At 44.7% G+C, this 57,671-nt stretch carries 58 protein-coding genes (2 of these 58 only partly in view); 34 read left to right on the top strand and 24 right to left on the bottom strand.

What is annotated here, in order from left to right:
• From gyrA to OH461_RS04725, 4 genes are all read left to right on the top strand, one after another.
• Positions 1-1,356: the 3' portion of a DNA topoisomerase (ATP-hydrolyzing) subunit A gene (gene gyrA, locus OH461_RS04740; protein WP_270019461.1), read on the top strand. The gene continues 1,278 nt to the left of window position 1, outside the view; the window shows 1,356 of its 2,634 coding nt (coding positions 1,279-2,634); the start codon falls outside the window, past its left edge; its stop codon occupies positions 1,354-1,356.
• A 133-nt stretch (positions 1,357-1,489) separates the two neighbouring features.
• Complete coding sequence (locus OH461_RS04735) at positions 1,490-2,119, top strand: LysE family translocator (protein ID WP_270019460.1); 630 nt, start codon at positions 1,490-1,492, stop codon at positions 2,117-2,119.
• A 65-nt stretch (positions 2,120-2,184) separates the two neighbouring features.
• Complete coding sequence (locus OH461_RS04730) at positions 2,185-2,436, top strand: hypothetical protein (RefSeq protein ID WP_270019459.1); 252 nt, start codon at positions 2,185-2,187, stop codon at positions 2,434-2,436.
• A 165-nt stretch (positions 2,437-2,601) separates the two neighbouring features.
• A complete protein-coding gene (locus OH461_RS04725; RefSeq protein WP_270019458.1) occupies positions 2,602-4,485 on the top strand; it encodes a methyl-accepting chemotaxis protein in 1,884 nt (627 codons plus the stop codon).
• Between the two features lie 102 nt (positions 4,486-4,587).
• Here OH461_RS04725 and OH461_RS04720 read toward each other — a convergent pair whose 3' ends face one another.
• The 6 genes from OH461_RS04720 to hutC form a co-directional block, all read right to left on the bottom strand.
• Positions 4,588-5,313 (bottom strand): DUF3581 domain-containing protein, encoded by a 726-nt coding sequence (locus OH461_RS04720; RefSeq protein WP_270019457.1) that lies wholly within the window; start codon positions 5,311-5,313, stop codon positions 4,588-4,590.
• A gap of 150 nt (positions 5,314-5,463) precedes the next feature.
• Positions 5,464-7,005, bottom strand: a complete 1,542-nt coding sequence (gene hutH, locus OH461_RS04715; protein ID WP_270019456.1) for a histidine ammonia-lyase — start codon at positions 7,003-7,005, stop codon at positions 5,464-5,466.
• A gap of 4 nt (positions 7,006-7,009) precedes the next feature.
• A complete protein-coding gene (gene hutU / locus OH461_RS04710) occupies positions 7,010-8,707 on the bottom strand; it encodes a urocanate hydratase (protein ID WP_270019455.1) in 1,698 nt (565 codons plus the stop codon).
• A gap of 21 nt (positions 8,708-8,728) precedes the next feature.
• Positions 8,729-9,724 (bottom strand): formimidoylglutamase, encoded by a 996-nt coding sequence (gene hutG, locus OH461_RS04705; protein WP_270019454.1) that lies wholly within the window; start codon positions 9,722-9,724, stop codon positions 8,729-8,731.
• Positions 9,717-10,886, bottom strand: a complete 1,170-nt coding sequence (gene hutI, locus OH461_RS04700) for an imidazolonepropionase (protein WP_270019864.1) — start codon at positions 10,884-10,886, stop codon at positions 9,717-9,719. The genes hutG and hutI overlap by 8 nt, the downstream gene beginning before the upstream one ends.
• 170 nt (positions 10,887-11,056) lie before the next feature.
• Entirely contained in the window at positions 11,057-11,764 is a 708-nt protein-coding gene (gene hutC, locus OH461_RS04695) for a histidine utilization repressor (RefSeq protein ID WP_270019453.1), read from the bottom strand.
• A gap of 192 nt (positions 11,765-11,956) precedes the next feature.
• On the opposite strand from hutC, the gene OH461_RS04690 reads away from it, so the two are divergent.
• Positions 11,957-12,700, top strand: a complete 744-nt coding sequence (locus OH461_RS04690; protein ID WP_270019452.1) for a sporulation protein — start codon at positions 11,957-11,959, stop codon at positions 12,698-12,700.
• A gap of 52 nt (positions 12,701-12,752) precedes the next feature.
• Here OH461_RS04690 and OH461_RS04685 read toward each other — a convergent pair whose 3' ends face one another.
• Both OH461_RS04685 and OH461_RS04680 read right to left on the bottom strand, forming a co-directional pair.
• Positions 12,753-13,727, bottom strand: a complete 975-nt coding sequence (locus OH461_RS04685; RefSeq protein ID WP_270019451.1) for a DUF3187 family protein — start codon at positions 13,725-13,727, stop codon at positions 12,753-12,755.
• Between the two features lie 121 nt (positions 13,728-13,848).
• Positions 13,849-14,625 carry a RelA/SpoT domain-containing protein gene (locus tag OH461_RS04680; protein WP_270019450.1) on the bottom strand — a complete coding sequence of 259 codons (777 nt, stop codon included), beginning with the start codon at positions 14,623-14,625 and terminating at the stop codon, positions 13,849-13,851.
• Between the two features lie 319 nt (positions 14,626-14,944).
• Between OH461_RS04680 and OH461_RS04675 the strand changes: the two genes are divergently transcribed.
• Positions 14,945-15,592, top strand: coding sequence for a thiopurine S-methyltransferase (locus OH461_RS04675; RefSeq protein ID WP_270019449.1), 648 nt, complete (start codon positions 14,945-14,947; stop codon positions 15,590-15,592).
• 64 nt (positions 15,593-15,656) lie between these two features.
• On the opposite strand, the gene purT is transcribed toward OH461_RS04675, so the two are convergent.
• Entirely contained in the window at positions 15,657-16,832 is a 1,176-nt protein-coding gene (gene purT / locus OH461_RS04670; RefSeq protein WP_270019448.1) for a formate-dependent phosphoribosylglycinamide formyltransferase, read from the bottom strand.
• A 243-nt stretch (positions 16,833-17,075) separates the two neighbouring features.
• Here purT and OH461_RS04665 point away from each other — a divergent pair, with 243 nt between their 5' ends.
• The 4 genes from OH461_RS04665 (at position 17,076) to OH461_RS04650 (ending at position 21,747) form a co-directional block, all read left to right on the top strand.
• The gene (locus OH461_RS04665) at positions 17,076-18,494 is read left to right on the top strand and encodes an SLC13 family permease (RefSeq protein WP_270019447.1); all 1,419 of its coding nucleotides are present in this window, start codon (positions 17,076-17,078) and stop codon (positions 18,492-18,494) included.
• A gap of 2 nt (positions 18,495-18,496) precedes the next feature.
• On the top strand, positions 18,497-19,828 hold the full coding sequence (locus OH461_RS04660; RefSeq protein WP_270019863.1) for an ATP-binding protein: 1,332 nt from the start codon (positions 18,497-18,499) through the stop codon (positions 19,826-19,828).
• On the top strand, positions 19,821-20,294 hold the full coding sequence (locus tag OH461_RS04655) for a response regulator (RefSeq protein WP_270019446.1): 474 nt from the start codon (positions 19,821-19,823) through the stop codon (positions 20,292-20,294). The genes OH461_RS04660 and OH461_RS04655 overlap by 8 nt, the downstream gene beginning before the upstream one ends.
• Positions 20,295-20,538: 244 nt before the next feature.
• Complete coding sequence (locus OH461_RS04650) at positions 20,539-21,747, top strand: HD-GYP domain-containing protein (protein ID WP_270019445.1); 1,209 nt, start codon at positions 20,539-20,541, stop codon at positions 21,745-21,747.
• 54 nt (positions 21,748-21,801) lie between these two features.
• Here OH461_RS04650 and cdd read toward each other — a convergent pair whose 3' ends face one another.
• From cdd to sbcB, 5 genes are all read right to left on the bottom strand, one after another.
• The gene (gene cdd, locus OH461_RS04645) at positions 21,802-22,689 is read right to left on the bottom strand and encodes a cytidine deaminase (RefSeq protein WP_270019444.1); all 888 of its coding nucleotides are present in this window, start codon (positions 22,687-22,689) and stop codon (positions 21,802-21,804) included.
• 280 nt (positions 22,690-22,969) lie between these two features.
• Positions 22,970-24,163, bottom strand: coding sequence for an acyltransferase family protein (locus OH461_RS04640; RefSeq protein ID WP_270019443.1), 1,194 nt, complete (start codon positions 24,161-24,163; stop codon positions 22,970-22,972).
• 155 nt (positions 24,164-24,318) lie between these two features.
• Positions 24,319-24,993, bottom strand: coding sequence for an LrgB family protein (locus tag OH461_RS04635; RefSeq protein WP_270019862.1), 675 nt, complete (start codon positions 24,991-24,993; stop codon positions 24,319-24,321).
• Positions 24,993-25,358, bottom strand: a complete 366-nt coding sequence (locus tag OH461_RS04630) for a CidA/LrgA family protein (RefSeq protein ID WP_270019442.1) — start codon at positions 25,356-25,358, stop codon at positions 24,993-24,995. Before OH461_RS04630 ends, OH461_RS04635 begins: the two co-directional genes overlap by 1 nt.
• Positions 25,359-25,436: 78 nt before the next feature.
• Positions 25,437-26,861, bottom strand: coding sequence for an exodeoxyribonuclease I (gene sbcB / locus OH461_RS04625; RefSeq protein WP_270019861.1), 1,425 nt, complete (start codon positions 26,859-26,861; stop codon positions 25,437-25,439).
• A 315-nt stretch (positions 26,862-27,176) separates the two neighbouring features.
• Here sbcB and OH461_RS04620 point away from each other — a divergent pair, with 315 nt between their 5' ends.
• From OH461_RS04620 to OH461_RS04570, 11 genes are all read left to right on the top strand, one after another.
• Complete coding sequence (locus OH461_RS04620) at positions 27,177-27,578, top strand: hypothetical protein (protein WP_270019441.1); 402 nt, start codon at positions 27,177-27,179, stop codon at positions 27,576-27,578.
• An 89-nt stretch (positions 27,579-27,667) separates the two neighbouring features.
• Positions 27,668-28,372 carry a response regulator gene (locus OH461_RS04615; RefSeq protein WP_270019440.1) on the top strand — a complete coding sequence of 235 codons (705 nt, stop codon included), beginning with the start codon at positions 27,668-27,670 and terminating at the stop codon, positions 28,370-28,372.
• Positions 28,372-29,814 carry a two-component system sensor histidine kinase CreC gene (gene creC, locus OH461_RS04610; RefSeq protein WP_270019439.1) on the top strand — a complete coding sequence of 481 codons (1,443 nt, stop codon included), beginning with the start codon at positions 28,372-28,374 and terminating at the stop codon, positions 29,812-29,814. Before OH461_RS04615 ends, creC begins: the two co-directional genes overlap by 1 nt.
• A gap of 99 nt (positions 29,815-29,913) precedes the next feature.
• Positions 29,914-31,335, top strand: a complete 1,422-nt coding sequence (creD, locus tag OH461_RS04605; RefSeq protein WP_270019438.1) for a cell envelope integrity protein CreD — start codon at positions 29,914-29,916, stop codon at positions 31,333-31,335.
• Entirely contained in the window at positions 31,310-31,765 is a 456-nt protein-coding gene (locus OH461_RS04600; RefSeq protein ID WP_270019437.1) for a ribosomal maturation YjgA family protein, read from the top strand. The genes creD and OH461_RS04600 overlap by 26 nt, the downstream gene beginning before the upstream one ends.
• 412 nt (positions 31,766-32,177) lie before the next feature.
• Complete coding sequence (gene ectA / locus OH461_RS04595) at positions 32,178-32,708, top strand: diaminobutyrate acetyltransferase (protein WP_270019436.1); 531 nt, start codon at positions 32,178-32,180, stop codon at positions 32,706-32,708.
• 32 nt (positions 32,709-32,740) lie between these two features.
• The gene (gene ectB, locus OH461_RS04590) at positions 32,741-34,006 is read left to right on the top strand and encodes a diaminobutyrate--2-oxoglutarate transaminase (protein WP_270019435.1); all 1,266 of its coding nucleotides are present in this window, start codon (positions 32,741-32,743) and stop codon (positions 34,004-34,006) included.
• Positions 34,007-34,018: 12 nt separating this feature from the next.
• Positions 34,019-34,405, top strand: coding sequence for an ectoine synthase (locus OH461_RS04585; RefSeq protein WP_270019434.1), 387 nt, complete (start codon positions 34,019-34,021; stop codon positions 34,403-34,405).
• A gap of 216 nt (positions 34,406-34,621) precedes the next feature.
• The gene (locus tag OH461_RS04580) at positions 34,622-35,044 is read left to right on the top strand and encodes a GFA family protein (protein WP_270019433.1); all 423 of its coding nucleotides are present in this window, start codon (positions 34,622-34,624) and stop codon (positions 35,042-35,044) included.
• 258 nt (positions 35,045-35,302) lie between these two features.
• Positions 35,303-35,761: a GNAT family N-acetyltransferase gene (locus OH461_RS04575; protein ID WP_270019432.1), complete on the top strand. Its 459-nt coding sequence runs from the start codon at positions 35,303-35,305 to the stop codon at positions 35,759-35,761.
• Positions 35,762-35,803: 42 nt separating this feature from the next.
• Positions 35,804-36,184, top strand: a complete 381-nt coding sequence (locus OH461_RS04570; RefSeq protein WP_270019431.1) for a hypothetical protein — start codon at positions 35,804-35,806, stop codon at positions 36,182-36,184.
• 28 nt (positions 36,185-36,212) lie between these two features.
• Here the strand turns inward: OH461_RS04570 and OH461_RS04565 are convergent, their stop codons facing one another.
• The gene (locus OH461_RS04565; RefSeq protein ID WP_270019430.1) at positions 36,213-36,983 is read right to left on the bottom strand and encodes an AraC family transcriptional regulator; all 771 of its coding nucleotides are present in this window, start codon (positions 36,981-36,983) and stop codon (positions 36,213-36,215) included.
• 99 nt (positions 36,984-37,082) lie between these two features.
• Here OH461_RS04565 and OH461_RS04560 point away from each other — a divergent pair, with 99 nt between their 5' ends.
• From OH461_RS04560 to catB, 3 genes are all read left to right on the top strand, one after another.
• Positions 37,083-38,213 (top strand): MFS transporter, encoded by a 1,131-nt coding sequence (locus OH461_RS04560; protein WP_270019429.1) that lies wholly within the window; start codon positions 37,083-37,085, stop codon positions 38,211-38,213.
• Positions 38,214-38,279: 66 nt separating this feature from the next.
• Positions 38,280-38,498 carry a VF530 family protein gene (locus OH461_RS04555; RefSeq protein WP_270019428.1) on the top strand — a complete coding sequence of 73 codons (219 nt, stop codon included), beginning with the start codon at positions 38,280-38,282 and terminating at the stop codon, positions 38,496-38,498.
• Positions 38,499-38,567: 69 nt separating this feature from the next.
• Positions 38,568-39,197, top strand: coding sequence for a type B chloramphenicol O-acetyltransferase (catB, locus tag OH461_RS04550; protein WP_270019427.1), 630 nt, complete (start codon positions 38,568-38,570; stop codon positions 39,195-39,197).
• An 80-nt stretch (positions 39,198-39,277) separates the two neighbouring features.
• Here catB and proX read toward each other — a convergent pair whose 3' ends face one another.
• From proX to proV, 3 genes are read right to left on the bottom strand one after another with little or no spacing between them, the layout of a single operon-like run.
• Positions 39,278-40,285 (bottom strand): glycine betaine/L-proline ABC transporter substrate-binding protein ProX, encoded by a 1,008-nt coding sequence (gene proX / locus OH461_RS04545; protein WP_270019426.1) that lies wholly within the window; start codon positions 40,283-40,285, stop codon positions 39,278-39,280.
• Positions 40,278-41,363, bottom strand: coding sequence for a glycine betaine/L-proline ABC transporter permease ProW (gene proW, locus OH461_RS04540; protein ID WP_270019425.1), 1,086 nt, complete (start codon positions 41,361-41,363; stop codon positions 40,278-40,280). Before proW ends, proX begins: the two co-directional genes overlap by 8 nt.
• A gap of 5 nt (positions 41,364-41,368) precedes the next feature.
• On the bottom strand, positions 41,369-42,556 hold the full coding sequence (gene proV, locus OH461_RS04535) for a glycine betaine/L-proline ABC transporter ATP-binding protein ProV (RefSeq protein WP_270019424.1): 1,188 nt from the start codon (positions 42,554-42,556) through the stop codon (positions 41,369-41,371).
• 520 nt (positions 42,557-43,076) lie between these two features.
• Here proV and OH461_RS04530 point away from each other — a divergent pair.
• On the top strand, positions 43,077-44,420 hold the full coding sequence (locus OH461_RS04530; protein WP_270019423.1) for a GGDEF domain-containing protein: 1,344 nt from the start codon (positions 43,077-43,079) through the stop codon (positions 44,418-44,420).
• A gap of 33 nt (positions 44,421-44,453) precedes the next feature.
• Here OH461_RS04530 and OH461_RS04525 read toward each other — a convergent pair whose 3' ends face one another.
• Both OH461_RS04525 and OH461_RS04520 read right to left on the bottom strand, forming a co-directional pair.
• Positions 44,454-45,821, bottom strand: a complete 1,368-nt coding sequence (locus tag OH461_RS04525) for an L-cystine transporter (RefSeq protein ID WP_270019422.1) — start codon at positions 45,819-45,821, stop codon at positions 44,454-44,456.
• A 204-nt stretch (positions 45,822-46,025) separates the two neighbouring features.
• Positions 46,026-46,703, bottom strand: a complete 678-nt coding sequence (locus OH461_RS04520) for an NAD(P)H-binding protein (RefSeq protein ID WP_270019421.1) — start codon at positions 46,701-46,703, stop codon at positions 46,026-46,028.
• 502 nt (positions 46,704-47,205) lie between these two features.
• Between OH461_RS04520 and OH461_RS04515 the strand changes: the two genes are divergently transcribed.
• The 9 genes from OH461_RS04515 to btuD all read left to right on the top strand — a co-directional run bounded on the left by OH461_RS04515 (position 47,206) and on the right by btuD (position 55,674).
• The gene (locus tag OH461_RS04515) at positions 47,206-47,817 is read left to right on the top strand and encodes a flavin reductase family protein (protein ID WP_270019420.1); all 612 of its coding nucleotides are present in this window, start codon (positions 47,206-47,208) and stop codon (positions 47,815-47,817) included.
• 4 nt (positions 47,818-47,821) lie between these two features.
• Positions 47,822-48,850, top strand: a complete 1,029-nt coding sequence (cobT, locus tag OH461_RS04510; RefSeq protein ID WP_270019419.1) for a nicotinate-nucleotide--dimethylbenzimidazole phosphoribosyltransferase — start codon at positions 47,822-47,824, stop codon at positions 48,848-48,850.
• Positions 48,850-49,620 carry an adenosylcobinamide-GDP ribazoletransferase gene (locus OH461_RS04505; RefSeq protein WP_270019418.1) on the top strand — a complete coding sequence of 257 codons (771 nt, stop codon included), beginning with the start codon at positions 48,850-48,852 and terminating at the stop codon, positions 49,618-49,620. Before cobT ends, OH461_RS04505 begins: the two co-directional genes overlap by 1 nt.
• Positions 49,617-50,144, top strand: a complete 528-nt coding sequence (gene cobU, locus OH461_RS04500) for a bifunctional adenosylcobinamide kinase/adenosylcobinamide-phosphate guanylyltransferase (RefSeq protein WP_270019417.1) — start codon at positions 49,617-49,619, stop codon at positions 50,142-50,144. Before OH461_RS04505 ends, cobU begins: the two co-directional genes overlap by 4 nt.
• Before the next feature lies 1 nt (position 50,145).
• Positions 50,146-50,763 (top strand): histidine phosphatase family protein, encoded by a 618-nt coding sequence (locus OH461_RS04495; protein WP_270019416.1) that lies wholly within the window; start codon positions 50,146-50,148, stop codon positions 50,761-50,763.
• A gap of 11 nt (positions 50,764-50,774) precedes the next feature.
• Positions 50,775-52,562, top strand: a complete 1,788-nt coding sequence (locus OH461_RS04490) for a M3 family oligoendopeptidase (RefSeq protein WP_270019415.1) — start codon at positions 50,775-50,777, stop codon at positions 52,560-52,562.
• Between the two features lie 249 nt (positions 52,563-52,811).
• The gene (locus tag OH461_RS04485) at positions 52,812-53,840 is read left to right on the top strand and encodes a succinylglutamate desuccinylase (protein ID WP_270019414.1); all 1,029 of its coding nucleotides are present in this window, start codon (positions 52,812-52,814) and stop codon (positions 53,838-53,840) included.
• 102 nt (positions 53,841-53,942) lie between these two features.
• Complete coding sequence (gene btuC / locus OH461_RS04480; protein ID WP_270019413.1) at positions 53,943-54,938, top strand: vitamin B12 ABC transporter permease BtuC; 996 nt, start codon at positions 53,943-53,945, stop codon at positions 54,936-54,938.
• Positions 54,925-55,674, top strand: a complete 750-nt coding sequence (btuD, locus tag OH461_RS04475; protein WP_270019412.1) for a vitamin B12 ABC transporter ATP-binding protein BtuD — start codon at positions 54,925-54,927, stop codon at positions 55,672-55,674. Before btuC ends, btuD begins: the two co-directional genes overlap by 14 nt.
• Positions 55,675-55,695: 21 nt before the next feature.
• Here the strand turns inward: btuD and OH461_RS04470 are convergent, their stop codons facing one another.
• The 4 genes from OH461_RS04470 to OH461_RS04455 all read right to left on the bottom strand — a co-directional run.
• Positions 55,696-56,214 carry a GNAT family N-acetyltransferase gene (locus OH461_RS04470; RefSeq protein WP_270019411.1) on the bottom strand — a complete coding sequence of 173 codons (519 nt, stop codon included), beginning with the start codon at positions 56,212-56,214 and terminating at the stop codon, positions 55,696-55,698.
• A gap of 79 nt (positions 56,215-56,293) precedes the next feature.
• Entirely contained in the window at positions 56,294-56,869 is a 576-nt protein-coding gene (locus OH461_RS04465) for a nucleoside triphosphate pyrophosphohydrolase family protein (RefSeq protein ID WP_270019410.1), read from the bottom strand.
• A gap of 148 nt (positions 56,870-57,017) precedes the next feature.
• Positions 57,018-57,587, bottom strand: coding sequence for a DUF1415 domain-containing protein (locus OH461_RS04460; RefSeq protein WP_270019409.1), 570 nt, complete (start codon positions 57,585-57,587; stop codon positions 57,018-57,020).
• Positions 57,584-57,671 carry the 3' portion of an MFS transporter gene (locus tag OH461_RS04455; protein WP_270019408.1) on the bottom strand. 1,148 nt of this gene lie beyond the right edge of the window, so the window shows 88 of its 1,236 coding nt (coding positions 1,149-1,236); its start codon lies off the right edge, out of view; the stop codon is at positions 57,584-57,586. The genes OH461_RS04460 and OH461_RS04455 overlap by 4 nt, the downstream gene beginning before the upstream one ends.

Genomic DNA, 57,671 nt, shown 5'->3' with positions numbered 1-57,671 from the left:
GGTAATGATGCGGCTCGTCCTGATTGGCTAGAGCCTCAATACGGCATCCGTGATGGTCAATACTTCCTAACGGAAACCCAAGCACAAGCAATTCTAGACCTACGTCTACACAAGTTGACTGGCCTAGAGCACGAGAAGATTCTAGACGAATACAAAGCACTACTAGAAGAAATCGCAGAGCTAATGCACATCCTTGCAAGCACAGAGCGCTTGATGGAAGTGATTCGTGAAGAACTAGAAACCGTTCGTGATGCATTTGGTGATGTTCGCCGTACTGAAATCACAGCCGCTAGCCATGATATCGACATGGAAGAGCTGATCGCTCGTGAAGATGTAGTGGTGACATTGTCACACGAAGGTTACGTTAAGTACCAAATCCTAAGCGACTACGAAGCTCAGCGTCGTGGTGGTAAAGGTAAGAGTGCGACTAAGATGAAAGAAGAGGATTACATCGAGCGTCTGCTTGTTGCGAATACTCACGATAACATCTTATGTTTCTCTACTCGTGGTAAGACATACCGTCTGAAAGTGTACCAATTGCCTCTAGCAAGCCGTACTGCACGTGGTAAGCCAATCGTAAACATTCTTCCGCTAGAAGAAGGTGAGCGTATTACGGCAATCCTACCGGTATCTGAGTTCTCCGCAGATAAGTTCATCTTTATGGCGACTGGTGACGGTACCGTGAAGAAGACATCTCTGGATCAGTTCTCAAACGTACGTTCTAACGGCCTAATCGCGGTTAACCTACGTGACGATGATTCGCTAATCGGTGTGGACATCACGACCGGTGAAAGCGATATCATGCTGTTCTCGAAAGCAGGTAAAGTGGTTCGCTTTAGTGAAGATAAAGTACGTGCGATGGGCCGTACCGCAGCAGGTGTTCGCGGTATGAAACTCGCAGATGACGACCAAGTTGTTTCGTTGATTGTTCCTTCAAATGAAGGTGACATTCTAACGGTGACACAAAACGGTTACGGTAAGCGTACTGAACTTGCTGAGTACCCAACGAAAGGTCGTGCGACCCAAGGCGTTGTTTCTATCAAAGTTTCCGAGCGTAATGGCCCAGTAGTTGGTGCTGTTCAAGTGGAAGAAGGCGATGAAATGATGATGATCACTGACGCAGGTACGTTAGTACGTACACGTGTTGCTGAAGTGAGCCAAGTTGGTCGTAACACTCAAGGTGTAACACTTATCCGTACAGCTGAAGATGAATCGGTAGTTGGTCTACAACGTATCGATGAGGTTGAAGAAGTTGAGCTTGCTGAAGGCGAAGAGGGCGAAGTAGCCCAAGCGACTGAAGGTGAGCAAACAAGCGAAGGTGATGCTCCTGCATCAGATGACGCAGCAACCGAATAATCGTCTAGATTAGCGTTAAAAACCGAGCCAATGGCTCGGTTTTTTTATATCTGAGAGAAAAGGAATGGACAAAGATAACAATATTTGATGAATTAGTGGTCTATTACAAATAATTAACAAAAGGAGTTTGTTAATGGGATTCGACGTCTGGGCTCTATATTTCATTGCCATCTTGGTGCTCACGGCTTCTCCGGGGCCAAGTTCATTATTGTGTATGACTAAAGGTGTCACCAACGGCTTTAAAACCGCATTGTTTACCGCTTTAGGTAGCTTGACCGCCATTACCCTCATTTTAACGCTATCTTTTACTGGTTTAGGCCTTGTGATCGCGTCGTCTGAACTGCTGTTCAACATTATTAAATATACTGGCGCAGCCTACTTAATCTATTTGGGCATTAAAGCATTAATGTCTAAGCAACAAGATTACGAAATGCAAGGCGAGCAAGATAAACAGCAACAGTCGCTATTCAAGCACTATGCTTCGGGCTTTATTGTCGGTAGCAGCAACCCCAAAGCAATTCTCTTTTTTACCGCTTTATTTCCTCAGTTTATTCAGCCAGAAGCGCCTTTGTTCAATCAATACGTGATTTTCGCCGTTACTTTTATGGTAATGGAGTTTGGCTGGTTGGCCATTTACGCGTTTTTAGGCGCAAAATCATCGAGTTGGTTGTTCGCAAAAGGCCGTGCGCGAATCTTCAATCGAGTGACTGGTGGCGTCTTTATTGGTGCAGGTACTCTATTAACTACCGCTACAAAGGCATAGTGGGTCGCAATTTATAAATTCCATCTTTGGTATATTCGTACGCTTTAATGCGAAAGGAGATGACTATGCCAGATGGAATGGGAACACCGATGGCCATATCAAATTACCTCGGTGTTTTGCTTGTTTTATTGTTGTCATACCCAGTGGTGTTGGTAGCGGCGAACATGATTGCCTTTGGTGATGTAGCGAAGAAGCGTTGGTCGCGTCGAGTGAATTGGTTCTATGCAGCGCTCGGTGTGATAGCGTTTGTTATGCACATGCAAACTGAAGTCGTTTACGGACGTGAACTCTATGAATGGCTAGAGAGTCAAAAGTAATTATTTTTGTCGTTATGATTTCATAAAATAAAATCGGATTTATTTTTACGAAATACCTTGTTTTACAAATGGTTATATTTGCACGTTTGCGCAACAAAAGTGCGTGCAATTTCACATTTTTGCGGCTAATATTCGACCTCCCAAAATTTTGGTTAGTCACAAAAAATGAACATCTCCCTAAAACAAAAACTAATTGGTGCTAGCTTATTGGCGGTTTTGCTAATGGCGGGTACTCTTACTTGGCTTTCAGCCGACCAGTTATACCAACAAACGCGAAATGGTATTTATTCACGAGCAGAAAGCTTGTCGAATACCGCTGCGATTGGTATTTCAGATTGGATTTCTATTCGACGTAATATTGCCACCGCTTTTAATGAGCACAGCACCGAAACTGACGTAATCCCATTTTTAGTTCAAGCCCGTAACGCAGGCGGCTTTGACGATATCTTTTTAGGTACGCCTCAAGGTGACATGCTTCGTTCTCATCCAGAGCGTAACCGCGCGGGTTATGACCCTCGTACTCGTCCTTGGTACATCGATGCGAATAACGCGGGTCGCCAGATCATCACTACCGCTTACCAAGATGCAATTACTAACGCTTTACTTGTAACCATTGCCGAACCTGTTCGTCATAATGGTCAAATGGTAGGTGTAGTAGGTGCTGATGTATTAATCGATCAATTGATTGCTGATGTGATTAGCCTAGATGCGGGCGAAAATGCCTATGCTATGCTGATTGATAAGCAAAATGGTACGTTCTTGGCACACCCAAACAAAGCGTTATCACTTAAGCCGACAACGACATTAGCAAGTGATCTGACTATGTCAGCTATCAATGCTGCTGAGCAATCAGGTAGCATAGAGATTATTTTGCGTGAAGGTAAAGAGAAGCTGTACTACTTCAAGAGCGTTCCAAATACCGACTGGGTATTCGCGGTTGAAATGGATCGTGAAACAGAACAGGCAGGACACGCACAACTTCTTTCAAATCTACTTATTACAGCGGCAATCATCACTATCTTGGTGGTTATCGTAGTATCTTGGTTAGTGAGCTTCTTGTTCCGCGATTTGGTGCGAGTTTCACAAGCATTAGATGAAATAGCGTCGGGTGAAGCAGACCTAACTCAACGTATTACACCGCACAGTGATGACGAAGTAGGCCGCCTCGCGATCAGCTTCAATACGTTTGTTGGCAACATGCACCAGATGGTAACCAACTTAAGCAAAGTATCGGCTTCGCTTTCTGAGCAGTCAAAAACAACCGCACAGCAAGCAGAAGAACGCAGTACGCGTATTCGTACCCAGCAAGATGAAATCAACATGGTAGCAACGGCGATCAACGAGATGGCTGCGGCGACACAAGAAATCGCGGGTAATGCTGATAATACAGCGCAAAGTTCTTCAGAAGCGGTAGGCGCATGTGTTCACGGTGGTTCACAAGTGCATCAGACTCAATCTTCTATCCAAAATCTTGCTCAAGAAGTGCAAGTGGCGACAGAAGTTATTCAAGAGCTTGAAACGCACGGCAATAGCATCAACACGATTCTATCGACGATTCAAGGCATTGCTGAGCAAACTAACTTGCTAGCATTGAATGCGGCGATTGAAGCGGCGCGTGCGGGTGAGCAAGGCCGCGGTTTTGCTGTGGTTGCTGACGAAGTTCGTGTATTGAGCCAACGTACCCATGCGTCGACTCAAGAAATTCAGCAAATGATCGAAACGCTGCAAAGCACGACGGTTAAAGCTGTAGGCATTATGGGCGATAGCCGCATGCTAGCAGATACCAGCGTTGCCGATGCCGATAGCGCGTCAGCAAGCTTGACGCAAATTCAAGCAGCGGTTGAGGTGATCAGCGATATGGCAACGCAAATTGCGTCAGCAGCAGAAGAGCAAGCGTCAGTGACTTCTGAGATCACGCGTAACACGGTTGGCATTCGTGATGTATCGAACGATCTAGCGAACGAAGCGCACGATGCAGCAGAGCAAGCGGCACACCTATCGTCACTTTCTCATGAGCTAGAACGCGAAATTAATCGCTTTAAGCTGTAATCAGCGAGATACGAAAAAGCCCCAACAATGAAAATTGTTGGGGCTTTTTGTTATTGGGCGATAGCAATTTGCTATCGCCACTCATGCTAAATGTCGTGTAGGTTACGCTGCTTGAGAAAACTCAGCGATGAAGGCATCTTTACACTCATTGAATCGGTTCACCAGATCATCAATATCATCTTGGTTGTATTGCTTAAGACCACTCGCGACCATGCGTTTTACGCCTTTACCGACTACTTCACCATCTTGGATAAAGTCGAAGTTTAGTGTAACTAGACCTCGTTTACCTTCAACATCGAATGTCGCACCGGCAAACGTTACTTCTGGCGCAGTTAGGTCTAGGTGGTTGAACTCAACTTCCATGCTCTCGTAGATAACAAGAGGACGTTGGCAGTTAATCATCATCTGTTTCTCTTCCATTAGAGGAACCATGATGTGAGGGAAGTTCATACCAGAGAACTGTACGTAGTTGGTGACTACGTGCTCAATGAATGCAGCATCTTGGCTAACGGCGCCTTCGCGGTTCATATGCAGGTATTCTTTACCGTTAGCATCCACAACAGCTGCTTCTTTATCGCATTTGTTTTCGATATGAAGAGCTACACCGTCACTGACCATTCCTGAGAAATCAAAACGCATTTTTTGACTCACGCCTTGCTTAGAAAGCAATACAGCGAATAGCAAATCGCCAGGCACGCAAAAACGTTTGTTGTCTTCGTCATGGATAGGGTTGAAATCGCCCGCTACTTTCTTAGCAAAGTGACTTGCTTGTTGACGGGTAAATTGGAACTGGTTTTCTTGTGTAGAAAAGTACGGTGTTAAAAACATATCTTACGCTTAGTAGCCAAAACTGCATGCGATTATATATGAGTAACGGATTTCACTGGTCAATCCAGTAGGAGAACTAAGGTTTTGGATATGAAAAATACAAAGGCCAATGTCACTTGGCCTTTGTATTGCTAGGGGACGCGTTATCGCTTAGCTATCACTTGGCAGTAGCTGACTAGGCATAAGGCCATTGTGCACGGCTAGTTTTAGTAATGCATTGGCCTTTTCTATGTCTGGCGCAAAGTAGCGGTCTTTATCGTAAAAGGAAACCTGCTCCCTCAGTATTTGTTTGGCTTGCTCAATACGCGAAGAAGACATGAGCGGGGCTCTAAAATCTAACCCTTGTGCGGCTGAAAGGTACTCAACGGCCAAGATGCCGCGAGTGTTCTCGGCCATATCACGGAGTCGACGGCCAGCAAATGTCGCCATCGAAACGTGGTCCTCTTGGTTGGCTGATGTCGGTAAGCTATCAACTGAGGCAGGATGGGCGAGCGTTTTGTTTTCGCTTGCCAATGCGGCTGACGTTACCTGTGCAATCATAAAACCACTGTTTACACCGCCATTATCGACGAGGAACGGCGGTAGTTTACTTAACGCACTATCAATCAGCAGTGCCATTCGGCGTTCCGATAAACTGCCAATTTCCGCAATGGCTAAAGCAAGGTTGTCTGCTGCCATCGCGACTGGCTCGGCATGAAAATTACCACCGGAGATGATGTCTCCATCTTCAAAGAAGACTAATGGATTATCCGATACGGAGTTCGCTTCTATTTGTAAGATGTCCGCAGCATTGCGAATTTGTTGTAAACATGCCCCCATGACCTGAGGCTGGCAACGTAATGAATATGGATCTTGTACTTTTTCGCAGCAGGTGTGTGACTCGCCAATTTCACTGCTATTTTCGAGCAAATGTCGATAAGCATTGGCTGCATCCATCTGCGCTCGGTGTCCACGTACGCGATGAATTCGTGGGTCAAACGGGCGACGACTACCTAGAGCAGCTTCCACAGACATTGCACCGCATACGGTCGCAGAGGCGTAGAGATCTTCTGCCGCGAACAGTCCTTCTAGCGCAAACGCTGTTGAAGCTTGTGTGCCGTTCAGTAGAGCTAAGCCCTCTTTGGGCGCTAGGGTAATTGGTTGAATACCCGCGATGGTGAGGGCTTCAATACCTGAGATTACCTTGCCGTTATGGCGTGCTTGGCCTTCACCTAATAGTACGGTGCTCATGTGGGCAAGGGGGGCTAAGTCACCCGATGCACCAACCGAGCCTTTTTGCGGCACGCAAGGGTAAACTTGAGCATTAACCAACTCAATGAGCGCTTCAATAACCGACAAACGGATCCCTGAGTAGCCTTTTGCTAGGCTGTTGATCTTCAGTACCATCATTAAGCGGACGGTTTCATCGGACATGAACTCGCCAATACCTGCAGCATGAGATAAAACAATACTCTTTTGCAGCACTTCTAAATCTTGTGGTGCGATGCGTGTGTTGGCTAGCAAGCCAAAGCCTGTATTGATGCCATAAACGGTGCGGTCTTCAGCGATGACTTGCTCGACAACTTGGGCACTCTTTTCAATCGCTTCGTGCGCACTTGAGTCAAGCGTTAAATTGATAGGGGAGCGGCTGATTTGACGTAACTGTTTGAGTGTCAATTGCCCTGGGTGCAGTATTAAATTCAACATATCCATCCCCTTATCGCAGTTTAGCCAGTTCTTGATTCAGCATCGGCAGATCGAGCTGCTGATCGGCGGCGCACTGTTTAGCAATGTTATAGCCTGCATCAGCGTGGCGCATAACGCCTGTTGCCGGATCATTATGAAGGACTCGTGCGATACGCTCTGATGCATCGTCGCTGCCATCACAACAGATGACCATGCCGGAGTGTTGTGAGAAACCCATACCCACGCCACCGCCATGATGCAACGAGACCCAAGTTGCGCCACTTGCTGTGTTTAACATGGCATTAAGCAACGGCCAATCGGATACCGCGTCAGAACCATCCATCATGCCTTCTGTTTCACGGTTAGGGCTGGCAACAGATCCCGAATCGAGGTGGTCTCGCCCAATGACTATCGGTGCTTTGAGCTCGCCGCTACGTACCATTTCGTTAAACGCTTGACCTAAACGTTCGCGGTCTTTTAAGCCAACCCAACAGATTCGTGATGGTAAACCTTGGAATTGAATGCGCTCTCGCGCCATATCAAGCCAATTGTGGAGATGAGGGTTATCTGGGATAAGTTCTTTGACTTTTTGGTCAGTCTTGTAAATATCCTCGGGATCGCCAGAAAGAGCAGCCCAACGAAATGGCCCGATACCTTCGCAGAAAAGAGGTCGAATGTATTGCGGTACAAAGCCCGGAAAATCAAAGGCATTCTCAACGCCTTCTTCCAACGCCATTTGACGGATGTTGTTGCCATAATCAAGGGTAGCGGCCCCACGTTGTTGTAGATCCAGCATCGCTTTCACTTGTATTGCCATTGATTGCTTGGCTGCTTTGACTACTTTGGCTTCGTTGGTGGCACGCATTGCCTCTGCATCATCCATGCTCCAACCTAACGGCAGATATCCATTGAGCGGATCGTGGGCAGAGGTTTGGTCTGTTACTACATCGGGCGTAACCCCCAACTCGACAAGTTTAGGGAAGATTTCTGCGGCATTACCGAGTAGACCAACTGAGATAGGTTCTTTAGCGTTATTAATCAGCTCAAGGGCTTCATCTAAGCTGGTGGCTTTTTTATCTACATAGCCAGTGCGAAGACGATAGTCTATACGGGATTCGTCGCACTCGACAGCTAACATCGAAAAGCCAGCCATGGTTGCCGCTAAAGGCTGTGCACCGCCCATGCCACCAAGACCACCGGTTAATATCCAGCGACCACGAGCATCACCATTAAAGTGCTGCTTGGCTACCGCGACAAACGTTTCATAGGTGCCTTGTACAATTCCTTGTGAACCTATGTAGATCCAACTCCCAGCGGTCATTTGGCCGTACATCATTAAGCCCTGTTTATCGAGCTCATTAAAGTGTTCCCAGTTTGCCCAGTGAGGAACAAGATTCGAGTTAGCAATTAGTACGCGCGGAGCGTTCTTATGGGTAGGATAAACACCCACTGGTTTGCCTGACTGTACGAGCAGGGTTTGGTCTTCTTCAAGACGTTCGAGTACTTCCACAATCTTATCGAAACACGCCCAGTTTCGCGCTGCTCGTCCAATACCACCATAGACTACTAATGCGTGGGGGTGTTCTGCCACATCTGGGTCTAAATTGTTCATTAGCATACGTAGCGGCGCTTCGGTGAGCCATGATTTAGCATTGAGTTTTGTGCCACGGGGTGCGCGTATAGTACGCGAGGTATCGAGACGCTTTAAATCAACTTGGCGTTCCGTCATGAGAAGACTCCTTGTTATTCTCTATTTTTCTGAGAAGGCATTGGCGATATCCCAACACAACCTTGCCGCCAAACGCGCGGTTTGACTATCCACGTCATAGGTGGGGTTGTATTCGGCGATATCGGCAATCACCAACTTTTTCTTGTAATGTAGGATACGTTCTAGAAATAGATTGATAGTGTCGAGGCTAATGCCTCTGGCTGCCGGTGCGCTCACTCCTGGAGCAATGGCCGCCGGGAATACATCTAAGTCGATGGTTAGATAGATGTAATCGCAGTTATCGATAAAGTGTTGCAGTTGGGTAAGGTGATAAACGTGGTTGAGATGAGACAGATCTTTGTCCTCTACGTACCACACGCCAAGTTCATCCGCTTTATCAAACAACGCTTTGGTATTGCTGGCTCGGCTGACTCCTAAACAGGCGTAGTGAAATGGCCATTGTTTTTGATCGCAATAGTGATGAATTTGATTAAATGGAGTGCCAGAGCTTGGCTTTACTTCAACTTGCGGATGTTCAAAGGCGCGTAAGTCAAAATGGGCATCGAAGTTGATGATGCCGATGCGCGGGGCTTTGTTTGGGTTTAAAAAATCGAAGTAACGGGCTAAACCTAAAAAAGACGCCCACGCGACTTCATGACCACCACCAAGAGTGATGACAGGAGTAGAGCGAAGTGCGGTTGCGATAACGTCAGCGCATTGCAATTGGGCTTGTTCAAGTAGATCATCTTCGCACACGATGTTACCAAGATCGATAATCGCACTTTCTTTATGCCATGCCATGTTTGCTAGCGCACGACGAATAAGATCTGGCGATTTACGCGCGCCAATTCGTCCTTTATTGCGTGCCACGCCGGCGTCACATGCGAAGCCTAAAATGCTGACTGCATTGTGGTAAGGTTGGAGCTGGTCAACTTGCATGGTTTTAATCACGCTATGGATTCGTTTGCCAAGCGCGCCGTCTTCTTCGTCAACACGCCCTTGCCAATGAAACTCTTGTTGGGTGGTCAGGTTAGACATAATCCATTTTTCCCCCGACGATGCGCGCATGTAGTCGCGACACGCCTTGCAGATAACTAAAGTCGGCAGGATGGTCGATATCCCAGATAGCGATGTCTGCCTGATAGCCAACTCGTAACTGCCCGGTTTGGTTGGCTAATCCTAGAGCTTGCGCGGCATTGGATGTTACGCCGCGTAACGCTTCTTCTGGTGTTAAACCAAACAAAGTGCAGCTCATATTCATCATCATAGTTAAATCTGCGAAAGGTGACGTACCAGGGTTGATATCGGTGGCGACTGCCATAGGAACTTTATGCTGACGAAGCAGTTCAATAGGCGGCTGCTGGGTCTCTTTTAAGAAGTAGAACGCACCAGGAAGCAGCGTCGCAACCGTTGGGCTTTGGGCTAAGGCTTTGACGCCTTGCTCATCCAGATACTCTACATGGTCGACCGACAGTCCTTGGTATCTCGCTGTTAAAGCAGAACCACCGAGGTTAGATAGCTGCTCGGTGTGCCCTTTAATCGCTAAGCCATGTTGCTTGGCAGCAATAAACACCTGCTCGGTTTGAGCGAGATTGAAACCAATAGATTCACAAAACACGTCGACGCTCGTTGCGAGGTTTTGTTCGCTAACCGCAGGGATGATTTCGTTACATACATAGTCGATATAGGCGTTTGGATTATTTGTGTATTCGGGCGGCGTAGCATGAGCTGCTAACAATGTCGTGGACACATTGACTAAACGGTGGTCTTGCAACGCTTTGGCGGCACGGAGCATTTTGAGCTCGTCTTGTAACGTTAAGCCGTAGCCGGATTTGATTTCTACTGTGGTCACGCCGCAGCGAAGTAGACCATCTAAACGTGGTAGCGCCGATTCAATCAATTGTTCTTCACTGGCAGCTCGGGTCGCGTTAACGGTAGAGAGGATTCCGCCCCCATTGGCAGCAATGTCTTGATAGCTCATTCCGTTAAGGCGCATTTCAAACTCGTTAGAGCGATTCCCAGCGTAAACGAGGTGTGTATGGCAGTCGATAAAGCCGGGAGCGACTAGACGCTGAGCACAATCAATGATTTGCGTAGATGGGGTACTTGGAAGAGATTGGCCAATAGACTCAATATAGCCATCTTTGATTTGCAATGTCGTTGGCGCTGAGATGGTATAGCCAAGAGCGCCATGCTCCATCGTGACTAAGCGAGCGTTCGAAAGCCAGTATTCGTGAGTGGTGAGTAGAGCATCCTGCACAGTATCAATCCAAACAATTAAATGTATATACAAATTATTGAATCAGATAACTGGTTTGATCAAGTTAGATGTGTCTAAATTGTGATCAATAAATAGGATGAAATGCTATATCAAAAGGTAACTTTAGAACTTAATTTATAGCGAGATCCCGGGTGGTAAAGCAGTGCAAAGCTGACTAAATTACGATCGCTCCACGTTCTACGTTTAAGTTGTAAACAAGCGTCATTAGATGTCATTTGTAGGGATTTCTGAACAGACGCTGATGGAATGATGGCTTCGACACTGTGTTCTATCGCACTTAGGGGGCAATGCTCGAATAGATACTGCGTAGGCGTAATTTGACTGAAATCTTGTTTTAGATATTCAGGAGCAAACTCAATATTGACCCAACGGCATTCAAGCTGAATGGCATGATCGTTTTCAAAGTGGATGATTTCAGAGTAAAAAACAGGGCTGCCTAACATAACACCAAGGCGAGTGGCGACGTTTTCATCAGCGATTATTTGATGCTGCGCTTGTATGGTGTTGTGGTAACGATGACCTCGAGCCTTTACCTCTTCAGCGATGTTTCGAATATCAACCAATGGAGATTCTGCTTTATGAGTGGGCGCGCATACGAAAGTGCCAAGCCTTGGTTTTCGTTGTAATCGCTGTTCACTTACCAGATCACGAATGGCTTTGTTTACTGTCATACGACTGACTGAGAATTGCTCCGTCAGATCGAGTTCGGTCGGTATTCTATGTCCAATTGGCCATGTACCCGATTCAATATTATTGAGAATGTAGCTTTTGATTTGTTGATATATCGGAGTTGCCATGAGTTATACAAAAAGACTTAATTGAATACACAAATGGTTACTTAAATGAAGAGAAAAAGCAAGAATTGGGTAAGAGCTGAGCAGTTGAATGTGGTATAGCACACTATTGGCGGTAATGACTTGAACTCACCCCTTCGGTGGGCAACTATCGGCAAAGATGAATTATAAACAAAACAGATAAAGGAAGAGCTCATGCTTGGGAAACTAAAGGCCTCTTTAGGTATTGGTGCAGCTAAAGTAGATACGGTACTGGAAAGTCTGTCTGTCACACAGGGGGACTTACTAAAAGGTACCGTTCACATCAAAGGCGGTGACGTCGAGCAGACCATTGACGCGATTCAATTGAAATTATGTACTGAAGTGAAAGTGGAAGGTGAGAACGGGGTTAGCTATCAAGATTTTTCGCTGGGCGCACTGCAAGTTGTGACCCCATTTGTCATTCAAGCGAATGAAACCAAACAGATCCCATTTGAGCTTCGACTGCACGATGAAACGCCAGTCACGGCTTTAAACGCAAGTAAAAACCAGTGCCATGTATGGGTAGAAACGACGCTAGACATTGATTTCGCCATTGACCCTAAAGATAGAGATTACCTTGAAATTCTTCCGCTTCCGGCTGTTGCTAAGGTAATCAATGCAGTACAAAGTGCCGGTTTTAATATGGTTAAAGCTGACGTTGAGAAAGGATATTTAAATGGTGGTCACTTCAAGTCTCAATCAGGCTGCTACCAAGAAATAGAGTTTCGCGGTGGTGGTTTCTTGAACAAGAAAGAGATAGAGCTTTCGTTTGTATTAGCGGGAGAGCAAGTTCATTGTTTGGCCGAAGTCGAACGCTCATTGGGTTTACGTGGTGATCAATACGTTTCGTTCACTTTACGCAAAATTGCCTCAGATGCTGAAGTTAGTGCCGCTGTGTCACGCGTATTATCGATTTAATAAGTTGAAATTTATTGTTGAGCCTCGCATAAGCGAGGCTTTTTTATATCGGTTAGCCACTAAATCGGTATCGCCATGATAGCGTGAAAGCAATATCGGTGCTGTTATCATAATTAATGATGTTTTCGTTAGCAGAAAACTCAATGGCAGAGTTTTCGAGTTGATAGCGATAACCCAAGGTCACTTCTGAGGCCATTTCACCAAATTGATCTTCGCCTTCGGATACCCGTTGGAAAAACATCGCTTCTGCAATCAAATAGTGGTTCTCAAACCACTGATAACGATAACTTGCGCCAAATGACCAGTTTTGGTCTGTGTAGGGGAGAGATTCAAAATTGGTGTCTGAGTCTCTAAAAGTGATACTCGCCATCGCATCAATGGCGTGATTACCGTTGTGAAATCCATAGTTTACTTGGAGAGCTTGTTCCCAATCACTGCCATAAAACAGCCCGCTACCAAACCCGCTATAGTGAATGGTTACCCCGACAGAAATAGCGTGATGTTCTGTCTGGTACATTTGATACTGTAAGTAGCTGTAGATACCTTGGCTGAGGGTTGAACCTTTAAAGTTGGTTTCTTCAATGCCATAAATCGGCATATCAATCACAAATCTATCTTTGTGCACTTCAGTACGGCCATTTTGATCGATGTTAAACCAGTCGTGAAATGAGATGGTAAGCCCGTCGAGGTAGTTATTCGCGGCAAAATTCCAACGATAACCCATCTCTAACTGCCATGTGTCGGTGAGCTGCCATTTACCACCAATGGCAATTTGGGTTTGGTAATAATCTAGGGTGTAGTATTCGGTTCTTGCCCAAATGCTGGCGGCGGTTGCTGTGCCATACAGTTCGACCGTATCGAGTGGCATGGCAAATCCAGAACGTATTTGAGGAGCAAGCCCATTGGTCAACAAAGGGGCTTGAGCGTAGGTTTTTAATGGCCCGTAGTCGTTGATGCTATCAGCATATACTTCAGATGAAAGCAGCAGCGAAAGGCAAAGTGCGAATCGCAAAATCTTCATATTCATCAAATTTTATAGTTGTTTAATTTAACTATAGCTGATTGCAAAAAGTTGGATTGATAAAATTATTAATTGGAGTTTTCGGGTACAAAAAAGGGGGCGAAGCCGCCCCCATTTTTCCATCTTATTATGCTGCTGATAGGTGAGTAGTGATGTAGGGTTGCCACGCATCTTGATAAAGCTGGCGTGATTGTCGGCGCATATTATTGATTTGTGCGACTTCGAACTCATTGATTTCGCGTTTTTCAACATCAGCGCGGCGTTCTATCTGTTGAATCTGCTCATACAAATCATGTTCTGGGCCAGATTTAACATCAGCGATGGCTTTTAAATGCAGTTGTACTTCCGCCACAAGGTTTGTTTTTGGCAACTGAACCAGTAGGTTCAAATCGCGATAGCCTGATGGAGCGGGCTTTTTAAAGCGGTTTTTTACTTTTACTACCGTGGTCTCTCGTTCTAGCACTTCATAAACTTCCATTAAGCTAGCGACATCATCAGCAACGATGGTAGCGCGGGCTAAGTCAGTAATGCGATCTACTTGACCATCAAGCTCCAATGCGATTTTTTGCTGTGCGCGGTCAGAAGACTTAATGCCAGCAAAGTAAGCATTAGTGCCAGTGAGTAGAGCGGTGCTTTTACAGATAGTCTCTAGCTCAAACTGAGCTTGGTGCGATTTGCTGTAGAGAATATCGAAATCGGAATACGGTTGAGTAGGTGTTGCGGCAGTAGATTGAATGCCATAGAGGCCGCTCAAATTATGTTTGAAAGCTTTTGAACAGACTTGATTTTGGTTAGCTGAACGGCTGCCATCATTGTTTGGTGCAGCGACAGGTACAGCGGCAAAGGCTGGAGTACGGCTGAGCATTAAAAGCATCAGTGCCGTTGTACGTAGGAATAAGCTCATTCACTCTCCTCGGATTTGCGTTGCTTAGTAAAAAGGGCATTAAAAAAGAATCTGCCTAAGCGCGGCGGTTGGACAATTTGATGTCGTCCTACATTATCAATGGGGGTGAAACTTTTAATATCAAGGCTATGTAAAATAACCGTTTAAAATTTTGAGCTTCATCTCATTGCTGTCTGTTTAGAAACCAGATTTCATGCTTGGTTCCCTAAACAGTGATTCCAATTATAAGCGCTGATTCTGAACCTAATCTGAATAAGCTGTTTATCTCTGATTCGCTTTTCGATAGGCTTACGTTTCAAAAAGTCAGCCGAGAATAACAATGAAAGATCCAGAATTTTGGCACAACAAATGGGCAGCGAACCAAATCGGATTCCATCTAGAAGATGTCAATCCTCTGCTCATTAAATACTGGCCTGAGACTCAACCTCAACGTGATGACCAAGTTTTTGTACCACTGTGTGGTAAATCGGAAGATTTGGTGTGGTTAGCGATGAAGCATGAAGATGTGCAAGGGGTGGAGTTAAGTAACATTGCTGTGCGTGCATTTTTTTCTGAACATTTTTACACGCCAATGGTGACGCCAATTAATGGCCAACACGAGCTATTTCAGTTTGATGAGTTATCGATTTATGTCGGTGACTATTTTACTGCGCCGATCAGGCCAGTTGATATAGTCTATGATCGCGCATCTTTGATCGCTTTGCCGGAAGAGATGCGAGTCGCTTACGTTGAAAAAATCAAAAGTGTGCTTAAACCGGGCGCGCGCATCCTTTTAGTGACACTTGATTACCCACAACAGGAAATGGCTGGGCCCCCTTTCTCTGTGACAGAGCATGAGGTGTATCAACACTTCGGTGAGTATCAGATCACCAAGTTATATCGCGATGATGCGGATGAACATCATCCTAAGATTGCGAAAAAAGGCTTATCTCGTTTTGCTGAAGAAGTGTATTTGATTCAAGCTTAATTCCGAGTAAATAAAAACGCTTGCCAATTGGCAAGCGTTTTTGTGTTAGAGAGTAAAGGCGGTATTAATAAATGACTTTTACTTTGTTGGCTGCCGTGATCGCGTCATTGACTGCGTTTTCAATTGAATCACGACGTGTGATTGCCACACCTAGGCGACGACGGCCATCAATATCTGGCTTACCAAATAGGCGCAGTTGAGTTTGAGGTGTTGACACTGCATCAGCCATACCTTCAAACTGAATATCTTGTGAGGTTCCTTGACCAAGAATAACCGCAGATGCACTTGGGCCATATTGTGTTATGGCGGCAATTGGCTGTTTGGTAAAGGCGCGAACGTGTAACGCGAACTCAGACATATCTTGCGACATAAGAGTGACTAAACCCGTGTCGTGTGGGCGAGGGGATACTTCATTAAAGATGACAGTGTCACCTTTAACGAATAGCTCGACACCAAAAATACCGTAACCACCAAGCGCGTTAACGACTTTTCCTGCGGCATCTTGCGCACGAGATAGAGCAGTATCTGACATGATTTGTGGTTGCCATGACTCGCGGTAATCGCCATCTTCTTGTCTATGGCCAATCGGAGCACAGAAGTGAACACCATCAACCGCGCGTACAGTCAGTAGGGTGATCTCGTAATCGAAGTCAATAAACCCTTCAACAATCACACGGCCAGCGCCAGTGCGACCACCTTCTTGAGCGTACTGCCATGCTTTTTCGACGTCCTCAGGTGTTTTAATTACGCTTTGCCCCTTACCCGATGAGCTCATTACGGGTTTACAAACACAAGGAATTCCTACCGCTTCTACAGCGGCTGAGAAATCTTCAAAATTATCGGCGAAACGGTAAGGTGACGTTGTTAAGCTAAGCTCTTCTGCTGCAAGGTGACGAATGCCTTCGCGGTTCATGGTTAGCTTGGTTGCGTTAGCGGTAGGGACAACGTTCAAGCCTTGCGCTTCGAGTTTGACTAGCGTGTCTGTCGCAATTGCTTCTATTTCAGGTACAACATAATCCGGTTTTTCTTGCTCAATCAGAGCCGCTAGCGCATCGCCGTCCAGCATATCAATAATATGGCTGCGATGAGCGACTTGCATTGCAGGTGCATCGGCATAGCGATCACAAGCGATAACTTCTAAACCAAGGCGCTGACATTCGATCGCGACTTCTTTACCAAGTTCACCTGAACCAAGTAGAAGAACGCGAGTAGCATTTTTACGAGTTGCGGTACCAAACATAGATAACCTTTCTTCTGCAAATAGGAAAAACTGCCACGAATATTACTGAATATTTACCAAAAAGCAAACGTTTGCGTTGTGATATAACAACGGATTACAGAGAGACAAAACCTGACTTGAAGCACATTTTTCTAACAGCTTGAATTATGAATTGATTTTCATTGATCTAACGCCAGACTCTGGCTGCAAAACAGGAGGATGATAAAAAGCTATTAATATAATCTCAGGAAGAGTTGTGGCGTCATGCGTTCTTATTTGAAATACATCATACCAGTGGTTATTCCACTGCTGATTCTTTTAATGCCGTTAAGTGCGTTTCCATTTGAAGGAATCACCGTTCTCCAGCAGCGAGTTATCGCGATCTTTTTACTCGCTGCTCTTTGTTGGGTATTCGAACCCATTCCTATTTACGCAACCTCAGTGGTCATCATTGTCTTAGAGCTTCTGATGCTGTCTGACAAAGGCATCATATTTTTCCGCCTAGACCAAGGTGAAGCGCACTTCGGTGAGTTGCTAAAGTACAATGAAATCATGGCAACCTTCGCCAGCCCAATCATCATGCTATTTTTGGGTGGTTTCTTCTTGGCGATGGCGGCAACCAAGTATCGATTAGATGTCAACTTAGCGCGTGTGTTACTGAAGCCATTTGGTACCAATCCGAAATATGTGATGCTGGGTTTGATGCTGATTACCGCTGTGTTCTCTATGTTTATGTCAAATACCGCAACCACAGCGATGATGCTCTCTATTTTGACGCCGGTTATTGCTGTCTTTGGGCCTAAAGACCCAGGGCGAATTGCTTTTGCATTGTGTATTCCTGTCGCTGCTAACATTGGTGGTATTGGTACACCGATCGGTACGCCACCAAATGCAATTGCTCTGAAATACTTAGTCGGTGACAACTTCATCTCGTTTGGTGAATGGATGGCATTTGGTGTGCCATTCGTGATTGTGATGATGGCACTGGCTTGGTTCTTAATTGACAAGCTTTACTCGGCAGAGCAGAAAACCATTAATTTGGACATCAAAGGTAAGTTCTTAAAAACGCCAAAAGCGATTGCGGTTTACATTACGTTTGGTTTGACCATTTCACTGTGGTTGATGGGGTCTGCCCACGGTATGAACTCTTACACGGTGGCGTTAATTCCTGTTGCCGTGTTCTCTTTAACCGGCATCATTAATAAAGAAGATTTGAAGAAAATTTCTTGGGACGTGCTTTGGTTAGTATCGGGCGGTATTGCGCTTGGTTTAGCACTGGATAAAACTGGCTTGGCTAAGCTGGTGGTTCATAGCATTCCGTTTGATCAATTCTCACCTTATATCGTGTTATTCGGCGCAGCATTCTTATGTTTAGTGATGGCGAACTTTATGTCTCATACCGCAACAGCGAACTTGCTGATGCCGATTATGGCAGCGCTTGGCTCTTCTATGGTGTCGCTTGCGCCACTTGGCGGTGAGATCACACTGATTTTAGTCGTTACTTTTGCGGCCTCGCTTGGTATGTCTCTGCCGATCAGTACACCGCCTAACGCATTGGCACACGCGACAGGTCATGTACAAAGTAACCAGATGGCGCGGGTTGGTGTCATTTTAGGTGTGGTAGGTGTGTTGCTTAGCTTTGTATTGGTATGGGTTTTACATGCAGTGGGGCACATCGGCTAGTGTTGTACAAAGCAGATTTAAGGACCCTAGTCGACCGCTACTTTAGTACGCCAGAGCGCACAGTAGTGGTTGACGAAGGCGCAACCTTGATAGAGCAAAATGGCTGTAATGAAAGGCTTTATTACGTGTTGGAAGGCGAGCTCGTTGGCTACTATTCTGAACGTGGAGGAAGCCGAACTCCGGTGTTTTATGCCAATGAGGGTGCATTTATCGGGGTACATAGCTTCTTTTCAGGCACAGGCGAAGCGTCATCAACGGTAGTAGCGAAAAGCCAAGTTAAACTCGCTTGGATAGATCAAACCACTGAACCCGTTGAAGAGGAGAGCTATGGCCCGTTAACCGCGCAGTTTATGCCGGTTATTGTAAATGAGCTATCACGCAGACAGAGGCGCGCAACGCAAGAAGCGGTCGCAAAAGAAAAAGCGCTCCAAAAACTCAATCTCGCTGAGCAGATGACCACATTGGGTCAGCTTGCCGCGGGTATTGCTCATGAACTGAATAATGCTATTGGTGTGGTGAGCAGCAAGTCTGAGCGCTTAGAGGGCGTCATAATGGAGCTGCTAGAAGAAGTTCATCCAGAGGCGAGTCAGTTCTTCGATTATGGCTTAATTCAAGGGCAGAAAACCTCTTCAAGTGAAGCAAGGAAACGCGGCAAGCTGTTTGAGGAAAAATACAACTTAGACAAAAGCTTGGCGAAAGAGCTTGCTCGAGCGCTACCCAGTGATGAGGTATCGAAACATTGGCTTAAAAGCCCCGAACAAGCGATTCGCTTTTGGCAGATGGGGCGAGATTTGCACGATTTACGCATCGCTTCTAAGCATACGGTGGGTATTGTTAAGTCAGTTAAACAGCTCGGCCGCGCAGAAATTGATACCGAGCAAGAACTTGATATCAATGACAGTATTAACCGCGCAGTTGCCTTGCTACAAAGCGATTTACGTCGAGTTGCGGTAAGGATACGTCCTGCGGAGTTGCCATCATTTAGAGGCTCACAAACCGAGTTGGTCCAAGTGTGGGTAAACATCATTAAGAATGCGTGTGATGCCATGGCCAATACTAAAGAGCCTGAAATTGATATTCAGACTCGCCAGAACAAAAACCGAATTCTAATCACGATTGCCAATAATGGGCCTGAGATAGATTCGGTAACAAGACGGAAAATTTTTGATCCAAACTTTACCACCAAGAAGGGCGGTTTATCGTTTGGACTTGGTTTGGGGCTTTCGATTGTGCGCCGAATCATTGCGGGTTACGGCGGCACGATTGCTATCAAAAGTGACCCAGAACAAACCCTATTTAGAATCAAATTACCTATCGAGGAAGACCATGGATAAGCTGAACGTAATTTGTGTGGATGACCAAAGAGAAGTGCTTAGTGCGGTATTGCAAGATCTTGAACCACTGAGTGATTGGTTAAATATTGAAGATTGTGAGTCAGCGGATGAAGTGCTTGAGCTGATGGATGAATTGGACGCAGAAGGTGAGAGAATTGCTGTGCTCGTGTCAGACCATGTGATGCCGGGCAAAACCGGTGTTGAATTGTTGTCGGAAGTGAGCCGCGATCGTCGATTCTTATTGACCAAAAAAATCTTGCTGACCGGACAAGCAACTCATACTGATACCATCAATGCGATAAATGCAGCAGGCATCAATCAGTACTTTGAAAAACCTTGGCAAGCGGAGGTGCTTGTTGCTGCGATTCGCCGTTTAGTGACGGAGTATATTTTTGATGTGGGGCTAGATTACACGCCATATCATGCCCACTTAGATCAAGAAGTGGTGCTCGCTAAATTGCATTAATCGTTTGATGATTCGACCTTTAAAGGCCTAAATATAATTAATAAATCTATTAATTATATTTAGGCCTTTTTGATGACGAATTGTCTGAAACTCATGCAAAAGCATTATTACCGATAAGAATATTGGTGAATATGTAGTAATTTTTGCTTACAAACACATCAATCAGTGATTAAACAGAAGAATTGTGTCTCAGAGATGAATATAATCATGGTCAGCCTTACAGCCGCTAAGATAATATTTATAAATGCAGTACGATCCTAATAAATCAATTAAAATTCCAATTAGCACGCTGAGTGTAGGCATGTTTGTGACTGCGATTGAAGACAGCAAACGTGTTAACTTAGCGAATGCAGGTCGTGTCTCTAACGAAAAAGCGATAGCTCAACTTAAAAAAAATGGTATTAAATTCGCATGGGTTGATCAAAGTTTGTCAGCCAAAGGGTGTGTTTTTAATCCCGCGCCATCCTCGCAAATCCAAGAGAACGACGAAGCAAGCTCACCAAATTCGGCAAAGCCTAAAAAAGTCAGTCGTTTTTCTCATCAAAAACGCGCGTCAAAAATCATTCGTGAGGCGAAAGGTCTTGCTCAGAAGCTGATTAACCATACCTTTGAAGGTAAGGTAATTCAGGTTGATGAAATTGAAGAGTGGGCGGACGATGTCATTGAATCGGTACTTGTTGATTCTGATGCGTTGCAATGTGTTTCTGCTTTGCGGAATAAAGATAAATACCTACTAGAACACTCGGTGAATGTCGCATGTTTGTTGGTAACTTTTGGTAAGCATTTAAAACTGCCACGAGAAACGCTTAAACAGATGGCGATTGGCGGCATTATCCATGATGTCGGTAAAATCAAAGTGGATGATAAAGTGCTGCACAAACCTGCGCGTTTAACCGCGGAAGAGTTTGAGCACATGAAGCTTCACCAAGTGTATGCTGCCCAGATCATCACGAACGTTAATGGCTTGAGTGATATCTCTCGTGATGTGTGCTTAATGCATCATGAAAAGTTAGATGGCTCTGGTTATCCTGCGGGTTTAACCGCTGAGCAAATCCCAATGCATGGCCGAATGAGTAGTATCGTAGATATCTATGATGCACTGACTGCGGATCGATGCTACAAAAAGGGCATGAGTTCAGCAGAAGCATTTAAGGTGCTATTAAGCTTAACGCCAACGCACTTGGATAGAGAGTTGGTCTACAAGTTTATCAACTGTATCGGTGTGTACCCTGTTGGTTCAATTGTCGAACTAAGCGACGGCCGAGTAGGGATAGTTTGGACGGCCAACCATGATGACCCGCTGAAACCAGAAGTTAAATGTTTCTATTCGCGCAAGTATAAGCGCTACGTTGAAGTGGCGTACGTGGATTTGAAACACAATCCAGTGAAGATTGAAAAAGCAATTGCACCACATAACCTTGAAGTGGATGCTCAGCCATTTTTCGATTTATAACCAGAGATGTAAACAAAAGGCGCTGATTCAGCGCCTTTTTTGATTGTTTTGGTTTTAGATTGCGAGATACGCAACGGGAATATCAGGATTGATAGCTTCCAATGTTGACTGAGTATCCGCTAGGTGGCTGATACTGCCGTCTGCCATCTCAGCAAGAGCTGCCGACTCAATATCTTCAAGAGATTGGCCATCAAGTAGCAGTTGGATGATAGCCACTTGCAGTGGAGGTAAGCTTGGGTTGAATGCCGCGTTCTCAGCGTAAGCACCAGTGTATAGGCGGCCATTGCTTAGGCTTAATGCTACACCGCTAAGGTTGTGGGTGTAAGGAGCATGGCTGCGGTTTAACGCGCTGAGTGCTTTTTGAATCAGAGGATCATTTTCTTCGCTTTGCTTACCGTGGTCGGTAGACGCCATTAGACCAGATTCAATACCAAGATCGGCAGGGCCAAATGACTCAGGCAAGTACTCTTGTAATGATTTCTCATCACGCTGAGGCAATTGAACCACAAGCTCTTTTGCTGTGGTCAGCTCATTCATGAACTGGCGGCAGTGACCACAAGGGCTGAAGTTGATCGTGATGTCAGAGATACCTTGCTCGCCTTTCATCCACGCATGGCTGATCGCTGATTGCTCTGCGTGAACCGTTTGTCCTAGCTGCGCACCTGAGATCTCGACGTTAGCGCCAAAATAAAGCTTGCCAGACAGACCACGTACAATCGCTCCAACATAGAACTCAGAAATAGGTGCGTATGAATAAGCGGCGGCGAACGGCAATAAAGCTACGCGAAGATCTGCGTCGCTTAAGCCAGAAAGCTCTAGTAGCTGTGAATATTGTTGCTTTGAAAACGTTGCATCGAAATCGTCGCTTAACACGATCGAAGAAAGAAAGTCGCGAATTTGGCTTGGAGTATCTGCCAACGCTTGCTCTAGGCGGCTTCTCATATTGAATCCTTGTTTCTCTATACGGTCATACCGTTCGCTATTGGTATTACATTCTATGATCGGATAGAGAATTTACCGAGCGTTTGATCACATTTGTGTATGTAACGTTGTTTTTAGTTGCATTGTTAGGGTGAGGTCACACATCTTTATAAGAGTGTAGTTACATATTTTACTCACAGAGAACCTATAGCCTTATACCTATAACGATGCATAAAGTCTCTTGCTGTCGCGTTTCAAAGTTGCGTGAGAGGCTTGTTAACGTCTCCCACGTAGAGAGACCTTACGCTATCGATTGGTTTAGGCTTTTGTTTGCCTTGATTCGTTTGCGAATCAGCCTTTGGGCTGGGCGTTCTATCAAGTGATAACTTAAGCTCGATACGATAAGGCTTAGGGCGATAAAAACCGCAATGACTAAGAAGCCAGTTTGCCAGTCTTGTTGTTGATACCACCAATCCAGAGGTTCGGGATAAAAGCGATGAACGATTTCTACACCGGCTAACAATATCACCGCGTGCCACAAATAGAGAGAGTATGAAACATCTCCGAGGTATTGCGTTATACGATTGTCGATAACCTTCATTAACCATGTGCGAGAGTTGGTTTGTATCGCGCCAATTCCTACCAGTAAAACAAGCAAAAAATAGGTGATCATTAAGGTAAGCGTTGTCGCTTTGAAATGCATCGCGGCGAATAAGCTCGCAATGATGACAAGCAACCAAGTGCTCCCTTGCAGTTTATTTAACGGGAGCTGATCTTTGCGTGAGCACATCCATGCGCCAAGCAGAAATCCACAACAGCCGCGAATAAATCCATAGGCATGCTTGGTGTAGTCGAGGCTTGCTGCTTGAGAGGCCATGGAGAAAATCAGAATCAAGCATAATGCCGGCGTTAGCAAAGATTTAGCCGCTGGCTTAAACAGCATGACAGCAAACAATGGGAAGAATAGATAGATGAGCCACTCGATGCTCAATGACCAAGAAGAGATGTTCCAACTGAGCATCCCTCCGTCCATGCTTTGCATCATTAACAAGTTTGCCATGATGGCATTACCACGGTTAAACGGTCCTTCAAAAGGTGCATTCCCAATCATGCCCCAAGATTCAAACAATGGCCCCGCGTAAAAGGGAATAGTGTGCATGGCTTTGTAACTTTCCCAACCGATCAGGGCGAGTAAAGTGACTAAGAATAAAGGGTACACACGGCTAAAGCGCAGTGACATAAAGCGCCACCAGTTTTCAAATGTAACGCCTTGCTTAAATCCTTGCTGGTAAACATGAATCATCACGTAACCACTTAGAATAAAGAACAAGTCTACCCACAAATAACCGTTTTCAAGAAACTGAGTGACATCGGCGATTGGTTGTTTGTACTGAGGGAATAAAATAAGTCGAGCGTGATACAGAGTGACAAACAGAGCAGCGAAACCTCTTAATGAGGTCAAGAGAGGCAAATTACTTGGCGTTTGGGTATTCAATTCAAGGCGTCCTATACGGGATTTGCATGCAGAATACCGAAACGGTGATGGGATGTATTAAGCCGTTACTGTTGTAATTTATAAATTTTGTGGTCGGTCGAGAATATGTGTAATTGATAAAACTATCGGCTGCATATGAGCAGCCGATTATTGAGTTAAATCAAGTACATTGCCAATGCAAAGAAGCTTGGGGCGAGTATCGACGTGATGACGCCACATACCACTAAAGCGAGCGAGCTAAACGCAGCATCTTCCCCGTTCTTTTCGGCGCAAGTCGCCGTGCCCAGCGCATGGGAAACTGTGCCCATGGTTAATCCGCGCGCGATTGGATGGGTAATGTTAAGCAAGTTGTAGATAGGGTAGGCGAGTATCGCGCCAAACAGGCCGACGATCAGAACCAGAATCGCAGCAATAGCTGGTTCACCGCCTAAGTTGCTGGCCACTTCCATCGCGATTGGCGTGGTAACCGATTTACCTAACAGACTTGCGATGAGTGCAATATCGGCTTTTAGCGCCACTGCAATCATACTCGCTGTCAGCATCGACATAATACTGCCCACGCCACATGCCAACATGATGATTCGCCAGTTCGAACGAATTTGAGGTAACTGCTCATACAGCGGGTACGCCAAAGCAACCACCGCGGGTTGAAGTAGGTAGCTTAGCCACTGGTTTTCTGCGTAGTAAGCTTCAAAAGGCACTTTCATGTAGGTAAGCAAAGGAATCAGAATCCCTACACTAATCAGCAGCGGGTTCATTAGTGGTGAACCAATCTTGCGGCTCACCCAGCGAGCAAAAAAGAAAACAATTACGGTAATCGGTAACCACATCATTTGTTACCTCTTTTCAGTAAGCGATCAAGCATTAATCCAAGCAGCACGAGAACAATGAGAGTGCCACCTACTGCACTGGCTAGAACCGTCAGCGCATTGGCAATCAGCATGTCGAAGTGGTCCATAAGACCGACACTGATTGGAACAAAGAGCAGTACCATATAGCGAATGAAAAGATTAGCACTAGGTTTGACCCAATCAGATGGGACAAGGCCACTGGCCATCAAGCCGAAAAGAATCAGCATGCCGATGATACTGCCAGGAATAGAAGTTTCTAGCAGATGTTGAATGTTAATACCGGCCAAGAGGCAGAGGAATATCAGCCCCATGGACACAGCGTATTGGAGTATATTTTTAGCCATACTTTTTTAGCCGTAAGCAATGAGTTATCGAGTTGTAGGGCGCTTGAGGCTAAGAGTTAATATCAATTGTTATTGGTATTAAGAAACAAGCTTCTCAACGTATTGGTACACGGATTTTAATAGAGTGATTTTCTTTGTATCACTTTCATGTTCGTGAACTAAGTTTTCAAGATTTAGCATATAGTCGTCTATGCGACTTTGGAAGTAGTCTTGGCAGTGATTTGCCCAGCGTTGCTGCTCTTGTTCATCTAGTGTCCACGGGTAATGACGGGCGCGGTAGCGGAACAGTAAAGGTGCAATGCGATCGTCATTAAAACTAATGTCTAATGCGGCTAACTGATTCGGATCGGTTTGGCGCACGATGTCCATTGCTGCTTTGTCTGCTGGTGAGAAGAAGCCATCATAAAGCATGCTGTCGACATCACTCGACTTTTCGTACTCTCGTTCAATGTTGTACAAGCCGATTAACTTTTCGCGAATCTCAGGGTTTTGTCTGATGATCTCTAAGTTCTTAAGACATAACTGGCGATCGATGCCGATCTTCTCCGCATTCTCAGCGGTCAGTGTTTTGGCTGGCGCTAAGATAGGGCACTTATTCAAGTGTACCAATTTCACTGGTACTGGCAGTTCATCCGCCGCGAGATCACTGCGCTTGGTGTACATACGTTGATGCAATGCCTCGACATCAAGGTCAAGCAGTACTTGCGGATCTTTGGCTAAATCGACTGTAATAACGGCATTCTGATTGGTTGGATGCCAAGCGACGGGCACAATCCAGCTGGTGTAATTACACTCACGACCTAACATGCCAGAGACATGCATTAGCGGAGTCATATTAACGATATCGACTAAGTCATTCAGCTTGCGCTTATGACGCATATTTAAGAAGTAATCGAATAGCTTTGGTTGCGCAGCTTTGACTTTCTTTGCCATTTCAATTGTTGCGATAACATCGGCCATCGCATCGTGAGCATTCTCGTGTTCGATTCCATTTGCGACAGAAAGGTGCTCTAGCTTAAAGCTTGGGTAACCTTCTTCGTTTTCTGGCCACACCACACCTTCAGGGCGTAGTGCATGGCAAGCGCGCATGACATCGAGCAAATCCCAGCGAGAGTTGCCGTTTTGCCAGCTCCAAGCATAAGGGTCAAAGAAGTTGCGATAGCACGTATAACGTGTCACTTCATCATCAAAACGAATGCTGTTATAGCCTAAATTGATGGTGTTAGGCGTGGCTAACTGCTCATGAATTTTGGCGATAAATTCTGGCTCGGGTAAACCTTGGCTTGCTGCAAGTTGCGGCGTGATTCCGGTAATGAGCGCCGCTTCTGGAGAAGGTAAGTAGTCAGAGGGTGGTTGACAGTAGATAACCAGTGGTTCACCGATAATATTAAAATCCATATCAGTGCGAACGCCCGCAAATTGGCTTGGTCGATCTTTCGCTGGGCTTGTTCCCCACGTTTCGTAATCAAAGAAAAAGAACGTAGGCTGGTGGTCTTGCTGCATTATTTGTTTACCAAGTATCTGAAAACTCATTTGGTATTAGACCACTGAGCGCGCGCTAAGGCAATGAAACTCACACTGATAGCCTAAAATGTACGCCTTTGGTCCTCTGACGTTTGCTAAGGCAGCATTAGGCAGTTCACGATTGAGATTATCAGTTTGTAATCATCGCTAAATGGGAACGACATTCGTAGCGGCGTTGTTATCACCAACCTATGAGCCGTACGACAAATCTATGTTTTTTATCAACTAATGGTTGTGGTGGGGAGTTCAGTTTGGCAGCATTTGCCACCATATAATCAATGTTAGGAAGCAGTAATGACATCTGTAATGGCGTATTACCAACATCGAGTCGATGGCCCAGAGTTAGTGAATCATGAAAAAGAGCTAAGAACGTATCGCGATCTGGTGGAATTGTTCGATAACTACCCATGGGCACGTGAAATGGAAATGTTTGAAAAGTATGAAGAGGGCGGCGGCTTTTACTTTGTACTTGGCGATGAAAATGGCGTTCATGCGACCTACCAGTATGTGCCGATGGAGCTGAATAAAGGTTGGCTTGAAATCAATGTGTTGCTAAAAGAAGGCTTCTTGTTCTTTGGCAGACAGAAAGCGACCAAAGATTTTGATATTGTCAGCCACACTGAAGCGAAGCAACAAATCAAAGAGATGTTCGAGTATTCTATCGAGTCCCTTTACCGAAAGTATAAGAAAAAATAAGCATAGAAATTCTGTTATACAAGTTTATGTTACTTCTAACATAAACTTAGGCTTAACTAAGCCCGCAGCTGAACAATGGAGAAAACCTTTTGAGCGAGCAATCAACCATCGTCATTATTGAAGACGAGCCATCAATCGCAGATAACCTGATTCATGTGTTGGAGATGGATGGCTTTGCCACTCAGTGGTTTGCGACTGCAGGCGAGGGCTTGTCGTATTTGCAGAGTCATTCACCTTGTTTGGTTGTGCTTGATGTTGGCTTGCCCGATGGTAATGGCTTTGAGCTATGTAAAACGATTCGTGATTTTTCTGCTGTGCCTATCATCTTTTTAACGGCGCGCAATGATGAAATCGATCGTGTGGTTGGCCTAGAGATTGGTGCAGATGACTATGTCACTAAGCCATTTAGCCCACGGGAGATGCTTGCTCGTATTAAATTGAGAATTAAAGCCCGTCCTGCGATTGCTGAAAGTGTAGAGGTTAAGCCATATGAAAAGCTTACTACAGCAGATGATTTGCAAGCGCATAACTTTGATTATGGCGTCGCTGGGCAGATGCTTGGGCTGACCGCCGTTGAGTTCAAAATTCTGCGTAAGTTGATTACCGTGGCGTCTAATGTGCTGAGTAGAGAGCAATTGATGGTTGCCGCCGATATGGCGCCAGAAGCCGCTTACGAACGTAATATTGATACTCATATTAAGGCGATTCGTAATAAGCTAAAGCCATTTGATATGGCTGAGCGAATCTGCACGAAACGGGGCTTCGGTTATTACTATTCAATAAAGGGTGAATAATGAAACGCTGGCCCAGAATTCCGCTCGGACTCAGATTGTTTTTCCTTTACTTCCTTTTGGTGGGGATGACGGCTTACATGGTAAGTAAAATTGTCATTCAGGAGTTAAAACCGACCGTAAGACAAACGACTGAAGAAACCCTTGTTGATATGGCGAATTTGATTGCTGTATTAGCGGAAGAGGATGTCGCCAATGGCAAAATGTCCGAAAGCCGATTCTCCAAGTTGCTGACCGCGTATGGAAAACGAGAACCCAACGCGCGTATTTGGGAGATTGGTAAAAAGGCCATCAACCATCGAATTTATATCACGGATAAGAACGGCATCGTGATAGCGGACTCTTGGCAGCAAGATGTCGGCAAAGACTATTCGCAATGGAATGATGTTTATTTGACATTGCGCGGCCAATACGGTGCACGCAGTACCTTTGAGAATCCAGAAGACCCTTTATCAACGGTTATGCATGTCGCAGCGCCGATCTACCATCAAGGTGAAATCATCGGTAGTGTTACTGTCGCAAAAGCTAACCGCTCAGTTCAACCATTTATCGATCTATCCAAGCGCAATGTATTGTATTGGATGGTGCTGATGAGTGGTTTGGTGTTGATTGCGGGCGCTTTGTTCTCATGGCGGGTGAACTCTGCTCTCTACAAGTTGGAAGATTACGCTGAGAAGATGGGTGAAGGAAAGAAAGTCTCTAAACCCGAATTTCGTGTGTTTTATGAATATGGCACGCTCGCCAATGCGTTAGAAAAAATGCGTAATCAGCTAGATGGCAAGCAATACGTAGAAGAATATGTTCAGACTCTTACTCATGAACTGAAAAGCCCGATATCAGCCATTAAAGGGGCAAGTGAAATTCTACAGATGCCGTTACCTGAAGAAAAAATCACTCGCTTTGCCAATAATATCGAACGAGAAAGCGACCGAATGCAATCTTTGGTCGATAAGCTTTTAGAGTTGGCAAGGTTGGAAAAGCGGCCCCAGTTAGAGCAAGTTGAAGCGCTTAATGTTCATCAAACCATCAATGAAGTGATTGTTGCTTCTGACGCGCGTCTGACTAATAAACAGGTGAGCTGCGCTTTAAGTGGTGACAAAGCACTGTTTGTTCAGGGAGATAGTTTCCTATTCAAACAAGCGCTATTTAATCTTATGGATAATGCGCTCGATTTTGTATTTGTTGACGGCGAGATTAGGTGGAACATCGAGGAAAAAGACGACTTGCTGGTGGTTTCAGTGTTTAACACTGGGCCACAGATTCCTGAATATGCCATGCCGAGGTTAACGGAGAGGTTCTACTCTTTGGCCCGTGAGAATGGTGTAAAAAGTACCGGTTTAGGGCTTAATTTCGTCGAGCAAGTGGCTAAATTGCATCATGGTCAATTGTGTATCGAGAACCAAGAGCATGGTGTAAAGGTCTCGATGTGTTTTGAAATGGCATAGCGGACTTTCAAAACTCCATACAAACTCCACATTAGCTCCATATCTACTCCAAGTGGTTGTTCTAAATTAGCTTCATCAAGTTAATTTAGGCAACCAACCATGAAAAAAATCTTTTCTAACCAACTAGGCATGAAGTTTGGCTTTGTGCTGTTCCTATTCTTGTTATTGCAAATTCCAGTCAGCATGGTGAGCAGTCTTATCTCGGAGCGGGAGTATCGCCAAGAAACTGTACGTGAAGATATTGCGCGCAGTAGCAGTGGCGAACAACGCATCATTGGGCCGTTTATTCAGGTAAAGCACATAGAAACGATCACCCATGAAGAGAAAACTTACCAAGTTAAGCATCAAGAATTCATTTTGCCAGACACGTTTGATATGACTGCGCACTTGGAGAGTTTCGAGAAATATCGTGGTATCTACAAAGCGCGATTATTTAAGGCTGAAAACAGTTTACGAGGTCATTTTGATCTTGCCTTGCTTGAGCAAATCGCCCCGAATGCAATCGAAAGCTTGACTATGGTTGTCGGTGTTAAAGATAGCCGAGGTTTGGTTCAACTAAATAAAATGACCCTTAATCAGCGCGACATAGAAATCGAACCCGGTACAGGAATAGGGCATCTCGCACAAGGCTTTCATACACAGCTAGATATACACCAACTTAATATGAACAAGCCGTTGGAATTTGATCTGAACTTTGTGTTGCAAGGCATGGGTGAACTTCAAGTGACACCTATCGGTAATAACACCACGGTTCAGCTGTCATCAGAGTGGGCACATCCAAGCTTTATTGGCGATTATCTACCAATTTCATCTGATATTTCAGAGCAAGGCTTCAGCGCAAAATGGTCGAGCAATAATTTCTCTACCAACATTTCTCAATTGTTTGATAACTGCGTGCGCAATAACGACTCTTGTTACGAGCTAGACCGTCGACAAATGGGCGTGGCGCTTATTGATGCGGTTGACCACTATCTAAAGTCATATCGTGCGGTGAACTACTCGCTGTTGGTGATAACGTTGGTGTTCGCGAGCTTCTTTTTATTGGAGCTATTCCAAGCGAAACCTATCCACCCTGTGCAATATGGTTTTGTTGGATTAGCACTGGCTCTGTTTTACTTGTTACTGATTTCAATGAGTGAACATCTTGGGTTTAACTGGGCTTACGTATTATCGGCCATTGCTTCTACAGGCTTATTGAGCGTATATGTTGGGGGGATGTTGAACAATAAGAAGCAAGGCGTGTTTTTTGGGTGCAGTTTATTGTTCTTGTATGGATTGTTGTTTGGTCTGCTGCTCGCAGAGAGCTATGCACTTCTGATGGGTACGCTACTTTGCTTCGCTATTCTGAGTTTGGTCATGGTGTTTACCCGCAATGTGAACTGGTATGAACGAACTGCAAAAGTCGAAGGCAATAGTGAGTCAACGAAGGCGGCGTATGTAGAGACAAGCAGTCAAAACGAAAGCAATGCAGAGGAGAATCAAGCCGAGGAGGGGAATGATGCAACTGAAACTTCAAAGTAATAGCCGAATGCTTGATGAGTTGGAAGATGTGATAAAGCATCCGGTCAGATACATTCACTTTTCTCCGTTGCATGCAGTAATGAGTATTGGGCTTTTTATGTTGCTGGTCTTTGTTGCAGTATGGGTAAAAGACAGTTTTGTGCGCCCAACTCTCGGTGATGTTTTGGTGGTGATATGGCTCTATCACGTGTTCGCAACGGTGTTTAATGTCCCTGCTCGGTTACTTGCAGCAGTCGTAGTCGGTATTGCGTATTTGGTTGAGCTTGCTCAGTTGTTCAATGTTGTCGACCTATTGGAGATTCCGATTACTTCGCCATTGCGCATCATCTTTGGCGCAACGTTCGATTGGTTAGACCTAGTCGCGTATACGGTCGGTGGATTGCTGTGTGTTTTGATTTCGAGCTTATGCGTGAATGTTGGAAAGGAATAAGTCAGTGAAGCTGCCAATAGAACGCAGGTACCTGCGCCGTAAAATCAAACAAAGTTTATTAGAGAAGGTCGTTGAGTGGAGTCGTCGTGTTGACCCGTCTTAATCAGTAGGCTATCGCTTATATCATCAAAAGGGGGACTGTTTGCAGTGCCCCTTGCTGTTTTTGTCAGGCTATCTAGCGTAACTAATAAGGCAAAGGCTGATTGAAAGGCAGATTATATTTTTTATGCTGGGTATGGGGAATAAATCACACTTTGAGTTCTAATGAATATTTGTTGCACTTGATTAGCTATTTTGCGTGATCGTGTTCATGTAAATGGGGTTTTTATTGAGCTGTATTTGATTTTTGATGCAATAAAATGCCCATAATAATAGTGAAATTCATTAGACCTCAAAGGATATGTTTCTTCACATGATCACATCAGCCCCTTGGGTGCTGTATCCTGAAATTGCAGATAACCCAAGCCGAGAATGGATTTTTCGGCAACCAAATACCACTGATGGAGACGATATTTACCAGTTAATATCACAGTGCCCCCCTTTAGATGTGAACTCTTCCTATTGTAACTTTTTGCAGTCTACTCATTTTAGTCGCACTTGTGTTCTGGCTGAACAAGATGGGCAAGTCGCGGGTTTTGTATCGGGCTATCTCAAGCCTGATGAACCGGACGTGTTGTTCATTTGGCAAGTTGCTGTGGCTGAGTTTGCAAGAGGACATGGGTTGGCTTACCAAATGCTGCACTCGTTACTCAGTCGGGATGGGTTGCAATCAGTTTCAACAATAGAAACGACCATTACAAAAAACAATAAGGCGTCATGGGCACTATTTGAAAAAGTGGCCAAAGAACACCGAGGTGGCAAGATCACCACATTCTTAGATAAGACTCTTCATTTTAAAGATAAACACGATACGGAATATCTGTATCGAATTACGCTCAAGTAACCAAATTTAAAGGATTTAAACACGGTTCTATCATGGATATTTTTAACAGGCAGGAATCAAAAGTTCGTTCGTACTCTAACAGTTTTCCAGTGATTTTTAAGTCGGCAAAAGGTTGCTGGCTTGAGACTGAAAGTGGAGAGCGGTACATAGACTTTCTTGCTGGTGCGGGCTCACTTAATTACGGACACAACAATTCACTTATAAAAGAGTCATTGTTGGAGTATATCGAGAATGATGGGTTAACCCATGGCTTAGATATGCATTCACAAGCGAAGGCAAACTTCCTAACCACATTGGAAGCGTTGATTCTCAAACCGCGTCACCTTAATTATAAAGTTCAGTTCACTGGCCCGACAGGCACTAATGCAGTGGAAGCTGCAATTAAGTTAGCAAAAAAAGTAACGGGTCGTAGCTCCATTGTTGCGTTTACTAATGGCTTTCACGGCTGTACTGCGGGCGCTTTGGCCGCGACTGGCAATCAGCATCATCGTCAAGGCGCGGGTTCGCCACTAAACAATGTGACTCGAATTCCCTTTGAAGGTTACGCTGGAATTGATGGCCTTAAGTTGTTTGAAACCATGCTCAATGATAACTCGGCAGGGATTGAAAAACCGGCTGCTGTGCTATTAGAAACCGTACAAGGAGAAGGTGGGCTTAACGTTGCGTCAACCGAGTGGTTACAAGCTCTCGACAAGCTTTGTAAATCGCAAGACATTCTAGTGATTGTCGATGATATTCAGGCAGGATGCGGACGTACAGGTACGTTCTTTAGTTTTGAACCATCAGGCATTCAACCCGACATTGTAACGCTCTCTAAGTCCATTAGTGGTTATGGCTTACCCATGGCTTTGGTGTTACTGAAACCTCACTTAGATCAATGGCAGCCTGGGGAGCATAACGGTACGTTTCGTGGCAATAATCACGCGTTTGTTACCGCAACAAAAGCGTTAGAACTTTATTGGTCGAACTCTGATTTTGAAAACCATATTCAACGTTGTTCCAAAGATGTCGAGGCAGTAATCAATCGTTGCATTAAGCAATATCCGTCCATGTTTAACAAGCGTAAAGGGCGCGGAATGATGATTGGCGTAGAATGTAAAAGTGGTGATGTCGCCAGTGATATTGCAAAACATTGTTTTAAAAACGGCATGGTGATCGAAACGGCTGGGCCAAATGATGAAGTGGTGAAATTTTTCTGCCCACTCACCATTACACAGCAAGAGTTAGTTCAAGGATTGAACATATTTGAAGCAGCAGTAGAAACGGTTGCTGCCAAGCTTTACAAGCAAGCCTCTTAACAAGGAAGAGTTATGATCGTTAGAACATTAGAAGAGTGTCGTAATAGCGAGAGAAGAGTGGTGTCTGATAATTGGGAAAGTGTGCGAATGCTACTCAAGGATGACAACATGGGCTTCTCATTCCACATTACTACCATTTATCAAGATACTGAAACCCACATCCACTACCAAAACCATTTAGAATCGGTTTACTGTATGAGCGGCGAAGGTGAGATTGAAGTGGTGGGCGGTGAGACATACCCAATTAAGCCGGGCACGCTTTATATCTTAGACAAACACGATGAACATTATCTTCGTGCATATAAACACAAAGACATGGTGATGGCTTGTGTGTTTAATCCGCCCATTACTGGTGCCGAAGTGCATGATGAAAATGGTGTCTATCCTTTAGTGGATTAATCCCTTCCTTGGTAATGATTGATAGCCGCACTCTTTTGAACTAATAAGAGTGCGTTATCTTTCTTGTAATCTCGTTTCCTTGGTTGGTCAGAGATAAGTATTAACTTTGCTTATCGTAGGGTTTCGATAACTCATTTTTGCTATAAGTCGAGGCAAAGTGCTTTTGTATTGGTTATGGTATTGGATTGTCGCTCAATGTGTTTTAAAGGATGTGTTATGGAAAGGACTCAATACAATGCTAGCTGCTTGTGTGGCAAGGTAAGCTTAAAAGTTAAGCCAAAATCCAATCATTTTATGGCCTGTCATTGCCATACATGTCAAAAATGGACTGGTGGGCCGCAACTCGCTATTCCTTGTGGGACCGAAGTGGAGTTCGAAGGTCAAGAGTATATTACAGAGTTTGCTTCATCGGGATGGGCGACTCGGGGTTTTTGTACCCAATGTGGCAGCCATTTATTCTATAAGCTAAACCACAATGGCGAATACAATATTCTCGTTGGTTTGTTAGATATTGATAAGCAAGCTCAGCTTGAATTAGCTATACAATATTTCATTGATTTAAAACCTACATTTTATTCTTTAGACGCAGATTGCCAAACGATGACGGAAGCTGAGGTAATAAAGGCGTTCACATCTTAACATTGCGAATACACTTTTTAGGTCAACCCGCTGAGCTTATCTATGATGATTAGGTCATTTATTAAGCCTATGCATAGGTGAGAAACGAAAGCCGTAAATATCGAGTATCTTAATTTTTCGTCGCATTTATTTTTTATTTGATTTTATACCCTTGGCATTTATGAGGCTTGGTTGTGTTTATTGAACAATGAGTTAGGCTAGTTGGTCAAAGCTTGTTCAAGTAGCTGAATCTCATCAATAGCAACCAAGGAGTGCGTTGTGTTTACCACTAGGGAAGCCGAGTCTAAGGATTACGAATTTCTATACGATTTAAAGAAAGCGGCTGAGTTTGAGCCTGTCGATCAGGTATTTGGTTGGGACGATGTCGTACAGCAAGAGATTCATCGACAAGAATGGGATGAAGCTAAGCCGACGTTGATAGAAATCAACGGTACTCCGGTAGGAAGTTATCTTGCCCAAGTTCGCTCTGATCACGTTTATTTCGGTCGTTTTTTCCTTATGCCAGAGTATCAAGGGCAAGGTCTAGGCAGCGAAATTCTCAAACACGTGCTTGGCTTTGCTCAGCAGAAAAAGCTGCCGATTAAACTCCGCTACTTGCAAGGAAATCGTGTCGGTCAGCTGTATATGAGGTTTGGCTTTAGGGTGACTCATCAAAGCAGTCAGTTTCTTCATATGACAAAACCTTATCAATCGGAAAGGGAAGTTTCTGCGGTTTAGTCTAGCCATCAATCAAAGTAAGAATGATAAGAGGGAAACTGAATGAATGTATGGATATTAGGTTCTGGTTTGTTAGGGTTAGCTACTGCGCTTATTCATCTCTTTGCTGGGCAAGTTGATCCCGTTAGACCGTTTCTCAAATCTTCATTGGATGATGTGCCCAAAGCGACGCTATTAGCATGCTGGCATTTGGTTTCCGTCACTTTGCTTGTGTGCTCAGTAGCACTCATTTATGTGGGGTTGCATGGCCTCGCTACGTTTTATGTTTCAACATTGTTGATAGGCGTTCTGCTCGTCGTTTTTTCAGTCGTGTTTATTCTTGTTGGGGGGTATTTCTTTTCTTTCAAAGGGTTCATCAAACTCCCGCAGTGGATTTTACTATTACCAATTGGCGCTCTGGCTATAGCGGGATCAGTGATCTAATTTAATCTGACTATAAGTTTGAAGGAATTTATTTACCTTGCATGAAGCTTAAAGGTGGTGCGCCAACTTGCTTTTTGAAGAACGCAATAAAGGCGCTGTCTGAAGAAAACTCCAAATGATGCCCAACATCACTCACGGCTAACCCTTGTGAAAGCAGCTCTATTGCTTTAATCAACCGCCATTGCTGACGCCACTCTTGATAGCCCATGCCTGTCTGTTGTTTGAAAATACGAGTAATGGTTTTGGTACTTGCGCCGATAGTTTGTGCGAAATCATTAAGCTGTGGGGGCTGATAGGTCGGCTCAGTCAGCTGAATAGCGAGTTTATTTAGCCTCCTATCTTTGGGAATAGGTAAGGTAAAACAGCTTTTTTTCGCTTGATTAAACTCTTCCCAGAACAGTGCAACACTGTTTACTGTTTCGTTTCTAGGCTTATCCCATGGCCACATGGCTATCTTATCGATTAATGCTTTTAGTAAGGCATTCACATCAATAACGCTTACTTCGTTAGGAATATCAAACGCATGACAATCGAAGTAAATGGATCGATAAGCGACCACATTTGTCATAATGGCCTGATGTTCAGTTTGAGGTGGAATCCACATGGCTTTGGTTGGCGGGAGAATGCTCATCGCCCTCTCAAGCTTTACAGTCATACAACCGGACGGGGCGTAAAGTAATTGCCCCTTATTGTGCTGATGTAGCCCTGAATCATGCTTGCCAACCTCGGCCGCAATGCCAACCACAGCGGATGGGATCTGGTCTGCGTCAAATTTAGTATTGTCGTCAATAAATGCCATTTGTCCGATATTCGATATATTTAGTCTTTATGTTGTTAATGGTCTTAGTTTAGCTGCCCATATACTTTGCGCCAAGTTAACAACGATAAGGATTAAAAAATGAAGCGAAAACCTAGTTTGAGCCTCATGGTATTACTGTTGATGTTTCCGCAGATCGTGGAAACCATTTACAGCCCAGCGCTGAGCTCATTGGCATCAGCTTTTATGGTCACTGAATCGCAAGCGGCGCAAACACTATCAATCTATTTTGTCTGCTTCGCTTTTGGTGTGGTGACTTGGGGAATAGTGGCAGACAAACTTGGTCGCCGCGTAACCATGTTGATAGGCTTAGTCATCTATGCGCTTTCAACAGTGATAGCTTATTTAGCAACAAGTTTTGAACTCGTTATGTTTGCTCGGGCTATGAGTGCTTTTGGTATTGCGGTCGGCTCGGTTGTGACACAAACCATGCTGCGCGATGCGTTTAGCGGAGAAGAATTGGCAAAAGTATTTAGCTTAATGGGTATGGGGATTGCGATCAGTCCAACCATTGGTATGTTTGCTGGTGGTCAGTTGACTTTCATCGGTGGCTATAAAAGTGTATTTGCGGCGTTATTTGTTTTGGCGTTGTTGTTCGTTTTATTAGCAACATTCAAGTTGCCAGAGACTCAACAACATCGCTCATCGATCAAAATAGGTCAGTTAGTTTGCCAAATGGCGGGTGATCGAGCGATTTGGAAAAGCGCTCTGCTTGTCGCGATATTCAATATTGCGCTGTTTTCATACTATCAGTTAGGTCCTTTTGCGTTTAAAGCGATTGGCTTAACCTCGCGAGAGTTTGGCTACAGTGGTGTTGTATTAGGGGTTGCAACTTTATTCGGTAGTTATGTTAATCGTTACATGCTGGGGCGTAATATTCGTTCCGAAAGGCTCATATTGATCGCCGCTGTTCTATTGCTATTGGGCGCAATGGGAGTAACGGTACTGATGGATAGTGTGTGGTTTTTACTACCGATGACATTCGTCGTGATGGCTTTTGGTATTGCTATCCCGAACATATTAAGTAGTGCCTTGAGTCACTACAAAGCGTACGCTGGTAGTGCGGGTGCAGTGTTTGGCCTGATGTACTATTTAATGATTGGTGCGGGGCTTGCGATATCTGGCGCTTCCCATCATTTAGGTATGGTGCTACTGGTTTGTGGCCTATTGGCAGCGCTAATCACTACGACATCGATTAAAACGAATCAATAAGTTTTGTGCTCTGTGGGTTGATGGTCTGTTACACTGTACTTTTATTGGCTTAACAGAGGAAAGACCATGAGCCAAGAGCAACCCAATAACCCATTACATGGACTGACGTTAGAGATGATTCTCGTTCAGTTACAAGAACACTATGGTTGGGAAGGGTTAGATGAACGAATTCAGATTAACTGCTTTTATAGCAATCCATCGATTAAATCGTCGCTGAAGTTTTTACGCAGAACGCAATGGGCGAGAGACAAAGTAGAAGCACTCTATATTGAGACGTTTTGTTAACGCTTATTGTTTGAACTTTGCAACAGCACCGAAATCCTATTCGGTGCTGAGTTTTTTAGGAAGTAGGTAATGAATTACTTCGAATCTCCTTTTCAGGGTATTCCGCTCGAAAAGCAGGTGACTAACCCTAATATCATTGTAGGCAAGCACAGTTACTATTCAGGCTACTATCACGGACATGGCTTTGACGACTGTGCTCGTTACTTAACCCCTGATCGCAATGATGTAGATAAGCTGATTATCGGAAGCTATTGTTCGATTGGCTCTGGCGCAGTGTTTATGATGGCAGGCAATCAAGGCCACCGTAATGATTGGATCAGTACCTTTCCTTTCTTCTACCAAGAGAATGAAAACTTCTCAGAGGCAGACGATGGTTTTTGTACAGCGGGAGACACCATCATTGGTAACGATGTATGGATCGGCTCTGAAGCCATGATTATGTCAGGGGTTACCGTGGGTGATGGCGCTATCATCGCTAGCCGAGCTGTTGTGACCAAAGATGTCGCACCGTATGAAGTGGTAGGCTCTAACCCTGCTAAGCATATTAAGTTTCGATTCAGTGAAGCAGAGATCGCAATGCTGTTAGAGATGAAATGGTGGGATTGGTCTGAAAGTATGCTTAAGGGCGCGATGAAACTGCTATGCTCTAGTGACATTAATGGCCTTTACCAATACTGGGTAAATAATATTAAGCGCTAGTCAGTTATAGATAGTAAAAGAGCGACGTTAATCCGTCGCTCTTTGTGTATAATTGATATTATTTCAATACCATGCAGCGCTTACAGTGAAGCTTTTTTCGCTTCTGCTACCCAAGAATCAAACAATTGTTGGTTTGCTTTAATCCAACCATTTACGTGAGATTCGATATCCGCTGAACTGTTTTTACCTTGACTCATCATCATGTTTTGCGCACTAACATCATTGATGTTTAGTTTGATGATTTCAAACAGTTTTGCCGCAGCAGGGTTTTTCTCTGTGAACTCTTTGTTCGCAACGATGCGCATCGAGTTCATTTCGAAACCGTAGTTCTTGCCGTTCTTTAGCGTTGTATCTACGTCTTTGCGTTCACCCGGAAGAGCAGAGAATGGAACTTCTAGCCACACTACGTCTTTACCCGGAACAAGCACACCACTTACCCAGTAAGGTGTCCATGTGTAGTAAAGAATTGGATCGCCTTTCTTATAGCGAGAAATGGTGTCGGCGATGATCGCAGCGTAATTGCCTTGGTTGTGCGTAACCGTGTCGCGTAGTTTGTATGCATTTAGCTGTTCTTCGATAACCAATTCACAGCCCCAGCCTGGGTTACAGCCTGTTAGGTCAGCTTTTCCGTCGCCATTTGCGTCGAACAGTTTGGCAAGCTTAGGATCAGTAAGTTGACCGATGTTGGTGATACCGTATTTTTCAGCGGTTTTTTTATCGATTAGGTAACCTTGCGCTGCGCCACTCACGTACTGACCTTGGCGGAAGAACTTCTCATCACCGCCTGACATCGTATATTTGTCAGCGTGAAGAGGGAACCAACCTACAGCGAGGAAAGTCGCATCACCTTTTGCAATTGAAGTGTAGCCAACGTTATAGTCAACTTCTTTAGTTGGCTTAACATCGTAGCCGAGTTCTTCTAGAGCACGGTTAACAATCAAAGTTTGAAAAGTTTCTTCAGCAACGGTTGATTGAACGGGTTGTACCGTTACGCCTTTCCCCGGCAAATCATTTGCCAGCACTTGAGTGGAAAGCGTCATTGACGCTAGTGTTCCCGCTGTTAGCGCTTTCGTCCATGAATTAATCATTGGTTGTTCTCCTAAGGTTTAATTCTGATTGGTTTGATTTATTTGTACGTTTGATAAAGAAAGAGATTGGTCCGGTGTGATACCAACGCAGTTTGGTATTACCGGCATTAACGCCAAGCTCTTGAGTAATTCGGTCAAGCAAGATTGCTAAAATAACGATGCCTAAACCACCGACAGCAGCTAATCCCATATCTAAACGGCCTATGCCGCGCAGCACCATTTGACCAAGCCCGCCAACAGCAATCATAGAGGCAATAACCACCATTGAGAGTGACAGCATCAAGGTTTGGTTTACACCAGCCATGATGGTTGGTAAGGCTAAAGGCAGTTGAATTCTGTAAAGCATTTGCTTTTTGCTCGCACCAAAAGAGTGACCAGCTTCGATCAGTTCTTCGGGTACTTGTTGGATACCAAGGATGGTTAAACGAACCACGGGTGGTAATGCAAATATGATGGTGACCACAACGCCGGGTACGTTACCAATACCAAACAGCATGACGATAGGTACTAAGTACACAAACGCAGGGGTGGTTTGCATCGCATCGAGGATAGGTCTTATCACTTTTGCTGCGGTATTACTGCGTGCCAGCCATATCCCGAGCGGTAAGCCGATGAGCAGACAGAAAAACACAGAGGTTAAGACTAAAGCGAGGGTTGTCATCGCCTCAGACCAAGCACCTATCAGGCCGATAAATATCAAAGAGACGAATGTGGCCGCACCTAAGCGTATGTTTGAAAACTGCCATGCTAGAAGAAATAGAATAAGCAGCATGAAAGGTGCAGGGGTAGAGACTAGCGCTGTCTCAAAAGAGGACAGGATGAAATCAATAGGTACACGAATCGCTTGAAAGACGGGGCGACCATGTTCAACTAACCAGTTCAACCCAGACTCTACCCATGAATCGAGCGGCAACACGGCATCTTGGAATGGGTTCATGATGTCAAATGGAGTTTCTTCCAAGACTTCAGAATTTAACCAATCGCTCGCAGCAGAGGAATCAGTCGTCGTTGCCCAAGGATCACTAGATTGAGTCGTTGTTGTAGCCCAAGGGTCATTGTTTGTTTGTTCAGATGACATGCGGCTTAGTCCTTATCCAACGTTTGAAGAAGACGAGATTTCGTTACAACACCAAAGTAATTACCTTGATCGTCAACCACAGGTACACCATAAGGCACACCAGCAACGACACTCAAAATATCGTTGATTGCATCATCAGGATTTAACGTTACTTCGTTTTCAAGTTGAGCACTGACCAGTGAACGGTTTTCTTTGTGTGCAGCGCGAAGAGACTCAAGAGATACGATGCCCGAGTAACGGCTCGATTTATCAACAACGATACCGTAGTCACGATCGTGATCCATTAGTATTTGCATCGCTGAACCGGGGCCATCATGTTCAGATTTCTTAAATACAGCCGTTGGCTTTTTGCGGGCAATGTCTTTTGCGGAAAGAACGTTAGCGACGTTGACGCCGCGGAAGAAGGCTTCTACGTAATCATTCGCTGGGTTATGTAATATTTCATCAGGCGTGCCGACTTGCACCACATCGCCATTTTGCATAATGGCAATGCGATCGCCAATTCGCATCGCTTCATCTAAATCGTGGGAGATGAACACAATAGTTCGTTTATCGTCATTCTGTAATCGAAGCAGCTCATCTTGCATTTCGGTTCTAATTAATGGGTCTAGGGCAGAAAACGCCTCATCCATTAACAAAATGTCAGGGTCACAAGCCAGCGCTCTAGCGAGGCCAACACGTTGCTTCATACCGCCGGATAGTTCGTCGGGGTAAGATTCTGCGTAGGCATCTAAACCAACGCGTTCAAGTGCGTTTAATGCTGAGCTGCGTCGGTCATCGATACTCACTCCTGCTAGTTCGAGACCAAAAGCGGCATTTTCAATCACTGTCATGTGAGGCATCAGCGCGAAGTTTTGAAATACCATTGAGATATTGTTGCGTCGAACTTCTCTCAATTCTTGCTCAGAGATGTGTGCGATGTCGTTGCCTTTGAAAAAGACACTGCCTTTGGTGGGTTCAATCAAGCGGTTGAGTAGGCGAACGAGAGTAGACTTTCCAGAGCCAGAGAGGCCCATGATGACAAAAATTTCGCCTTCGTTGATGGATAGAGAAACGTCATTGACGCCGATTGTTAGATTTGTCTGTTCAAAGATTTGATCTTTCTTGACGCCTTTTTCGATCAATGAAAAAGCGCGTTCAGGTTCGTCTCCAAATACCTTATACAGTCCCTTAACTTCCAGTATGGGATCCATGTAAATCGTCCTTTGTATGTTCTTGTTTAGCGGAAAACGTTTTGTACTCTAAGTAATTTATGGAAGAAATTCAATCAAGACTGCAAAGTTAGATAAGAATTCAATCGATGAAATCGCGTAATTTAGTACTTAAGTTCAATATCGATACTTCGTCTAAGATATTGTTTTTATGTGTTTTATTGTTTGAACTCAGTGTCTATAGAATATCGTGGCAATTTTTTTATAACTTTTTAGTTTAAAGGTGGGGATTTTGCTCAGGTATTAGGAATAATTGACCATTTTGATTGATTGTTAGAGTTCGAAGTATTGGTTTGAGAAAGGAGGTCTAATCAGTGAAATCGATGGCGAGTGCCGTACCACATATTGGAATGTTTCTATCTATAGGCAATGTCATAAAAAATTCACTCAAATAAACAATTGCTTATGGGAAACTGTCCGGCAGATTTGGTGGCATCGTGTTACCAAAAAGTAGTGTGTTTGGGTGAAGTTTGGTCTAGAAATGGTTCTTCAGTACACGAAAATGAGCCCGTCATCGGCAACGATAGAGGTAAGAACGTTACTGCTGATGCTGATTGTAGTATTCGCGATCAATACTCCTCTGGGTATAATTAAACGCGAAAAAATTGATGCTTTTGAGCAACAAGTTAAAGTTGCGAGCGAAACTTTTCAGCTGCGCAAAGATATGGTGGGAAGCTATCTTTCTTTAGCAAACTCTACCGTTACTCAACACTACTTTTCTGATCCTGATCCCTTCAACGACCTCGCTCATCAGTTACTCGAGAATCAGAGTTTAATCTCCAGTATTTCCATTGTCCCTCGCTATGCGAGTGCCAATAAATATGGTCTTTTGTTAAGTTCGTATCTTCAACTTGAATCAAATAAAACCACTACAACAAACAAAACGTTTTTCTGGCCAGATGAAGGTATTTTCACCGAAGTTGCCCCCATTTATCTCGATGATGTCCATGTAGGGTATTTGATTGTTGAAGGTTACGTTAGCGAATTTGCCAATAGTTTTCGCCAAGATACCTTGATGCTGGATTTAGCGGGTTTTGTCTACTCTTCAAACTATGATGGCATATCACAACTTGCACTGTTGCCTGAGCAATACAGTCCCATCGTCGAACAACTTTCAAGGACGCAGAGAGAGGCAGGGGTACTTGATATAGGTGAGCATACGGTCATATATCGTCACAGTGTCACAATAAATGGTCAGCCAAGTTATTTAATAAAGTTGGTTCGAAACGACACATTGATCCCGACGCACGTGTACTTACTAATGGTATTAACGGTCGCCACCATAGGCATTAGCTACTTCCTGTATCGTACCCGCAAAGACAAGCAAGAATTGACTAAGATGACGTACACAGATGAGTTGTCAGGATTGCATAATCGCCATTATCTAAACAAAGTCACTAGACAAAGCCTAAAACCCAATAAGTACTATTTGGCCGTGTTTGATATTGACCACTTTAAGTTAGTCAATGATAAGTATGGTCATGATATTGGTGACCAAGTGATACGTCGTGTTGCTCAAGTGATTAAGCGCCGTATCCGTATTAGTGATTTTGCATTTCGGATCGGAGGTGAAGAATTTTTAGTCGTGGTTAAGACTGATTGTGCTGAGGTTGCAAGCCAGATATTTGAACGTATCCGATTAGATGTAGCAGAGATGGAAAGTGCCCCTCAAGTCACCATATCTGGTGGCGCAAGTCGCTTGGCGAGTGGGTTAGGGCAATCTATTAAGCAAGCTGACAACCTGCTTTATCAAGCCAAGAACCTTGGCCGAAATTGTATATGTTTCGAGAGTGTTGATGTGTCGCTTGCAACGTTCGCAGACTATAAACAAAAAGACCAGCGTTAATGCTGGTCTTTTTGCGTTTTAAGAGATGACTACTTAGGCCGTTTGTTCTTCTGCCTCAGGTTGCTTGTCACCTAACAGGCGGCTCGTGATTGTGCCAGCTGTCATTGCACCTGAAACGTTAAGCGCAGTACGAGCCATATCGATCAATGGTTCAATTGAAATAAGCAGCGCTGCGATAGTGACAGGTAGCCCCATCGCTGGCAGTACAATCAGGGCAGCAAAGGTAGCGCCGCCGCCTACGCCTGCGATACCAAAAGAGCTAATGGTGATAATCGCAATCAGTGACAGGATAAAGTTGATATCCATTGGGTTGATGCCCATAGTGGGTGCGACCATTACCGCAAGCATTGCTGGGTAGATACCTGCACAACCATTTTGACCAATGGTTGCGCCAAATGATGCTGATAGGTTCGCAATTGCTGGTGGTACACGTAGCTTAGTGATTTGCGCTTCAACGTTCAGTGGAATCGTGGCTGCCGAGCTACGCGAAGTAAACGCGAATGTAAGTACTGGCCAAATTTTCTGGAAGTATTCTTTCGGGCTTACACCCACGAATGCAACCAGTACGCCGTGAACAACAAACATCAGTGCGATAGCAACGTACGAGGCAACGATGAAGCCAAGCAAGCTAAGAATGTCTGATGCGCTTGATGTTGCGACAACTTTCGCCATCAGTGCTGCGATACCGTAAGGTGTTAGCGCCATAATCATTTTAACCAAACGCATAACGATAGACTGAATCACTTCCACAAATGTGCGGATAGGTGTTTCTAGTTCTTCTTTTTCTGCCATCACTTTGCGTGCTGCAATACCAGTGAGCACACCAAAGATAACCACAGCGATGATAGAAGTAGAGCGAGAGCCCGTTAAATCCGCAAATGGGTTGGTTGGAATAAAGCTCACTAACATTTGCGGGATGGTTAAGTCGCTTACGCGACCAGCGCGGCTTTCAAGAACTGCAATACGAGCGGTTTCGCGCGCACCTTCTGTTAAACCTTCAGCGGTAAGACCAAACGCTTGAGTTACTGCGATACCAACAACCGCTGAAATTGCAGTCGTGATCAGTAGTACTGAGATAGTCAGACCAGAAATCTTGCCCAGAGAGCCGCCTTTTTCTAGCTTTACAACCGCGGCAATCATAGAAACAAGCACCAGCGGCATGATGATCATCTTAAGCAAGCCAACATAGCCGCGGCCAACGACGTTTACCCAGTCCAGTGTTTCTTTAATAACAGGGTTGCCTTCGCCAAAAATAAGCTGTAGTGCTAAACCAAAGCCACTACCTAGTACAAGACCAATAAGAACAAGGCGTGAGAGAGTATTCTGTTTACGCTGCTGTCCATACAGCACAAATAGAATGCCGACAAACACCGCGAGTGATGCGATAGCTGCAAATGACATAGTGAAAAATCCTTACCGAATAAAAAATAGCCAATTAATATGGCTGATATTCAAATGAATTAGGTTGGAGATCCTAGTGAATACCGAAAAGGTAATGATTTGTTACGTCAGTTTGAAATAAGAAAACTGCATGAAATATGAAGAAAGGTTATTAAAAAGAACGCCAGTCTATAAATTGCGCAATTTGCCTTTAAAGTACCGACATTATTGATACTTTTTCAGCAGTGCTAGCATCTCAACTCGGTCAAGACATTGAACTCGTTTGTTCGAATATCCAAATGAGGCATAGAGCATGGCTTTAGCGACGCTACTGGCTTCGATAGGAATAAGGTTAGCCAGAGGGCCCAACATCAGTGGTCGTAACAATTTGAATGACGTTTGGACGAGCGCCTCATCTTTTCTTGGGACGTCACGCAGACCTTTGAGAGGTCCTGGGCGGACGAATATAACCTGTTCAAAACCCATATCGCTCAGTGCAAGTTCCATTTTCCCTTTGCAGCGCAAATAATGGGAAAGCGAACGAGAGTTTGCGCCATAGCTAGAAACAACAGTGAGGTGTTTAACGCCCACCAGTTTCATCGTTTGGGCGACTTCACGTACAAGGTGAACATCAACTTGCTCCAGACTTTGGTTCGACCCCGCCTGTTTCTTCGTTGTGCCTAAACAAATATAACCTTTAGTTGGAGCGGGCGAATCATCCTGCCATTGCGTGATCTTGAGTTCTTGATGTTGGATAAGCTCGAGTTTAGGGTGAAAGAAAGGCAACGGTTTACGGCTTAAGGCATAGATATGATCGATCGCGGTTTCTTCTAACAGCATTTTTGTTAACTCGTTGCCAATTAGACCTGTTGCTCCTGCGATCATCACGATGTTTTTGTCCATCTATGCATACCTTTTGTCTTTCGTCCTTCCGGTCAGAGTAAAAAATGGCTAAGTTGATGTCTATGACGAAGAGCAAAAAACGCCAACTTTAGGTTGGCGTTAAAACGATGAGATTAATCACCTCAGAGTTAGGTGAGGCCGAGAGGAATTGACCTTTTCTGGTTTCGTTTTGTTTTTTTCGCTCGGCTTTTGTTTTTTCGATTGGTAAGCATGTTACATCCTAATGCTGAAAGACACTTTAAGTCTGATGCACCAAACGCGCCATGTTTAATATTACGTCGAATCAGAGATTTATTGGTGTTAATGGCTTAGGTTGTCAAATTGACTTTCAGAGTGGGAATCGATAAAGAAACATATAAATCGCGTATAAATACCAATTAATCGATTGATTTTACGATAATTATGCGACGAGTACGCTAGTAAAATTGCGGAGAACAGCGGTACACTCTAAAGGTTATGCGGTTTGCGTAAGATGCACTGCAAAGGAATACAGGGACGTTAAATGAATATTGATATGAGTGCGCTCGCACCATCGCAAGTCTACCATTTACTGACACAAACTATCGTACCGCGTCCTGTGGCGTGGGTACTGACTGAATCAGGTCAAGATAATTTCAATCTTGCCCCTTTCTCTTATTTCACTGCGATTTCGAGTGAACCTCCCTTGTTAATGTTTTCCGTGGGTAAAAAGCCAGACGGGGAACTTAAAGATACCGTCCGTAACGTCATTGAAACGGGCAAGATGGTTATTCATATTGCCAATGTTGATTTAGCACAGCCGGTAACGGAAAGTGCGGCGACACTAGAACATGGCCGTTCGGAAGTAGTTGAGAGCGATATTACCTTAGCCTCGTTCGAGGGTTTTGAATTACCGCGTGTTGCGGACTGTCCGGTAGCATTTGGTTGCACGTTATATCAAGTACAAGATATCGGGAAAACGCCTCAAACCTTGGTGTTTGCCGAAGTCGAAACTGTGTATATCGATCCTGATGTCATCAATCAAGATGAGCAACGATTAATTATTGATGCGATGAAGCTCAATCCGCTTTGTCGTTTGGGTGGCGGAGAATACGCCGTGTTACAACAAACTTTCACCATCGCAAGGCCTCAGTAGTACCATGTTAGATAAAACGCATTCGGATGCCATTTGGCAGCAAATTAACAACAAAACTAAACCTTTAGGCTCGTTAGGCAAACTAGAAATGGTTGCGCACAAATTGGCATTAATTAAGAGCCAAGGCTGTAGTGAACCCGCGACAACAATTGAGGTACTTAAGCCAACGGTTTTGGTTTTTGCCGGTGATCATGGTATCGCAGAAGAAGGGGTCAGTGTTGCGCCTAGTGAAGTTACACAACAAATGGTGCACAACTTCTTAGTCGGTGGTGCGGCGATCAATTGTTTTTGTCGAGCCCATGAAGTCGATATTAAGGTGATCGACGCTGGTATTTTAAAGCCAGTTGAAAGTGATGCACCGAACCTAATCTCCAAACGTCTGGGAGAGCGAACCAATAACTTGGCTCATCAAGCTGCGATGACCAAAGAGCAAGTAGAGCTAGGGCTTGAGTATGGCCGCGATGTGGTAAAACAAGTGATAGCCGATGGCTCAAACCTTGTGATGTTTGGTGAAATGGGTATCGGCAACACAAGTAGCGCAGCGGCTATATTGGCGGCGCTATCTCGACGTAGTGTGGAAAAATGTGTCGGTTTAGGCACAGGCATTGATGGCCAGCAAATGCGTAAAAAGCGTCAACTGGTTCAGTTAGGTGTGAATCGCTGCCGTGGACAAAACGTCCATGAGATTTTGCGCCAAGTAGGCGGTTTTGAAATTGTACAAATGGTGGGGGCTTTCTTAGGTGCGGCTGAAAGCAATACAGCTGTTATTGTCGATGGCTTCATTGCAACGGCAGCGGCTTACGTAGCTGCGACGATAGAACCATCTTGCCGTGAGTACATGATTTTTGCTCACCAATCGCATGAGGCAGGGCACAAATTGATGCTGCAAGAATTGGCAGGTACGCCGCTACTGGATCTCTCCATGCGTTTAGGCGAAGGCACCGGAGCAGTACTGGCTGTGCCAATTATTCGCGCTACCGCCGAGTTTTATAATAATATGGCCAGCTTCGAGCAAGCTGGAGTCAATATGTAATGGCATCGAACTTACGATACCAATTAGAACTTTTCTGGCTGGCATTGGGTTTCTTTTCTCGAATACCTATTCCAGCCAACACCCCTTACAGTGAACAACGCATGAACCAAGCCGGTCGATACTTTGGCTTGGTTGGTTGTGTTATTGGCGCAATTTGCGCCGGGGCTTACTTTGCATTCTCATTGCTGTTCCCTGTCTCGGTTGCCGTATTTCTCACCATGGTGTTGAGCCTGATGCTTACTGGTGCGTTTCACGAAGACGGGTTAACTGATATGGCCGATGGTATCGGTGGTGGAATGACGCTTGAAAAACGTTTGACCATTATGAAAGACAGCCGAATCGGTACATACGGTGCATCCGCATTGGTCATGGCACTGTTGGGCAAATTCATTCTGCTCACGGAACTGGCTCAATCTAGTAATGTGATGGTCATCCTTTTTGTGGCTTACACTATAAGCCGTTGCATCGCGGCAAGTTTAATTTTTGATATGGCTTACGTGAGCGATCCTGATAGTAGTAAAAGCAAACCATTGGCCAACAGGCAAAGTCAGTCTGAGCTAACCATTATTGTAGCAACGGCCATATGTGCCAGTTTATTGCTCGAGATACACGTTGCTGTGAGCATTTTGGCTGCTGCGTTGTTGTTTCGAACGTTATTTAAACATTGGTTGAACAAGCGCTTAGGTGGCTTTACTGGCGATTGCCTTGGTGGTGCGCAGCAATTGACAGAGCTGCTTACTTATCTTGTTGTATTAGCGTGGGTGTCATGAGTATTCATTTAGTTTTAGGCGGAGCTCGTTCAGGAAAATCGAGCTATGCAGAGTGGCAGGTTATTGAGCAAAGTCATTTAAAACGCCACTATATCGCGACTGCGATCGCTTTTGATAAAGAGATGGAGCAGCGAATAGCTCATCATCAAGCTGGGCGAGACGAAGGTTGGCAACTGCATGAATGCCCACTCCAAGTCGCTTCACTGCTGCAGTCGTTTACAAGTGATGATGTAGTGCTAGTAGATTGTTTAACCTTGTGGCTTAACAATGTCATTTTCGCGGATGGTAACACCGCTTCGAGCGAGCAAATATCCTCAACGGTTGATCAATTGGTTATCGCATTGCAAAACACCAAAGCGGAGGTTGTGCTTGTCTCCAACGAGGTTGGACTGGGTGTGATACCAATGGGTGAAGTCACTCGTCTTTATGTCGATCACGCAGGATGGATGAACCAAGCGATCGCTAAAGTGGCTAATCAAGTGACGTTCGTGGCAGCAGGTTTACCAATGAAGCTAAAGGGATAGCATGGTCAAGACCATTAATATTTATCTGTTGAGGCATGGTAAAACGTTAGCTGAACCTAGCTTGTGTGGTTCAACGGATGTATTAGTTAGTGAACAACATCAAAATGAAATTGCACAAGCCATCATGGCGAAACGCCTCGATATTCAACAGATTGTGACTTCACCGCTACGCCGTTGCCGTGATTTAGCACTCAAGCTAAAGTATGGTTCATCGGCGGAACTAACTGAACACAATCAACTCAAAGAGATGCATTTTGGTGATTTTGACGGCGTTCCCTTTGAGCAGCTCAAATCGCAATGGCCGTTGCTTGATAAGTTTTGGCAACAGCCAGCTCAGGTCACGCTACCAAATGCTGAACCCTTGCCGGAGTTTTACCAACGCGTCTCGTTAGCATGGCAGCAGTTAATAGAAGAATCTGAACAAGACACCTTAGTGGTTTGCCATGGTGGAACGATACGTATGATCCTCTCAGACATACTGCAAGTTGATTGGCAGAGCCCCACATGGTACTCACGGTTGCACATTGGCCATCATTCACTAACGCATATTAAGATCACTAAAGCAGAGCAAAATTATATCCAAGTGTGCTCAATAAGCGCGCCTCTGAGTTTTGAATAAAGGAATTTGAAATGACAGCAAGTTGGAATTTATCTATCGCATATCAGAGCTTATCTGATGACAAAATTGCTCAAGATATTGAGCTTATTCAACAATGTATTGAAGTGCTAAAGCTGCATGTTGAACGTCGTGATTTGGCAAGCGTGACGCAAAATGCGATTCAAACTAGAGAAGCGGCAGGTAAGTTACTGGCGACGATCAATACCTTCGCTCAATGCCATGCATCAGTGGATGCGACCAACGGTGAAGCAAAAAGCCTTATAGGTAAATTAGCCAAGCTGAGCTCGGAACTGTCCCAAGCTTACACGCCATATCAAGATATTTTAGCCAATGCGGATTTGGAGTTTATTCAGCAGGTACTTGACCATGAGAGTGGTGATGTTTACGGACAAGCATTTGCGATAGCTTGTGACCGCAAAGTCGCGGCAACAAAGTTAGCGGTTCAAGAAGAACAATTGCTTGCCGCGATGAGTGTTGATGGTCGCGATGCATGGGGACGCATGTACGATAACATCACTGGTTCACTACAGATTAAACTTGATGATGGGACTGAACTTGGTTTTTCACAGGCTGCGAGTATCTTGTATGGCGTGGAGTTTGATAAGCAAGAACAAGTGTGGCGAGGCATCCAAAATGCGATGTCCGAGAATCAACACGCTTTCGCTGCCATCTTAAATGCGCTTGCGGGCTGGCGATTAACCGAATATGAAAAACGTTCTAATCTCGTTGATGTGCATTTTCTTGACCCAAGTTTGCATGATAGTCGAATCGAACAACCGACTTTAACGGCGATGATGGATACCGCGAAAGCCAATCGAGACGTGGGGCAAAAAGCGGGTTTATTGATGGCTAAAGTTCATGGTCTAAAAGAGATGAAACCGTGGAACCACTTAGCGGGTATGCCTAATTTGCTGCAAGATCAGGCTACGGTGGAGTACAGCTTTGATGATGCCATTGAAGTGATCAAACAAGCGTTCGCGACGGTAGACTCTGAAATGGCAGAGTTTGTACAAACTATGGTTGATAATGGTTGGATTGATGCCGATCCAACGCCAAATCGACGTTTAGGTGCATATTGCACCAAGTTTGCTGCAACCAGAACACCATTGGTATTTATGACTTGGGGTGGCAGCCGCTCTGATCTTATGACCTTAGCGCATGAGCTTGGCCACGCGTTCCATAACTGGGTGATGCGTGACATGCCACTTTGTCAAACTCGTTACCCAATGACTCTTGCGGAAACCGCTTCAATTTTCGCGGAAAACATTGTTCGTGATTACTTGCTAGAGAAGGCGAAAACGCGCGAAGAAAAACTCGAGATGCTGTGGGAAGAGCTCTCTTCTGCGTATGCGTTGATGATAAACATCCCGGTACGTTTTGAATTTGAAAAACGTTTCTACCGGCAGCGTAGTGAAGGGGAGTTAGATCCTAGCCAATTGTGCGAACTGATGAGTGAAACATGGCAAGAATGGTATGGTGACTCAATGCAAGAGACTGACCCATACTTCTGGGCGAGCAAGCTGCATTTCTCTATCTCTCAAGTGAGTTTCTACAACTATCCATACTTGTTTGGTTTCCTGTTTAGTAAAGGCGTGTATGCGCAGAGAGCCGAGAAGGGGGATAGCTTCTATCCTGATTACGTTGCATTGCTGAGAGATACCGGCTCAATGATGGCGGAAGATGTGGTGGAGCGTCATTTGGGTATGGATCTGAGTAAAGCGGATTTTTGGCAGCAAAGTATCGATATGGTGGCTGAGAAAGTTTCTCATTTTGAGGCTTTACTCGCGCAACCGAGCTAATCGAATCGCTCAACCCGCCCTAGATCAACAAATCGTCATTTTATCTTATGATACTATGGCTTAGCAGAGCATTTGCTCTGCTAATTTGTACAGCATACGCTTTCTATTCTGCACGAGCGATCTCGTGCAGCGCGACAATTTTATATATTTACGATGAAGCACGCTATTTCTATCAATAAGTGCGATCGCGACGACAAAAATTGTCAGAACATTTCTTTAACATACCGCTGTGCAATAAAGGAGTAGCGCATGACGAAGACATTCTTTCGCCAATCTTTTCTTTTTGACAGCTTAGACTTAGCAAATGAAGCGGCGGAACAAGAAAAAACCGTTGCGGCAGGTACAAAACTTAAACTGCATCAACGTGGGGTACTTGAAGTTATCCCTGCCAATTTAGATGAGCACAGTAAACATATCGTGATCTCTTGTGGCGTACATGGTGATGAAACTGCGCCGATGGAGCTTGTCGATCGTGTGATTGAAGATATCCAGACCGGATTTCAGCCTGTTAACCATCGTTTGTTATTTATCATCGCTCACCCAGAAGCGACTAACGCGCACACTCGCTATATCCAAACTAACCTCAATCGTCTGTTTGATGATAAGGCCCATGAGCCGTCTAAAGAACTAGCGATTGCGGATCAGTTGAAGAAAGTTTTACAAGATTTCTTCCGTGGAACTCAGGAGTCTCAGCGTTGGCATCTTGATTTACACTGCGCCATTCGTGCGTCACGTCATTACACTTTTGTGGTGAGCCCTAAGTCTCGCCATCCGGTTCGCAGTAAAGCACTGATGGATTTCGTGCATAGTGCTCATATTGAAGCCGTACTGTTCTCTAATGCACCATCCAGTACCTTTAGTTGGTACAGTGCCGAGCAGTTTGCTGCACAAGCACTTACCGTAGAACTCGGCCGCGTAGCTGAAATTGGTAGCAATGATTTGAATAAGCTTGTCGCCTTTGATTTGGCAATTCGTGATCTGATTGCTGCAACCGAGGCTGAGCATTTACCTCGCAAGCCAATCATGTACCGTGTGAGTCGTACCATCGTGCGCTTGCATCAAGATTTTGACTTCCTATTCAATGACGATATTGAAAACTTCACCTCGTTTAAGCATGGTGAAGTGTTTGGTCATGATGGTGAAAAGCCACTAATGGCTAAAAACGAAGGGGAGGCGATTGTTTTCCCAAATCGTAATGTCGAGATAGGTCAGCGAGCGGCATTGATGATATGCCCCGTTCAAGTTCGTTATGAAGCCGGTCAAATCGTCTACGATTAACTGACTGATTACACCTTTTACTTTCTATTCAAATGGCTTAACGGTATCGTTAAGCCATTATTTTATCTATCGTCATCAATTGGATTGAACGCTACACCCGTTATGGAATTTTCCCAACTGCTGATACGCAAGCGTAGTCGATGGCAGCGCTCTATCGTTATTCTTACCATGACACTTCTGTTAATCAGCAGTGTTTATCTCATGGTTGGAGAAATCTTCATCAACCCTTTTGCTGAACTGACCCAACTGCAACAACAATTGGTCGCGCAGCTACGTTTACCGCGTTTACTTGCTGCTATCGCGATTGGTGCTTCTCTCGCGCTATCCGGCGCAGTGTTACAAGTGTTGCTTGGTAACGTATTGGCTGAGCCGGGCGTACTGGGTATCTCAGGTGGTGCGAGTGTGATGATGGTGTTGGTGATGTTTTTCTTTCCAATGCTCGCTACGCCACTTGGCTTTATGCTTGCTGCTATCGCGGGTGCATTACTGTTTACGCTAATTTTGGTCTCGATGGCAAAAGCGATGCGTTTAACCACCACTCGATTGCTTTTGGTCGGCGTTGCGCTTGGTATTTTAGCTGGCGCTGCGGTCACTTGGGCTTTTTACTTCAGTGATGATCTGAGCTTACGCGTTCTTATGTATTGGTTGATGGGCAGTATTGGCGGTGCGAGCTGGTATCATCACGTTGTCACTTTGGTGATAGTACCCGTTATGGTCTGGCTGTGCTTTAAAGGCCCAGTGTTAGACAAACTGATGATGGGTGAGCTACACGCGAAACAATTAGGCTTAGACGTTGAAAGCCTACGTTGGAAGCTGATTTTAGCCGTATCTGTTTTGGTCGGTGGCGCAGTTGCGCTCGGGGGCATTATTGGTTTCGTTGGTTTAGTTGTACCGCACTTGCTTCGTATGGCGCTCGGTAGTGAGAATCGATTTTTGCTACCAATTTCAGCGCTTGCAGGCGCTTCATTATTGGTCTTTGCAGATATTATCGCTCGCACTGCGCTTGATTCTGCTGAGCTGCCGCTGGGGGTGGTGACCACCACCATCGGTGCACCGATCTTTATTTGGATGTTGGTGAAAAATCATGATTCACGTTAATTCTTTATCGGTCGGCTCTCGCTTATTACCACTCTCTTTTTCTCTTGAACAAGGGGAGATACTCCACGTCATTGGCCCAAATGGCAGTGGAAAAAGTACCTTATTGATTGCGCTATCGGGGCTGCTATCGTTTGAGGGTAAAGCGAAAATTGGCGAACTCGATGTTGAGTCTGCATCGTTAGAGGCGCTATCGAATAGTCGAGCATTTTTAAGTCAGAGCGATCGCCCGGCATTTAATTTAGAAGTATCTCAATATATCGCGTTGTCAGTTCCCGTAGCCGCAGATGTCGATGAAGTGAATCGCGTTGTCGATGAGTTAGCCGGAATACTGAATATTCAAGATAAGTTACATCGATCTATCCATCATCTTTCCGGCGGAGAATGGCAAAGGGTGCGCTTATGCGCCATTTGTTTACAGATTTGGCCGTCTCTGAATCCTCAGGCAAAACTGCTCGTGCTCGATGAACCAGCAGCACCTTTAGATATCGGCCAAGAAACCTTGCTTTATCGGTTGATTGAACGCGTTGCACAGCTCGGTATAACAGTGGTGATGTCTAATCACGATCTTAACCGTACATTACAATTTGCCAATAAAGCGTTATTACTTAGTAAAGGCGTATTGCATTCAACAGGTGAGGTAGAACAAGTGCTAGAGCCGAATCAACTGAGTGATGTGTTCGCGACTAAGGTATCTAAAGCACAAGTAGGGGATAAATCCGTTCTGATTTTTGAATAGGATGGGCTTAACCAGAGATGGTTAGAGATCAAGCCAATATTCAAAGCAGTCAAGGTTGCTTCCTTGAACATGAGTAAAGCAAGTTAGACGCTTTTTCTGTTTGAAGTCATGATATGACAGCACACGTTGTGAACCGATATTCTCCACCGAAGCAATCGCTACAAGGCGTGATAGATTGAGCAACCTTGACTGTTCTATTAGCAACGCCACACCCTGTTTTGCGACGCCTTGACCTGTAAATCGCTCGCCGATGCGGTAGCCTAAAAACGCCTTGCCAGAACGTCTATCAATATTACTGAGATTGACCCTACCCAATATTTGTTTGTGTTGGTCAATAAGCAGGTAGGGCGCGCCGAGGCCTAATTGTTTATCAAGCAATAGATTCGCAATGTGGATCTGAACCCCAGTTAAGTTATAGAAATCCGCTTCCCTTGGGCTGATATGCGTTTCAAACCAGCTTTGATTAGTGAGTTCAAACTCCAATAGCATTTTCGCATCATTAATCTCGAGTGGTTTTAGCTCAATGTATTTGAGTAACATGCCTTTCCTTGTTCCTTTTTCAATAAGCTAAAACAAAATAGCCGCCAAATTGGCGGCTATAAACACAACAGAATGAAACCTACTTGGTTAGAGGTTCAAGGTCGGCTGGGCGGTAATATACAGATTTTAGTACTTTACCCGCGCGAATGGTTTTCGCTTCAGAGACGAAATCTTCAGCACATTTTGCAATTACGTAATCGCCTTTTTGTACCGCCATCAGTTTGATACCTTGCTTGGCATAATGCGCTTCAGTGTCCGCGTATTCTTGCTCGTTGCGACACACTTTGCTCATGTTGCTTGAGTGAACTTCATCCCAGCATGGCACAAAATCAATACCACGGTTAACCGCTACGTTGAGTAGGAGATCGATGAGGTAGTTGATTGCGAGGTTATCTTCAATTTTATCGTGACCAAGGTGTACAAGACGACCCATTAGAACGTAAACACTGTCGATGATGGCATCCGCTTGCTCTGTTTTGCAATCGGCTTCTGCAAGTTCAGTGAGTTCTTCGATAGCGAGTGAAGTGTGCAGCGTATCGGCTTTGTCGTCTAAGCTCTCTGGTGAGGCAACTGGCAGATCAAATGTACTGCGGAACTCGGTGATATCACGGTAAAGGTGATCAAAAATCTCTTTAGTCAGTTTAGATAAATGCATGTGCTTAATCCGGCAAAATTACAATCGGGCAATACTAGCAAAGCCTTTAGGCTGCTGCCATGGTGAAGGATCAAATAGTCGGTTGTTCGAGTATGAAATCACAAAACCTCACCAATAATGTTACTCGAGAGGCTTAATAGTGTGTGATCTAGCCGAAAAGATACGGGAAAAGCGCTCGTTTCTCATCTGATGTTAATGCCTGTACTCGTGCGATGTTGGTGTCAGGTATCGCCTCAGGGTTGGGATAATGTTTGAGAACTTTTTCCATGCTCTCTTCACGAATAAGGTGAAAGATAGGGAAAGGGGCGCGGTTGGTTAGGTTGTCGGCGTCATCAGGTTCGCTGTCCGCAAAGCAATAATCTGGGTGAAACGTGGCAACTTGGTAGATGCCTTGCCAGTTTTGTTGCTTAATCAGCGCTTCAACCCAATCAATGAACATGTTGTAGTCCCAAAAATCACTAAGTATGTTCGGTACGGCGACCAAGGTGGTTTCAAGTTCTTTAACTGGGGTATCGTCTAGACGAAGTAATTGATTGAAGATGTCTTCAAGTAACTTATCTTCGGATTCGGCTTGGCTAACAAAAATGTCGATTTGATTGTTTCGTTGAGGCTTTGCAGCGAAAGGGCAAAGATTAAGGCCAATAACCACATCATCGAGCCATTGATTGACTTGCTGAGCGACCAGTGCGTTATCTGTTGTTGAGCTTGGGTGTGTCATGGTGCTTCCATTTTTTTGTTTGCGGCAAGGATAGCAGTTTTTGTTGTTCTAGGCTGAGCTTTTGAGTGATGTTTTAATTGCGCA

Origin of the sequence: Vibrio sp. LaRot3 (assembly GCF_027587025.1) — a bacterium.
In the GTDB taxonomy this organism is placed as follows: Bacteria; Pseudomonadota; Gammaproteobacteria; order Enterobacterales; family Vibrionaceae; genus Vibrio.
Note: the sequence above shows the minus strand (reverse complement) of the source record. Positions and strands in the feature narration are given on the sequence as shown.

Bases quoted from the DNA above. Each gene is read 5' to 3' on its own strand.
- OH461_RS04735 (WP_270019460.1), top strand. From the start codon at position 1,490: ATGGGATTCGACGTCTGGGCTCTATATTTCATTGCCATCTTGGTGCTC.
- OH461_RS04730 (WP_270019459.1), top strand. From the start codon at position 2,185: ATGCCAGATGGAATGGGAACACCGATGGCCATATCAAATTACCTCGGT.
- OH461_RS04725 (WP_270019458.1), top strand. From the start codon at position 2,602: ATGAACATCTCCCTAAAACAAAAACTAATTGGTGCTAGCTTATTGGCG.
- OH461_RS04720 (WP_270019457.1), bottom strand. From the start codon at position 5,313: ATGTTTTTAACACCGTACTTTTCTACACAAGAAAACCAGTTCCAATTT.
- hutH (WP_270019456.1), bottom strand. From the start codon at position 7,005: ATGGATATGTTGAATTTAATACTGCACCCAGGGCAATTGACACTCAAA.
- hutU (WP_270019455.1), bottom strand. From the start codon at position 8,707: ATGACGGAACGCCAAGTTGATTTAAAGCGTCTCGATACCTCGCGTACT.
- hutG (WP_270019454.1), bottom strand. From the start codon at position 9,724: ATGTCTAACCTGACCACCCAACAAGAGTTTCATTGGCAAGGGCGTGTT.
- hutI (WP_270019864.1), bottom strand. From the start codon at position 10,886: ATGGAGCATGGCGCTCTTGGCTATACCATCTCAGCGCCAACGACATTG.
- hutC (WP_270019453.1), bottom strand. From the start codon at position 11,764: ATGGCAACTCCGATATATCAACAAATCAAAAGCTACATTCTCAATAAT.
- OH461_RS04690 (WP_270019452.1), top strand. From the start codon at position 11,957: ATGCTTGGGAAACTAAAGGCCTCTTTAGGTATTGGTGCAGCTAAAGTA.
- OH461_RS04685 (WP_270019451.1), bottom strand. From the start codon at position 13,727: ATGAATATGAAGATTTTGCGATTCGCACTTTGCCTTTCGCTGCTGCTT.
- OH461_RS04680 (WP_270019450.1), bottom strand. From the start codon at position 14,625: ATGAGCTTATTCCTACGTACAACGGCACTGATGCTTTTAATGCTCAGC.
- OH461_RS04675 (WP_270019449.1), top strand. From the start codon at position 14,945: ATGAAAGATCCAGAATTTTGGCACAACAAATGGGCAGCGAACCAAATC.
- purT (WP_270019448.1), bottom strand. From the start codon at position 16,832: ATGTTTGGTACCGCAACTCGTAAAAATGCTACTCGCGTTCTTCTACTT.
- OH461_RS04665 (WP_270019447.1), top strand. From the start codon at position 17,076: ATGCGTTCTTATTTGAAATACATCATACCAGTGGTTATTCCACTGCTG.
- OH461_RS04655 (WP_270019446.1), top strand. From the start codon at position 19,821: ATGGATAAGCTGAACGTAATTTGTGTGGATGACCAAAGAGAAGTGCTT.
- OH461_RS04650 (WP_270019445.1), top strand. From the start codon at position 20,539: ATGCAGTACGATCCTAATAAATCAATTAAAATTCCAATTAGCACGCTG.
- cdd (WP_270019444.1), bottom strand. From the start codon at position 22,689: ATGAGAAGCCGCCTAGAGCAAGCGTTGGCAGATACTCCAAGCCAAATT.
- OH461_RS04635 (WP_270019862.1), bottom strand. From the start codon at position 24,993: ATGTGGTTACCGATTACCGTAATTGTTTTCTTTTTTGCTCGCTGGGTG.
- OH461_RS04630 (WP_270019442.1), bottom strand. From the start codon at position 25,358: ATGGCTAAAAATATACTCCAATACGCTGTGTCCATGGGGCTGATATTC.
- sbcB (WP_270019861.1), bottom strand. From the start codon at position 26,861: ATGCAGCAAGACCACCAGCCTACGTTCTTTTTCTTTGATTACGAAACG.
- OH461_RS04620 (WP_270019441.1), top strand. From the start codon at position 27,177: ATGACATCTGTAATGGCGTATTACCAACATCGAGTCGATGGCCCAGAG.
- creC (WP_270019439.1), top strand. From the start codon at position 28,372: ATGAAACGCTGGCCCAGAATTCCGCTCGGACTCAGATTGTTTTTCCTT.
- creD (WP_270019438.1), top strand. From the start codon at position 29,914: ATGAAAAAAATCTTTTCTAACCAACTAGGCATGAAGTTTGGCTTTGTG.
- OH461_RS04600 (WP_270019437.1), top strand. From the start codon at position 31,310: ATGATGCAACTGAAACTTCAAAGTAATAGCCGAATGCTTGATGAGTTG.
- ectA (WP_270019436.1), top strand. From the start codon at position 32,178: ATGATCACATCAGCCCCTTGGGTGCTGTATCCTGAAATTGCAGATAAC.
- ectB (WP_270019435.1), top strand. From the start codon at position 32,741: ATGGATATTTTTAACAGGCAGGAATCAAAAGTTCGTTCGTACTCTAAC.
- OH461_RS04585 (WP_270019434.1), top strand. From the start codon at position 34,019: ATGATCGTTAGAACATTAGAAGAGTGTCGTAATAGCGAGAGAAGAGTG.
- OH461_RS04580 (WP_270019433.1), top strand. From the start codon at position 34,622: ATGGAAAGGACTCAATACAATGCTAGCTGCTTGTGTGGCAAGGTAAGC.
- OH461_RS04570 (WP_270019431.1), top strand. From the start codon at position 35,804: ATGAATGTATGGATATTAGGTTCTGGTTTGTTAGGGTTAGCTACTGCG.
- OH461_RS04565 (WP_270019430.1), bottom strand. From the start codon at position 36,983: ATGGCATTTATTGACGACAATACTAAATTTGACGCAGACCAGATCCCA.
- OH461_RS04560 (WP_270019429.1), top strand. From the start codon at position 37,083: ATGAAGCGAAAACCTAGTTTGAGCCTCATGGTATTACTGTTGATGTTT.
- OH461_RS04555 (WP_270019428.1), top strand. From the start codon at position 38,280: ATGAGCCAAGAGCAACCCAATAACCCATTACATGGACTGACGTTAGAG.
- catB (WP_270019427.1), top strand. From the start codon at position 38,568: ATGAATTACTTCGAATCTCCTTTTCAGGGTATTCCGCTCGAAAAGCAG.
- proX (WP_270019426.1), bottom strand. From the start codon at position 40,285: ATGATTAATTCATGGACGAAAGCGCTAACAGCGGGAACACTAGCGTCA.
- proW (WP_270019425.1), bottom strand. From the start codon at position 41,363: ATGTCATCTGAACAAACAAACAATGACCCTTGGGCTACAACAACGACT.
- proV (WP_270019424.1), bottom strand. From the start codon at position 42,556: ATGGATCCCATACTGGAAGTTAAGGGACTGTATAAGGTATTTGGAGAC.
- OH461_RS04530 (WP_270019423.1), top strand. From the start codon at position 43,077: ATGAGCCCGTCATCGGCAACGATAGAGGTAAGAACGTTACTGCTGATG.
- OH461_RS04525 (WP_270019422.1), bottom strand. From the start codon at position 45,821: ATGTCATTTGCAGCTATCGCATCACTCGCGGTGTTTGTCGGCATTCTA.
- OH461_RS04520 (WP_270019421.1), bottom strand. From the start codon at position 46,703: ATGGACAAAAACATCGTGATGATCGCAGGAGCAACAGGTCTAATTGGC.
- OH461_RS04515 (WP_270019420.1), top strand. From the start codon at position 47,206: ATGAATATTGATATGAGTGCGCTCGCACCATCGCAAGTCTACCATTTA.
- cobT (WP_270019419.1), top strand. From the start codon at position 47,822: ATGTTAGATAAAACGCATTCGGATGCCATTTGGCAGCAAATTAACAAC.
- OH461_RS04505 (WP_270019418.1), top strand. From the start codon at position 48,850: ATGGCATCGAACTTACGATACCAATTAGAACTTTTCTGGCTGGCATTG.
- cobU (WP_270019417.1), top strand. From the start codon at position 49,617: ATGAGTATTCATTTAGTTTTAGGCGGAGCTCGTTCAGGAAAATCGAGC.
- OH461_RS04495 (WP_270019416.1), top strand. From the start codon at position 50,146: ATGGTCAAGACCATTAATATTTATCTGTTGAGGCATGGTAAAACGTTA.
- OH461_RS04490 (WP_270019415.1), top strand. From the start codon at position 50,775: ATGACAGCAAGTTGGAATTTATCTATCGCATATCAGAGCTTATCTGAT.
- OH461_RS04485 (WP_270019414.1), top strand. From the start codon at position 52,812: ATGACGAAGACATTCTTTCGCCAATCTTTTCTTTTTGACAGCTTAGAC.
- btuC (WP_270019413.1), top strand. From the start codon at position 53,943: ATGGAATTTTCCCAACTGCTGATACGCAAGCGTAGTCGATGGCAGCGC.
- btuD (WP_270019412.1), top strand. From the start codon at position 54,925: ATGATTCACGTTAATTCTTTATCGGTCGGCTCTCGCTTATTACCACTC.
- OH461_RS04470 (WP_270019411.1), bottom strand. From the start codon at position 56,214: ATGTTACTCAAATACATTGAGCTAAAACCACTCGAGATTAATGATGCG.
- OH461_RS04465 (WP_270019410.1), bottom strand. From the start codon at position 56,869: ATGCATTTATCTAAACTGACTAAAGAGATTTTTGATCACCTTTACCGT.
- OH461_RS04460 (WP_270019409.1), bottom strand. From the start codon at position 57,587: ATGACACACCCAAGCTCAACAACAGATAACGCACTGGTCGCTCAGCAA.